Raw genomic sequence first — 55907 nt, forward strand, 5'->3', positions numbered from 1 at the left:
CTCCGCCGTCCGGCGCGGAGATTTCCTCCGCAAGCCGGGCCAGCGCGGCCTTGCGCAGCGGCCTGCGCTCCGGCAGCAGCGGGAACCGGCGTATGCGCTCCAGCCGCCGCGCGCGCGGGACAGCCTCGGTATCGGCTATGGTGTCCGCCGCGCGGCACAGCAGATACGCGCACGAAAACGCCGGGCGCATGTATGCCGGCAGCGCCCGCGCGCTCAGGTAGAGCGAGCGCGAAGTGCGTTTGAGTATTTCCCGCGTTGTCATCATCTGTATCTGTCTATGACGGTGGGGCGCAGCCAGTCCGGGCTGGAACGGGGATAATCGGCGTTGTAATGCAGCCCCCGGCTTTCGCGCCGCAGCGCGGCGCTGCGTATGACCGCCTCGGCCACGCAGGCGATATTGCGCAGCTCCGCCACGTCCCTTGTAACCAGAAAATCCCAGTAATACTGGCGAATCTCGTCGTTTATAAGCTGCATCCGGCGCGCGGCGCGCTCCAGCCGCTTGTCGGTGCGGACTATGCCGACATAATTCCACATCAGCGCGCGGATTTCCTCCCAGTTCTGGGCCACTATCACCGCCTCCTCGCTGGCGACGGCGCGGCCCGTTTTCCAGTCGGTAAGCCGGGGCGCGCCGCGCCTGAACGACGGCAGGCGGGATTTTATATCGCCGGCGGCCCGGCGGGCGAAGACGCAGGCCTCCAGCAGCGAATTGGAGGCCAGGCGGTTCGCGCCGTGCAGGCCGGTGCAGGCGGCCTCGCCCACGGCGTAAAGCCCGTCCATTACAGTGCGGCCCTCGGCGCCGGTTTCTATGCCGCCGCAGAAAAAATGCGCCGCCGGCACCACGGGAACAGGCTCTTTTGCCATGTCTATGCCGTAGGAAAGGCAGGTCCTGTAGATATACGGAAATCTCCGTTTTATGAAATCCGGCTTTTTGGCGGTGATGTCCAGAAAAACGCAGTCCGCGCCGGAACGTTTAAGCTCGCTGTCTATGGCGCGGGCCACTATGTCGCGCGGGGCAAGCTCGGCCAGCGGGGAGTATTGTTTCATGAACGGCCTGCCGTTTGCAAGGCGCAGTATCGCGCCCTCGCCGCGCACCGCCTCGGAAATCAGGAATGACTTGGCCCTGGGATGGTAGAGGCAGGTCGGATGGAACTGCACGAATTCCATGTTTTTAAGCGGCACGCCGGCGCGGTAAGCCATGGCCATGCCGTCGCCGGTGGCGCAGTCCGGGTTGGAGGTGTAGCGGTACACCTTGCCCGCCCCGCCGGAGGCGATAACGGTGAACTTGGCGGAGAAAAGCTCCACTTTCCCGGTGCCGGACAGCGCATAGGCGCCGAAGCAGCGGTTTTTATCCGGCGGGATGTCGCGCGCGTGGCCGCGCAGGATGAGGTCTATGGCGGCGCGGCTTTCAAAAATTCTTATATTGGGATGTTTGCGGCAGGCGGCTTCAAGCGTCCTGGAAATTTCAAGCCCGGTCAGATCGCGCGAGTGGATGATTCTGCGCCTGCTGTGCCCGCCTTCAAGCCCCAGCTCCAGCAAGCCGTTTTTGCGCGAGAACTTCGCGCCCAGCTCCAGCAGCCGCCGTATGCACTCCGGCCCCTGCGAGACCGCGATTTTAACCGCGTTTTCGTCGCAAAGCCCGGCGCCGGCCAGCAGGGTGTCGGCCTCGTGGCTGGCAAAGGAATCCTCCGGCGAAACGGCCGCCGCCACGCCGCCCTGCGCCGCCGCGCTGCTGGAGGCCAGCGCGTCGCGCTTGGTGATAATATTGACCGTGCCGCTACCGGCCAGTTCCAGCGCGGCCATCATGCCGGCCAGCCCGCTGCCGACTACCAGAAAATCGGATTCAGCCATGTATTCTGCTTATAATAGCGGTTGTTGATTTGCCTTTGACAAGTTTCACCCGCGCCACTTTTCCGGCAAATTCCCGGCCTATTATCTGGCCGGTCCTGTAATCGGCGCCTTTTACCAGGACATCGGGGCGGATGAGGCTTAGAATACGCTGCGGCGTGTCCTCGCCGAAAACCACCACGCGGTCCACCGCCTCCAGCGCGGCAAGGACGGCGGCCCTGTCGGCCTGTGGGTTGACGGGGCGCGAGGGGCCTTTTAGCCTGCGCACCGAATCGTCTGAATTAAGCCCCACCACCAGGCAGCCGCCTGTGGAGCGGGCCGCCTCCAGCAGCCGGACATGGCCGCTGTGGAGTATGTCAAAACAGCCGTTTGTGAACGCAACTTTCCGGCCCGCGCGGCGGCAGGCCGCGCGCCACCTGAGCAGGGATTTTAGCGAAACCGTTTTCCTTGACGTTTTCATAAATCATTCCGGCAGTGTTTTGAGCAGCTGCAGCGCCGCCCGCGCTATGAACGGCTCCTCCTTCGATTCCGCCGCCGCCAGCAGCCGGGGCCGCGCAAGCGCGGGCCGGCCTGATTTCATATACGCCAGCGCGGCGGCAAGCGAGGCAAGCGGGTCGTCGGGGCGCTTTATAAGCTCGGCCTGGGAAAGGGCGAGCGACTTGTCCGTGTCGCCGGAGGCGGCCAGCCAGAGCGCGCGGCGCAGCACGATATCGCTCCTTTCCGGCGCGGCGGCCTGGGCGCGGGCTATTTCGGCCAGGGCGGCGGTTTTGTCGCCGCTTTCGCCGTAAATGCGCGCGCTTAAAAGCAGGGTTTCGGCGTCGCCGGAATCCATGGCAAGGGCGCGGTCTGTTATCCCGCGCGCGGCCTCGTATTTACGCTGGGCGAAGGCGCTTTCCGCATAGCCGCGCCAGAGCGCGGCATCCCGCACCGCCATGGATTCAAGCGCGGCGCTGTAATGCTTCTCCGCCTTGCCGTGAAAACCCTCTTTCATGTAAATCTGGGCCAGTCCGATATTTGCCTCAAAGCTGCCGGAGTCCAGATTCAGTATTTTGAGAAAAATCGCCTGCGCATTGTCCAGCAGTCCGGTTTTCTGGTACAGCCGGCCAAGCGCCAGCAGCAGTTGCATATCCTTGGGATAAATCCGGACCGCTATCTGATAATCGGACAGGGCGCGGTCGTCCTTGCCGGCGCGCTCGTGGCACTGGCCAAGGAACCAGTAGGCCAGCTTTTTATCCGCCGCGCCGGCTGCGGGGGAGGCCAGCGCCGCCTCAAACAGCTCCGCGCTTCCGGCATAATCGCCGCGCGCGAAAAGCTCCCTGGCCGGCTCCAGAACTGAGGGCTTCTCCCCCCCCCAGAACAGAAAACCCGCCCTGGCCGGCGCGCAGGCCGCCGCGAAGACGCAGGCAAGCAGAATGCTACTTATTATATTGCGACGCGATTTCATTTATTGAAAAGAAAATCAGCGATTCCTCGGCTGAAGCTATATTTTCATTCATGGCCAGCACGCCGCGCTCTCCGGCCTGCGGGCAGCGGTTAAGCTCCACGAAGCTTATGTCGCTTACATGCGGCTCTACCACGAAGTCGGCTTTTTTCATCGCGGCCTCGGCCAGAATGGCGCCGCGTATGTCCATAACCTGCATTACATATGAAAGTATGCTGTGGAATTTCGCCGCCGAATAATCGCCCAGCGTTACGCTGGCCAGCACCCAGTCCGCCCCCATGTCGCGCGCGGACTGCACGGGCAGGAAATCCGCCACGCCGCCGTCCACCAGATAGCGCTGGCGGTACTGGACGGGGCTGAACAGCCCCGGTATGTTCATGCTGGCGCGCACCGCGATGGCGACGGGACCTTCCCGGAACACGATATTCTCGCCCGTTTTGAGGTCCATGGCAGAGCAGGAAAAAGGGATTTTAAGCTGGTCAAATGTCTTTCCGCCCATGTAGGAGTTTACGAAGCTCTCCATTTTCTCGGACGAAAACAGTTTCTGGGACAGCACCAGTTCCAGCATTCCCACCGCGTTGTAGTCGCCGGATACTTTGGCGAAGGAGGCCGCGCCGCCTATTTCCCAGATTTTTTCAAAAGGCAGCCCCGCGCAGTACATGGAGCCGACCACCGAGCCCATGGAGGTCCCCGCCAGGCAGTCCACCGGAAACCCCGCGTCGGAGAGGATTTGCAGCACCCCCACATGCGCAAACCCCTTTGCCCCGCCGCCGGAAAGCGCCACGCCCACCCTGGGCCTTGCGTCCGCGGGCAGCTCCCGGAACTGCTGCCACAGAAATTCGCGCGCCACATCGTCCTGTTTTGCCGGCGCGGCGCAGGCGCGCGGCGGAAAAACTACCGCACAGGCCGCCGCCAGCAGGCAAAACAATGTTTTCATCGGTTATTGCGCGGGCAGTTCCTGGCCCAGCGCCCATTCAAGCCGGGCGCGGCTGTCCAGCTGGCCGCGCACCGCCTCCAGCCAGGCAAGCTGGGCCGCGCACACCTCGCGCGCGGCGCGCAGCGCCGAAATTCCGGGCACGGCGGAGCGCGCCGTCTCCCCGTAGCGTCCGGCCAGGCGGCGGTAAACCGCCTCGCGCTGCGGGACCTCTTCCTGCCAGAAGGCGTTGTCCTCGTAGGCCTGCCGTATCTCAAGGCGCACCTTGTCCTGCAGGGCGGAGCGTTTAAGGTCGCCCTGACGCTGCTCGGCGCGTTTCTGCTCCACTTGAGTCCACAGATTGTAGCTGAGCGGGAACTGCACGGCCAGAGTGGTCTCCCACGAGTTGGATTTAAGCGGAAACTGCTCGCCCACCACGTCGTAGCTGGCGCCCAGCATCACGGTGGGGTAGCGGCGCGACATGGCGAGGTTGACGGCTATTGAATCCATCTCGGCCTTGTAGGTTTCGCCTTTAAGCTCGGGGCGCATCTCCATGGCCCACACCGTCAGCTTGCCAAGGTCCGCCTTCGCGGGCTGAGGGGCGAAGTCGCCGGCAATGTCAACGGCACTGTCCAGCTCGCGGTTTATCGCGCGCAGGAAATCCAGCCGCAGGTTCTGGTGGCTGCGCCAGGCGGACTGCTTCTGTGCGGACATCGCCTCTATGGCGGCATCCTCCTCCAGCGCCTCCCAGGCGCCCGGCTTTGACTGCGCGGCGGCGCCGCGCATCCCGGCTATCCAGTAATCCATGGCGGCAAGCGACGCGCTGGAATGCAGCAGGCTGTAAAACGATTTGCGCACGGCAAGCGAGGCGTCGCGCTTGGCCGAATCGTAGCGGGTCTGCGCCTGCATCAGCGAGGCTTTCGCCAGCCGCAACGTGCTGGAATTCCTGCCTCCCACATATATCGGCTGCAACAGGCTGGCGCGCGCGGTGTAGAAATTCTCGTAATCGCTGGGGAAAAGGATATGCGAGGCCGTCTCCGGCATCAGCAGCTGCGGATATTTCAGGTTGGATTTGGTGGCCGTGCCGGTCAGGCTGGTCTGCGGGAAAAACAAAAACACGGCCTCCCGCACACGCTGGCGGGCGATTATAAGGTCCTGCTCCGCCGAAAGAACGTCGGTGTTGTTGGCAAGCCCCAGCCGCAGCGCCTGGTCCAGGGTAAGCGTCTCCTCCGGCGGGGAGAAATGCGCGGGCGCCGCCTGAGCCGGCGCGCACAGCGCCAGCGCGGCGGCGCACAGCGCGGCAATCATACCGTGAACTCCGATGTTATGCGCGCGACTTCGGAGGCGGTTTTCTCCATATCCGCCTTCTCCTGCGGGTCCTGGCATTTTTCGGCCAGCGCGCGCAGCGACTGCGCGGCGTCCTGGGCGCGGCGCCTGTCGCCAGACACTTTGGCGCGCAGCGAGGCGGCCATTTTGTTAAACTCGTCCTGCAATTCGGTCAGCTGGTCGCCTTTTCTGAGGTGGATGTCGCGGGTCAGGTCGCCCTCGGCCAGCAGGGCGGCGATTTTTTCAAACTTGTACACCGGCCCGGCCATGCGGTGGGAAACCACGCTTGCCACTATCAGCACGATTCCCAGATATATCGCCATTTTCAGCGCCAGCACGGGCATCGCGCCGGTAATCTCGTCCATCAGCGGCTGCACCAGCGCCGGATGCGCCGCCATCATGCGGGAGAGGTTCCACACCACCTCCGCCGCCATTATCATAAAGCCCAGCAGCACGCTCATAAACAGCATGGCCATGTACTGCACCTGCAGCCTTTTCTTGATGATGATGGTGTGCCGCTTGCAGCTTCTTCCGGTCCTGATTGTGGTTTCGGTGTCCATAATTGCGCCTCCCGCGCGCCCGCGGCCCTGCGCGGGCGCGCCGCGCGTTTTTAGAGCATGGAGTCGGCGAATTTAAGCCATTGCTCGCTCACCGTCTTGAGCTGGCCCACCGCCGTTTCCAGCGGGACGGGCGTTATCTTGTCGCCGTTAAGCGCGGCCATGACGCCGAACCTGCCCTCGCAGGCGAACTGCGCCGCCGCCGCGCCCACGCGGGAGCCCAGAATCCTGTCAAACAGCGTCGGCGCGCCGCCGCGCTGTATGTGGCCGATTACGGCATGGCGGGTTTCTATGCCGGTTTTTTCCTCTATGATTTTGGCAAGGCTCTCTCCCACGCCGCGGCCCTTCAGAATGACATGGCCGAAATCGTCCAGGTCCTGGGTTTTGCCGCCGTCCAGCGCGGGCAGTTCCACCGCCTCGCTGGAAACCACCAGCGCGTATTTGCGCGCCGCGTAGGCCTCTTTGAGCTTTCTGGCCAGGTCCTCTCCGTCCACCTTGCGCTCCGGCAGGCAGACATAATCCGCCGCGCCGGCTATGGCGGTAAACAGCGCCACCCAGCCCGCGTGGCGGCCCATCACCTCAAGCACTATTATGCGGTGATGGCTGCGCGCCGTGTCGCGCAGCCGCTGCAGCGCGTCCACCGCCACGGTAACGGAGGTGTCAAACCCGAAGGTGTAATCCGTGCCGGAGAGGTCGTTGTCCATGGTCTTGGGCACGCCCACAACCGGGAACTGGAAATCCTTGTAAAGCCTGTGGGCCACGCCCAGGGTGTCTTCGCCGCCCATGGCCACCAGCGCATCCAGGCTGTTTTTGCGGAAAGTATCCTTGAGCGCCTCCACCCCGCCTTCCTTCTTATAGGGGTTGGTGCGCGAGGTGCCCAGCATCGTGCCGCCCTGCATGATGATTTCGCGCGTTATGTCGCGGTTCAGCGGCAGGGTGCGGTTTTCTATGATGCCCTTCCAGCCGTCGGCGAAGCCGACGCACTCGCAGCCCAGCTTTTCCGCCGCGAATACGCAGCCGCGTATGGCGGGGTTGAGGCCGGGGCAGTCGCCCCCGCCGGTGAGAATGCCTATCCGTTTAGCCATTACAGCCTCCTAGAAGCTCGTGACATAGCGCAGCTGCACCACACGTTCCAGCCGCTGGACGCTGCCGTCGGCAAGCTGTGCGTTCTTGCCGATATCGCGCAGCGCGAAATCTATCTGGAAAAACGGCGACACGTAAAACCGCGCCCCGGCATTTATGCGCGACTGGTCAAAGCGCTGTATGTTGTCCCACTCGCCCATGAGGGCGAAGGTGTCCTCCACCGTGAAGCTGGCCGCCAGTGAGAGGTAAATGCTGTTGCTCTGGAAATCCGAAAGGTTCACGCCCGGATGGAGCTGGAACCATTTGCTGAACACCGATTTGGTGCCGGCGAGGTAGAGGCCACGCTCCTTTTCCAGGAATTTGTCGGTTGAGCGGTCGTAATAATAGCCCTGCCCGTCGTAGCCCACGGCCAGCGCGGGAAAAAGCGCGCTGCCGTCGTAGAAGCGGTATTTGGCCTGTATGGCGGGCCGTTCCAGCCGCACGGATGTTCCCGTGCCGATGAAATTTTCCAGAACCGCGCTGACGCCCAGATTCAACTGCGGCAGCACCCCGAAAGACACCTCGTCCAGCAGATTCCCGCCGGAAAAAAACCGCGTCTTGTTGAGCAGGCCGTAATAATCCAACGTGCCCGCCGTGGGAATGTCTATAAGGCTGGTGTCTGCCGCCAGCGCCTGCCCGCCGCCGCTGCTGTCGGAGACGGCCTTGGGCAGCTTGCGCATATTGGCCGCCAACGCGCCCGGCGCGGCCAGAACGCAGGCCGCGGCGGCTGCAACGAAAAATCTTTTCATTCAGAGCCTCCTCAAAAAACTATTATACCCGATTATTGGGCGAAACATAAACAACGATGCCTGCACGACATCGCCCATTTTTTTCACAATGCCGTATTTTGCTGTCCCGATTGCCGGAAACAACCGCGCGAACAAAGAAGAAAATGCCAAAAATAACGGCGTCCCTCTCTGAAACACACGAACAGGCTACTGGAACAAGGCGGGAACAACTACCGGGAACTTTTTTGTTCCCCTTTCGTGTGTTTCGTGGTTTGATTCTGTTTCCGTTGTTGTTTGCCAACATACCACAGCTCTTCAAAAAACGTGAGATGCCGTACGATGCCTTGCGGATGAACAGTGTTGACAATGGCGCGGCGACTATGTAGCATTGCTGTGCCCTGTTTGTATTGTGCAGAAAGAGAAATGAGGAGACAAGATATGGGCGTTTTCCCGCAACAGCAATCACTGTGTCTGGTCTTCCGGCATCGGGCCAGGGCGGTTATCGCGGCGGCGGCTGTCGCCGTTGCAGCCGCAAGCGCCGGGGCCTCGGATTCCTACACGATAGCCAACGGGGCATATCTGGACATCAGCACTTTCAGCGTCGCCTGCAAGCGCGTTACCAACAATTCCGGCGCCAGCCTCTATGTCCCGGCATACACGTTAACCGAGTACAACTCTTTCCTTAACGGCACGCAGCATCCGGCCGGCATCACAATAGGGAACTGCTACACGCTGACTATTTCGGTTTCCGGCAGCGGCAGCGTGGACCCGGCGTCCGGCAACACTTATGCCGACGGGCAGGTGGTAACGCTGACCGCGACCCGCAATTGCGCGAACACATTTTCCGGCTGGAGCGGCGACGCCAGCGGCACCTCCTATCCGTCAACCACGGTTACGATGACCTCCAACAAGAGCGTAACAGCCACTTTTGCCGCCGGTTATTATTATGCGTCTCTCACCTCCGGCTCAAGCTGGACAGTGCCCAATGAATGGCTCTCGTCCTGCAACACGGTGGAGGTTATAGGCGGCGGAGGCGGAGGCGCCGGCGGAGGGTTCACCAACCTGGCCGGCGGCGGAGGCGGAGGCGGCTATTCAAAGACGAGCAACATATCCCTGACGCCCGGCGGCTCGGCTTCCTACAGCATCGGTTCCGGCGGCGGAGGCGGGGCCTCCGGCTGCCATGCCGGAACCGGCGGGGGAACCACATCGTTCGGCAGCGGGCCCAGCGCCAGCGCCAACGGCGGCGCCGGAGGCGCCTGTCCCAGCGCCGGCGCAGCGGGCGGCAGCACCACCGGAGCCGTGGGCGACACCAAATACGCCGGCGGCAACGGCGGCGGAAGCTCATCTTCGACGGGTGACGCAAGCGGAGGCGGCGGCGCGGCGGGGCCGAACGGCGCCGGCAAAAACGGGGGATTGGCCTACAACAACGGCACTTATCTCTGCAGCGGCGGAGGCGGCGGCGCCGCCGGCGGCTCCTCCACGGCAGGCAGCAACGGTTCGGACAGCGGCGGCGGCAACGGCGGCAAGAACCGCAGCAACAGCGGCGCCGGAACCGGAGGGGCCGCCAGCGGCAACGGCAACAGCGGCACGGCAGGCAGCAACGGCGGCGGAGGCGGCGGGGCCTCCGCGGGAGGCATGTATGCCTTCAGCGGCGGCAACGGCGGCGCGGGCAATGAATGGAGTTCCTACGGCGGCGCAGGCGGCGGGGGCGGCGGGTCCGCCTCGGCGCTGGGCTCGGGAGATTCCGCCGGAACCGGCGGCAATTACGGAGGAGGCGGAGGAGGAGGCGGCCACGCGGGCGGCGCGGGCGCGCAGGGCGTCATCTATATAGTTTATTAATCCGAATGCTCCAGTCGGTTTTCGCTGCAAAAAAATTGCGAGCAGACACTACCGCCGGCCGGTGCCGGCGGTTTTGCGTTTTGATGAGAGAGCGGATTGCGCCACAAACCGCGCCAGCAGCGCCATTGAGCATATCCCGTATTTCACGCTGCGCCTGAAATTGATTGACGAGGCTTCCGCGAAGTACTTCGCCGGAACCGGAATGTCGCCTATCCTCAGCCCCGCGCCGACGGCCTTCAGCAGCATTTGCGCGTCAAAGACAAAATCGTCCGAATTGCCCCGCCAGTCCGCGGCTTCCAGCGCCTTGCGCGAATAGGCGCGCAGCCCGCTGTGCCATTCGCCCAGATTCTGCCCGGTGGCCAGATTCTCCACAATGGTGAGGCAGCGGTTTGCGATGTATTTGTACAGCGGCATTCCGCCTTTGAGCGCCTCGTCCCTGGAGCGTATGCGGTTGCCCAGCACAATGTCGCAGATGTCCAGGCGGATAAGCTCGGTCATTATGGAAACCACGCGCGGGTCGTACTGATAATCGGGATGCACCATCACCACCACGTCGGCCCCCGCCTCCAGCGCATGGGCGTAACAGGTTTTCTGATTCGCGCCGTAGCCGCGGTTTTTATCGTGGCGGAACGCTTGTATGCCCAGCCCGGAGGCAAGCTCGTAGGTGCCGTCGGACGAACAATCGTCAACGAGGATGATTTCGTCCACCGGAGGCAGGGCTTTCACGGTGCGCTCCAGCGTTTTCGCGGCGTTGTAGGCGGGCAGCACCACTACGGTTTTCATGGATAAATTCTACAAAACTATTTAGAATCTGGTTATGTGCCGTATCGCCGATTACTTTTCGCTTGAGGAAAACGGGACTTCCGTGCGGACGGAGCTTTCCGCCGGGCTTGCCACTTTCCTGACAATGTCCTATATACTGTTCGTGCAGCCGCAGGCGCTGGCCGCAGCGGGGATGGACGGCGGCGCGGTTTTCACCGCCACCTGCCTGTCCTCCGCGCTAGCCTGCATCGTGATGGGTTTTGCCGCCAATTATCCCATCGCCCAGGCCCCGCTTATGGGCGAGAATTTCTTTTTCGCCTATGCCGTGGTGCTGGGGATGGGGATAAGCTGGCAGAAGGCGCTGGGGCTGGTTTTCGTCTCCGGGCTGGCGTTCATGCTGCTTAATGTCACCCGCGCGCGGGAGTATCTGCTTAACGCGATACCGGATTCGCTCAAGTTCGGCATTTCCGTGGGAATAGGGCTTTTCATCTCGTTTATAGGGCTTAAGGAGGCGGGAATAATAGCCGCCTCGCCCGGCACACTGGTGCAGCTGGGGCCGGTAACGGAAGCTCCGGTTGCAATCGCGCTGGCCGGCTTCGGGGTTACGGCGCTGCTGTTTGTGCGCGGCGCGCGCGGCGCGATACTCTGGGGAATAACCGCCTGCGCCGCGCTGGCCTGGGCCCTTGGCGTCATAAAGATAGGCGGCGTATTCAGCGCGCCGCCTTCAATGTCGCCCACTTTCATGAAGCTGGATGTTAGCGGGCTGCTGAACTGGCATTCGCTGTCCATCGTGCTGGTCTTCCTGTTTATGACGGTGTTTGACACGGTTGGGACGCTGGTCGGCGTGGGAATGCAGGCAGGGCTTATGAAGAACGGCAGGCTGGCCCGCGCCAACCGCGCCATGATATCCGACGCGGTGGCCACCTCTGTCGGGGCCTGCCTGGGCACCTCCACGGTGTCCAGCTATATAGAAAGCGCGACGGGCGTCGCCCAGGGCGGGCGCACCGGGCTTACGGCGGTGGCCGTGGGGATTTTATTCCTGCTGGCGCTGTTTTTCTCGCCGCTGGCGGCGGCGGTGGGGACGGGGGTCAAATTAAGCGGCGGGCAGCTTGTGCATCCCGTAACCGCGCCCGCGCTGATAATGGTGGGCGCGCTTATGATGCGCGCCGCGCGCAAAATCAACTGGGACGACATGGCCGATTCACTGCCCGCCTTCCTGATAATAATACTCATCCCCTTCACCTTTAACATAGCAGACGGCATCGCCGCCGGTTTTATCGCATTCCCGCTGGTCAAGACCGCGCAGGGCCGCCGGGCGGAGGCGACGCCGCTTATGTGGTCGCTCTGCGTCCTTTTCATCCTGCGCTACATTTTCCTCAGGTGAAGCCGAGTCTTTGCCGGCCACTGCCCAATCACAATTTCCGGGGTAAGTTTCAGAATAAATTTTGTAGACTGGCGGTATGCTCTGGCACAGGTTCCGGCTTTTCTGGGACAGATACTGGCTTTGGATAGCCATAATCACGCTGCTTGCCGTTTCGGTGGCGGTGCCGGTGGCCTATCTGCGCGGGCTTGAGGAAAACACATACAAATACATAATCGCGCTGAACATGGCCTCGCTTCCGGCGGGGGTGCTGCAGACTCTGATTTTCGTGGGATTCCTGTACCTGCTGCAATTCGGCGGCGGGTTCGCGCGTTTCAAAAAAATGCGCGTGCGCACCGGGGCGATACAGGTCAAGTTCACCGATGTCATCGGCCTGGGCCAGGCCAAGCGCGAGGCCTGGGAGGTGGTGCAGCTTATACGCGACAGGCGCCGCGTTACCACCATCGGCGGCAAGATACTGCGCGGCGTGCTGATGGTGGGGCCGCCGGGCTGCGGCAAGACGCTGCTGGCCAAGGCCATCGCGGCGGAGGCGGGGGTGCCGTTTCTGGCCGTCTCCGGCGCGGAGTTCACCGAGATTTTCATAGGCGTGGGCGCCTCCCGCGTGCGCAAGCTGTTCCGCCAGGCCAGAAGCTACGCGCGGGCTTACGGCTCCTGCATAATTTTCATAGACGAGATTGAGGTCATAGGCCGGCAGAGAATTCTGCACGACGCTTTCGGCGGCGGGGCGGAAACCAACAGCACCCAGAACCAATTGCTGATAGAGCTTGACGGCCTTGAAGACAGCGACGCCAACGTGGTGGTAATCGGCGCCACCAATGCCGGCGAGAAGACTCTGGACGAGGCGCTGCTGCGCCCCGGCAGGTTTGACCGCAAAATCCACGTAGGCCGTCCCAATCTGGAGGAGCGCGAGCATATTTTCCGCTATTATCTGGGCAAAATAAAATGCGACCCGCAGCTGGACGTGGCCCGGCTGGCGCGCAAGACCGTCCGCAAAACCCCGGCTGAGGTGGAAAATATCGTAAAAGAGGCGGCGCTTATAACCGCCCGCTCCCGCCGGGACGCCGTAACCATGCGCGAGCTGACCGAAGCCATAGAGCGCATAGAGCTGGGCGTGGAGCATAAGCTCAACCTCACCCCGCGCGAGAAGGAGATGACCGCCTGGCACGAGGCCGGCCATGTGCTTGCGCTTTACCTGACCCATCCGACCAGCGACGTGTTCAAGGTTTCCATACGCCAGCGCGGCGGAGCGCTGGGGGTGGTGCATTCCGTCCCCAGAGAGGAGCTTTACGCCGCCGACAGGGAGACTTTGCTGGCGCATATCCGCTTCGCCCTGGGCGGCTACGCGGCGGAGCGCAAGCGCTACGGCCTTTCCACCGACGGCGTCAGCGCGGATTTCGCCGATGTCATGCGCGTCGCTCACGATATGGTCTGGCGGCTGGGCATGGGCAGTTCCGGCCTGGCGGGCGACTACACCGCAATTCCCGAAAACCAGCTTTCCGAAACCTTCAAGCAGCAGCTTAACGAGGACACCCGCAAACTCATCGCCGAGCAGCTGGCCTCCGTGGAAAAGCTCTTAAACGACCAATGGCCCATAGCCCAGGCCCTTGTGGCCGAGCTGCTGGCGAAAGAAGAGATGGATTACGACGAGGTGTCCGAGATTTTCTCCCGTTTCGGCAAGCCGCCGCGCCTGTCGCCCGCGGCGCCGCCGCCCGCCGCGCCGGAGGCCGCGCGATGAGGCGGTTTCGCGCCGCAGCCGGGCGGAATTTACGGACCGGCTTGCCGCTGCCCGCGCTGGCGGCCGCCTTCTGCTGCGCGCTGGCGCTGTCCGGCTGCGGCAAGGGCGGCGCGGCATACGAGGCGGCAAAAATATTTGCCGCCAACAGCGCAAAAAAAATCACTTTTGAGGATGCCCGCGGGGCCTTCGCCAAAGGCCGGGTCAATGCCATAACTTCCCTTGACAGGCACTGCCGCATAGCCGGCGCGGCGCAGAAGCGGCTTGTGGCCGCCGCGCCGCAGACGCGCGTCATGGGCGTTGGGCTACGCATAGCCGCAAGGGGCAAATTTTTCGAGATAACCCAGGTGATGCGGGGCTCCTCCGCCGAAAAAGCCGGCCTGGCCGAGGGCGACAGGCTGCTGGCCGTCAACGGCATGCCGGTTGCCGGCCTGCCCGCCGCCAGAGTGCGCGAGATGACGTCCGCATCTTCCGGCGGGGATGTGGACCTGGCGGTGTCCCGCGTTCTTGGCGGGCTGGAGCGGCGGCTGCAATTTTCCGTGCGGCGGGAGATAGTGGAGGTTCCCATAGCCACATCCGCCATATACCAGCAGTGGGCGGGATATTTGCGGATGACGTCGTTCGCGCTGGGATCGGCGGCGCAGGCCCGGCGCGAAATGGCGGATTTGCATGCGGCGGGGATACAGGCCGTCCTGCTGGATTTGCGCTTCAACAAAGGCGGCCTGCCGGCGGAGGCCGCGGATTTTCTGAGGCTTTTCACGGGCGGCAAAAAAACGCTTTTCCGCGAGATTTCCGACAAGGCCGCCTACAGGCAGTCATACGAGGCGGGCCCCGACGCGCAGTTCGGGGATGTGCTTGTGATGGTGCTGGTCAACGGCAAAACCGCCGGCTGCGCGGAGATAGCGGCCCAGTCGCTGCGCGAAAACACCGGCGCGCTTGTGGCCGGCTCCAGAACCGCCGGCGAGGGCGGGACGCAGCGCATGTTTAACCTGCCAGACGACAAGGGGTTGTGGATGACGGTGTCCTACCTTGTGCCGCCCTCCGGCAGGGCCATAGAGGAGGCGGGCATTATTCCGGACATGACGATAACCGCAAGCGCCGGGGACGAGGCCCGCATAGAGCAGGGCTGGAGCGAAACGAAGTATCCCGTCCTCAACGACCCGTATTTCAGGGAGGCGGTGAAAACCCTCGCCGCCAAGGCTCAACAACAGGGCCTGAAAATGGTAAAATAGTTCTCACATGACCGCAGTTGAAAAACAATTCCTCTCAACCGCGCTTGCAGGCGCGCTGCATGACATGGAGCGCAAACGCGCAGGGAAACCCCATTTGCGCGAGCAGGCGCGCTGCGTTTTCTGCGGCCAGCCGATAACGGCGGACAGGTTTTATGTCATCCGCGACGGCGGCGGCTACGCCGCAGGCTGCCTGCACTGCGGCGCGCTGCGCGAATCTTTTCCCAGCGTGAACCCGTTCATGTTCTCCAATCTCGCGCGCAGCAGAACCAACTGAACCAGAGTCTAAATGTCCGGCGAAGATTATTACAACCTGCTTGGCGTGCCGCGCAACGCGGACCCGGAAGAGATAAAAGCCGCCTACCGCAGGCTGGCGCTTAAATACCATCCCGACCGCAACCCCGGCAACCGCGATGCGGAAGAGCATTTCAAGCAGATAAACTCCGCCTACGAGGTCCTCTCGGACGGGGATAAGCGCGCCTCCTACGACCGTTTCGGCCATTCCGGCCCCGGCATGGGGGCGGATGCCGGCTTTGACGGTTTTTCCGGCGTGGACGTGAACGAGGTTTTCAGCAGCGTCTTTGAGAATATGTTCGCCGGCGCGGCGGGCGGCGGCTCGCGCAGAAGCCGCGCGCGCAGGGGCGCGGACCTGCGCCATGCCGTGGAAATAAGCCTGGAAGAGGCCGCCTCCGGCGTAAATCTGCCGCTTGAATACGAACGGGCCGAGTTTTGCCGCGCCTGTTCCGGCACCGGCGCAAAGCCGGGCCATCCGCTTAAAAAATGCCGGGCCTGCGGCGGCGCGGGGCGCATTCAGTTCGCGCAGGGCTTTTTCTCGCTTTCGCAGACCTGCCCGGAATGCGGCGGCGCGGGCGAGGTGATAACCAAACCCTGTCCCGATTGCGGCGGCGCGGGCCGCGTCCGGGCTAAGGCTTCGCTCACAATCAAAATCCCGCCGGGCATCGCCTCCGGCAACGTGCTGCGCGCCGCGCGCGGCGGCGACGCGGGCGACCGGGGCTCCGAAAACGGGGACCTCTACGTGGAAACGCATGTCAAAGAGCATCCCCGCTATCAGCGCGAGGGGAACGACCTGATTTACAAGCGCACCATCGCGTTCCCGCAGGCCGCGCTGGGCTGCGCCATGGAGGCGCCGCTTCTGGGCGGCGGGAAGGCGGAGGTTAAAATCCCCGCCGGGACGCAGCACGGCGCGACTATCCGGCTGCGCGGCATGGGCATGCCCCATCTGGGCGGCGGCGACCGCCGCGGCGACCTGCTGGTGCGCGTGGCGGTTGAGATTCCCCGGCAGCTGGGCGCGCGCGAGCGCGAACTGCTGGAGGAGCTTGCCAAAGTCATGCAGGCCGAAGAGGAAACCGGAAACGGGGGCGGATTTTTCAAAAAGGTTTTCGGAGGCTGATGTGAGCGGCCAGTATTATGTCCCGCCGGAGAACATAACCGCCGGCGGGTTTTTCGTTTCCGGCGGGCGGGCGCGGCATATCGCCGGCTCCATGCGGCTGAGAAAAGGCGACGAAATCACTATTTTTGACGGGACCGGAAATCAATGGCGGGCCAGGCTTTCCGCCGCCAACGCGGAAGAGGCGCGCGGCGATATTATGGAGAAGCTGCCCCCGCGCTCCCCATCGTGCCGGATAACCGTCTGCTTTGCGCCGGTGTCGCGCCAGTCAACGGAGCTGATGCTGGATTTGTGCGCGCAACTGGGCTGCTCGGCATTCGCGCCGGCGATAACCGCGCGCACGCAGTTTGACATAACCTCCCGCTGGGCGGAAAAATCCGTCCGCTGGCGCGAGGTGCTTATACAAAGCTGCTGCCAGTGCGGCGTGCCGCAAATACCGGAACTGCTGGCCCCGCGCCCGTTTTCCGCCGCCGTGAAAGATTTTGCAGGCGGCGTTGCGGCCATAGCCAGCCCGGGGGCCGGCCTTTCGCTGGCGGAGTTCTGCCGCAGCCGCGCCCCGCTTTCCGAAATAGCCGTTTTTATCGGCCCCGAAGGCGATTTCACGCCGCAGGAGTTGGAGCTGGCGCGCAGCGCAGGCATAACGCCGGCGGGGCTGGGTCCCTATATAATGCGCGCCGAAACCGCCTGCGCCGCCGCCTGCGCGCAAATCCTTCAATAGCCTGATGAAAATATATCTCAAGACATTCGGCTGCCGGGTGAATCAGGCCGAGACCCAGTCTTTGCGCGAGCGCATTTCCGCCGCCGGCCATGAGATATGCCGGCGGTTTGAGGAGGCGGACGCCGCCGTCATCAACGGCTGCGCCGTAACCGCCGGGGCAGACAAGGATTGCGCCCGGCTGCTGCGGCTTATAGCGCGGCGCAATCCGGGCTGCCGCATAATCGCCACGGGCTGTTACGCCTCGGTGTCGCCGCAGTCCGTGCTGGAAAACGCGCCGCGCGCGGAAATAATACCCAACCACCGCAAACAGGATATTCCGTCGGAATTTTTCGGCGCGGAGAAGGCGCCGGGTTTCGGCTGGCGCGCCTCCTCGCATCACGGGCGCAGCCGCGCCTTCGTAAAAATCCAGGACGGCTGCTCCGGCGGCTGCAAATACTGCATAGTGCCGCTGGCGCGGCCCCATGTCTCGTCCAAACCCGTTGAGGAGGCACTCTCCGAAATCGCGGCGCTGGCGGAGAACGGATACGGCGAAATAGTGCTTTCCGGCATCAATATCGGCTGCTACCGCTGCCCGCATACCGGCGCGCGGCTGGAGAATTTGCTGGGCGGGATATGGCGCGCGGGCGGGGATTTCAGGGTGCGGCTGTCTTCAATAGAGCCGCGCGACGTTTCGGACGGGCTCGTGGCCGCCGCGCTGGCGGGAGGGGACAGGTTCTGCGGGCATTTCCATATCCCGCTTCAGTCGGGCGCGGATACGGCGCTGCGCGCCATGGGCAGGAATTACGATTGCGCGTTTTACCTCTCCGTCCTGGAAAAAATCAAAAAGGCCTGGCCCGCCGCCGGGATATACAGCGACGTTATAGCCGGCTATCCGCAGGAAAGCGCGGCGGATTTTTCGGCAGGGCATGAATTCATCTCTGAAGCCGGTTTCGCGGGGCTGCATGTGTTCCGCTATTCGCCGCGCCCCGGCACCGCCGCCGCCGCGCTGAAACCGCTTGACCCGCGCACGACATTTGCCCGCGCCGAAAAGCTGCGCGCGCTGGACAAACAATTGCGCCGCGCCTTTGCCGCCGCGCTGGTCGGGTCAACGCAGCTTGTAACCGTGGAAACCTGCAAAAACGGCGCGGCCTGCGGCATCACGGGGAGTTTTGTGAATGTCGCGCTGGACGGAAATCCCGGCTCGCCGCTTGCGCGGGTAAAAATCCTCTCCGCCTCCGAAGGCCGCTGCCGCGGCGTTGTCATATAGGCCCTCCGGCCCTTCCCCGGCATTTCCCGTTTCGCGTAAACTTGATGTGGAACAAAATCGCTCCGAGAGGTGTGGGTATGAAAAAAACCGCAGTATCGCTGCTGGCCGCGCTGGCATTCGCGCTTCCCGCGTGCGCCGGAATTATGTCCGACCTGCTTTGCCTGTCCGGCCTGAAATCGCCGGAACAGCCGCCGGATGCCGCCATGCGCGCGGACGCCGGGCTTGAACTGGCCCCCATGCTGGATGACTATCTGATTACCGACGCCGTGTTCCAGACCACAAAGGAAAAGGCACATGTCTCTTTTGCCAAGGTGCCCAACTGCGCCGGAGGCGGCAATTGCGAGGATACCCAGTATTTCGCCATGTTCAGGACGGATTCCGGGGCGGTTTACGGCGCGAATCTTTATAATATCGCCAATTACGGCATTTTCAAATCCGGGCAGAAGGATATTTACTTTGACGGCCCCGGAAACCCTGTCTATACGGTCAAGCTGATGGTGGAGGACACCGACAACACCGACCGGCAGATCATTACCGTAACCCGGAACGGGCGCCAGGTTTTCGGCATGACCATAACCCAAATCCTCGCCGCGCGCGACAGGCGGGCCCGCCGTGTTTCGCTGGACAGGCAGTATATGGTGTTTCTGTCGCACGGGATTACGCAGGACGCAAACCACGAGCTTGTGATATCCCCTTCCAAATCCATGCTCACCTTCCTGCCGGCGCAGAAAACCGACGAGTATATCATGATAAACGCCAACGCGCTTTCGGAGAAGGCGACGGCCATCCCCCAGCTTGGCGGCTGGAAACTGGCGGTGAAAGACGGCAGGCTTTTGATGACGAAGTAACCCGCGTTTGAAATCCGCCGCCCCGCGCCGCCGGCGCGGGGCGGCTTGTTTAACCTGAAAGTTTCAGGTTAAGGTTGCGGCAGGAGGTTTTCTTTCGCGCAAAAGCGGGATTTTATTGCGGCAGTTCATGCAGCGTGAACTGATACCGTCTTTCCCTGCCGCCGGATTTCAGACCGATTTCCTGGGAAGTTTCCTTGACCACCGCAAATCTGGAGCCGGGCCTGAACAGAACTTCATCCTCGTTTCGCATTATGGATATGCCCTCAAGCGATTTGGCGGTAAGGGCATGTATTTTAAGCACAATATCGCTTTCGGATATTATTTGCCGCCGCGTCGCCTGATTGGTGACGCGGCTTGCGCTTAAAAATCCCCGCGTAATAAAGGGCCTGCGCTGCGCCATGGCCGCCCTGTATTCGCCGGCGCGCCGCTCAACGGTTGCACAGTCGGAATTGCCGCCGGACGCCAGTTTGTAGAAATCCGCGCGTATCACCCCGCCTTTGTAATCGGGGAGTTTGTTTATTCCGGAAAGCAGAAGTTTTATCGTGCTTATCTCGCCGGGACTGTCCGGCAGTCTTCCGTGCCAGAGCGGGGAGTTGATGTATTTGTATATGCTGCCGGTATAGGCCATGACAGCCGCAAGCTCTTCCGGCAGCATTATCCGCAGCGCGGGGTTCATTGCCTGTCGTGCGACAGCCTGCTCCCGCGCCGGAGAATCGCGCCAGGGTCCAAAATCCGCTTCGCCGGCCTGGTAGCCGCTCAGCGGCGCGCCGTTTGAAAGGGCGAGGCAACCCTGCGCGTTGATGACCAGTTCCTGCGCGCGCGCCGCGGCGGCCAGCAGAACCGCATACAGAAATACCAGCCATGTTTTGCGAAAAAACCCGTTTGTGCAGATCATATTATCTTGCGAGTTTCTGATGTCCGGCTTCGTTCGGCTGCCTCATAAAAATTGTAGCACCATTCTTCCGATACGGCATGGGCCCTCTGGTCTGATGCAGCGGACCCTATTTCGCGGTTTTTCGCCGAATCCCGCGGCCAACTGAAATTTTCAGGTTAATGTGCGGTCGAATTGCGGCTATTTGCGCTCTTCCGTCCGGGCCGGAAGCGGCGCCGGCGTTTTTTCCTTGGGCGCCGCGTTTACCCTGAGGGAACCGGCGGAGAATTTTTTCGCCGCGCCGGACTTGGCGCGCGACGGAGCCGGTTTGGCAGCCCCTGCTTTGACAGCCTGTGATTTGGCCCGGCGGGGTTTTTCCTTTGCGGCAACCGGCGCAGCCGCGCGGGGCTTATCGGATGAAACCGTCCTGGCCGCGGCATGGCGCGGCTTGGCGGTCGCGGCCTCACGCTGCGGCGGCGCGGCGAAAAGCGCGGTTACAGCTTCGGCTATGGCGCGGGCCAGCTTGTCGCGGAAGCCGGCGTCCATCACCATGGCCTCCTGCTCCGGCAGCACCATGTAGACATTCTCTATCAGGATGGACGGCATCTGCGTCAGCCGCGCCACATGGTAATCGCCGTAACGCAGCCCCTCGTCCGGCAGGGGGATATTTTTCCGATAGGAAGAGTAAACCGCGCGGGCCAGGTCCATGCCCTGCTGATGGTAGAAGTAGACCGAAAAACCCCTGTCGCCGCCAAGCGGGCTGACGCCGTCGGGCAGGGCGTTATTGTGTATGGAGATGTAGATGTCGCTTTTGGCGCGGGCGGCTATGCGCGGACGCTCGGCCAGAGGGATTTGCTCGCTACCGTAACGCGTCAGATCCACATTGGCGCCCAGCAGGCCCAGAGCCTGCGCCGTCTGTTTGGCGATTGCCAGATTGGCCTCAAATTCGTAATAGCCGGAAGGGCCTATCGCGCCGTCCAGCGGCGGCGTGTATTTGGGAGAATGCCCCGGGTCCAGCATTATTTTAAGCCCTTCAAGCGGGCGGCGCGCGGTGGCGGCGGAAAGGACGGGCTTGCCGCGCAGCTCCAGCGAAAACCCGCTTCCGTTCCAGCTCATGTCATAGCCCCAGAGCTTTTCGGCCAGATTGACGGTGATGCGCGCCGTCTGCGGGTCAAGCTGTTTCCAGCGCACGTCGCGCACTATGGCGTCCGACGAATCGTAGACGACCCATTGCATGTTGGCGGCGGTGTAGTAAAACGTAACCTCCAGCGCGCCATCGCGCTCGTCCACGGCGTATGGGACGTTGCGGGAGAGGTCTATGTTGAGCCTGGAGGAGCGGTTCCCCGCCTTTATGAATATGCTGCCCATGGCGGCATGCGGCGGCGGGGTGCCTTCCGGCAGAAAGCGGAGCTTGGATTCCTCCACAAGGCCGGACTCGGCATCGTTGAGCCGTATGCGGTAGAGGCCGCCTATCTTCGCGTCGGCGGAGCCGCGCGTGCCGGGCTGGAGGAACATGAAATACCCGCGCGCGTCGGTGCGCAGCGGAATGGTGTCGGTGGAGCATTCCACCTCCCAGCGGCGTCCGCGCAGCGCGGTCAGCCTTCCTTTGGCGGCGTATCTGGCGGTTTTGCCGTTCTTTTCAAAGCGGAATCTTATCTCCGCGTTTTCCGCCGCGTCTTCGGCAAGCAGTTGATACGCGCCGTAATACATCCCGCCCGGAGATTCGGCCATGGGGATATTTTTCGCGACGCCCCGTATGGAGAAAGAGGCTTTCGCCCCCTCGCCGGCCCGCGCGGAGACCGTTACCCAGTCCCCCGGCTGGAGCGCGATGTCGGAGGAGGGCAGCAGCGACGTCTCGTCCGCCCCGGGACCGTCGGCGGAGAGTTTCGCGGGCGTTTCCACAACCACATTGCGCACGAAGGAATGGACCGTCGTCCCGTCGTTAAGCTCCAGCCTGTACTGGAAATTGCCGGGGCCAAGCGGCAGGAAAGCTATGAAAGTCCCGCCGGGGTGGACCGTCACATTCTCGCCGTTTATGGCCAGCGAGGCGGTGGACGGGGAGACATTGCCAAAAATAAAATTGTTTTTCACCGGCGGAATTTTCGCGCCCTCGTAGGGATAGATGACGTTTACCGTCTGCGCGCAGGCCGCGCGGCAGAAAGCGGCCAGCAGCGCGGCAGCAATGGCCTTTGTCATAAATTCTCCTCCGGCGGCTTGAACGGAAGCTTTATCTCCATCTGTTTTATGCGGGTCAGAAGCTGGTTTTTGGTGAACGGCTTGGGCAGATACTCGTCCGCGCCGATTTCCATGCCTTTAAGCGCGCTCATCGCGTCGGCGCGTATGGTGAGCAGCATTACCGGGATGGAGGCCAGTTTCCTGTTGCCGCGTATTTTATGCAGCAGTTGGTAGCCGTCCAGCCCCGGCATATTGATGTCGGAGAGCACCATGTCCACCGGCTCGTTCAAAAGCACCTGGAGCGCGTATTCCGCGTCCTGCGCGATTATGACGCTGTAGCCGCCGCCCTCCAGCACAATCTTGAGCAGTTCCAGTATGCTTCTGTCGTCATCCACCACCAGAACCGTAAGCATTATTGAACCTCGGCCTCCAGCAGTTGTTTTTTGCGCTTCAATCCGCCCGCGCCGGAAAAGCCGCCCAGCCCCCCGCCGGAAGAGACGACGCGATGGCACGGCACATGCGGCCAGAAGGGGTTTTTGGACAGAGCCTGCCCCACCGCCCGCGCCGCCTTCGGCGAGCCGACGTCCCGCGCAATCTCGCCGTAGCTGCGGGTGCAGCCTCTGGGGATGGCGGCGCAGGCCAGCCACACCTTCCGGTAAAAAGGAGGATACTCCTCCAGCGCGGACAGGACGCGCTTTGGCAGCGCGGGCCGCGCCGGCTGCGCTGCGGGGGGAAGTTTTTTTGTCAGGCGCAGCAGCGTCATTTGTTTACGGAGATTATCTCGGCCTCGTAATCCAGGGTTTTGCCGGCAAGCGGATGGTTGCAGTCCAGCACGATATGCTTTCTGCCGGTGTCTTTAATCACGCAGGCCAGCTTTTTGCCGTCGCTGGTGGCGGCTTCCATCTTGTCGCCTGTAACCGGCTTGCGATCTTTTGGCACAAGCGACATGGCGACTTCATGCACCAGTTCCTTCTGGTACGGATACGCCTTTTCAGGCGGAAGATGCAGCTTGAAAACGGCCCCGGCGGTTTTTCCGGCAAGCTCGGTCTCCAGCGCGGGCGGCAGCCCGCACGAACCGTAAGAACAGGAGACTACTTTGGCCTCCACGAATTTCCCGGCGCTGTAGAGCGAGTATTTAAGCTCCACCCGCGCGCCCGTTTCCACCACCGGTTTGCGGCAGCCGTACAGCGCCATGGCTTGCGCCAGCGCGGCGGAAAATATGATTAGTTTTTTCATAAATCCTCTGCGAGTTTTCTGCTCCTCAGCCATCTATGATACTTTATTCCGAAGCGGTGCGCCTCGTCGCGCACGGCCATCAGCAGCCGCAGCGCGGGGCTGGCGCGGTCCAGCACAACCGGCCCGCGCCGGCCCGGGACGAATATCTCCTCCCGCTCCTTGGCAAGGGAGATTATAGGAATTCTGACGCCCTGCCCGCTCGCCGCGCGGCAGGCGGCGGCAAGCTGGCCCATGCCGCCGTCTATAAGCAGCAGGTCGGGGAAAGGCCCGCCCTCCGCTTTCAGCCGGGCGAGGCGGCGGCCCGTAATCTCGGCTATCATGGCGAAATCGTCGCCGCCGCGCGCCGGCGCCGGGGTTTTGATTTTGAAGCGGCGGTAATGCGCGCGGTTGGGCTTTCCGGCAATAAAACAGACCATGCTGCCCACGGGCTGCCTGCCGAAAAGATGCGAGGTGTCAAACCCCTCTATATGCACCGGCGGGCGGGCAAGGCCGATATGCCGTGCCAGCTCCGCGGCGGCGGCGGAGGTTTCCATCTCGCGCTCAAGCTGCCCGGGCCCCACGCGGCTTACCCGCGCGCGCTGGCCCATATGCTCCACCGCGCGCGCCAGGTCGCGGTAAAGCCCGGCCTCCTCGTAGCGCATGGCGGCGGCGGAATTTTTCATCCGGGCGGAAAACCGCTTCAGCAGCGTCCCCAGCCTTCCCTCCAGAATCATGGCGGCGCGGCGGACTATTTTGAGGTAATCCGCCCGGCTGATTTTGCCGGCGCAGGGCGCGGGGCATTGCCCGGTGTGGAAATACAGGCAGCCGTTTATCCTGCGCGTGTCCAATGGTTTGGACAGCGAAAATTCCCATTTGCACGGCCTGAGCGGCAGCAGCCGGCTGCGCCAGAAATAGCGCAGCAGCCTTTTTATGCCCGCCGCGTCCGGGTAGGGGCCGTAGTATTTCCCGCCGCCGCTTTTGCGGCGCACGGCCAGAATGCGCGGGAAATCCTCGTCCGTGATTTTGATATACGGGTAGGATTTGTCGTCCTTCCACATGCTGTTGAAAAACGGCTGGTGGAGCCTGATGAGTTTGCGCTCCAGCACAAGCGCGTCACGCTCGCTGTCGCAGACGATGCAGTCTATCTTTCGGATAAGCGGCACTAGGGCCGGGGTTTTCCAGTCCCCCGCCGCGCGCGAGGCCTGGAAATACTGCGCCACCCGCGCGGCCAGACTGTTGGCCTTGCCGATGTATATTATCTTCCCGGCGGCGTCGCGCATGATATAGACGCCCGGCGCCGCCGGCAGGTTTTTATAGGGTATGGTCTGCATCGGCCTGCAATTTGGCCTCAAACCCTTCCGAGGCGATGAACACATAGTTTCTGCCGCTTTTTGTTTTCAGCATAAGCCCGCGCTTTGCCAGATCCATAAGGTCGGCATAGGCGGTGCCGTATGCGACGTTCTGAATTTGCGCGTGCCTCCGTATCGCATATATTCTGCCGGGCTTTTTCAGCGCGTCGCCGAGTATTTCCCGCTGCCTGTGGTTGAGCCCTGGAAACTTCCGCAGCATGCCGGCGGAACGGGCGGCCTCCTCGTTTTTTCTGGCTATATGGCGCATTATCTCGCTGGCCGCGTCATGTATGACGCGCAGATTGTACATGATGAAATAAGTGGCGTCGCCGCCGTCCAGCTCGGAATGCAGGAAAGCGCGCATGTACTGCCCGGAGCTTTTGAGGACTATGCGCGAAATGGAAATATATTCAAAAGGCGAGTAGCCGCTGCGCAGCATGTGCCAGTAGAATATCGCCCGCGCCGTCCTGCCGTTGCCGTCCACGAAAGGATGGTCGTAGCCTACCCAGAAATGCAGCAGAATGGCTTTAACGACCGGATGCATGAACTCGGAATCATCATTGGCGAAGGCTATCAGCCTGTTCATCCTCTCTTCAAGCTCCGCGCCGGAAGGCGGGGTGTGCAGAATGGTGCCTTCCCCGTCAAAAACTTTGACATCGTCGTCTTCCGGGCTGCGCCTGAATCTGCCCGAATCCGCGGGGGTGTCAAGAGTGCCTTCGGTAACTATTGAATGCAGCCGCCTGATGGCCTCAACAGTCAGCGACGCATCCTTGAGGTTTCTCCGTATTTCCTCAATCGCCCTGTAATTGTTGACCACCATTTGCTCATGCCTGTTGGCCGGAGCGCGGTTGGAACGCAGCATTTCCTTGGCCTCTTTTCTTGTAACGGCGGCCCCTTCTATCTGGCTGGACGCGATGGCCTCTTCCATAAGGGAACTGATTATGTATCGGATTCTCTCCTCGCGCGAAGGCATCCCCTCCAGCCGGGCGCTGACAGCGGAATTCCTGTCAATGAGATGCAGCCATTCCTGCGCCTGTTCGGGAAGCCAGTACGAAAAATGCCGCCCCCCCCTGTCGCGAAGCGGGAATTCCCTTGCCTGTCCGAATGAATATATTTTCCTCGCAGCCCATGCTTTTTCGGCGGATATGCCCGCCGGCATCGGCAATTGTCTGAATTGCTCCCAATAGTAGTATTTCCTGTTCCATTCTTTCAGCGCAACTTTCATTTCAGGATTGGACAGAATATTCAAACCGGTCCTTAACAGTATGTCGTTAATTGTTGGCGGCGGCACTGGAAGTTTCATATGTTATCAGTTTATATCAAATTGATACCATTGTCAACATCATCATCCTTTTACAACAAAATGTGCTTTGAAAACACGCAGTTTGTATTCTTGTCAATTATTTAATAACAATACATATCAAATTAAAACTAATTGATAAACTAAACACCCTTATTGCAAATGCTTCGCTGATTTATCCAATCCCCGAACAATGCGCCGGTTCCGTTTAGTTTGCGTATCACCGGCTCATAACAGTCAAGCGAAGGGGAGGGACGCTCGTTCTCAAACGCGGTTCCGGGCAGCGGCATGAAGGTGTGCGCGTGTATGCGCGCGCCCATGCGGGCCAGCTCCTCCATGCAGCGCGCGCTGGCGGCGGCGTCAGCCTCCGTCTCGCCGGGCAGGCCGAAGATGAAATCCACATTCGCCTTCAGTCCGGCCCTGACGGTTATCTCCGCCGCGCGCATGAAATCCTCCGGGGTATGTCCGCGCCCGCAGGCCGCCAGCAGGGACGGGCTTGCGGTCTGCGCGCCGATGACTATGTTATCGTTGTCGCAAAACCGCCTTACAAGGGCTATGGTTTCCGCCGTAACATGCTCCGGCCTGACCTCCGACGGGAAGGATCCGAAAAACACTTTGCCCCCGCCCGGATGCAGCGCGCCGGAAAGCCCCGCCAGCAGATTTTCCAGCGCGGGAAGGTTCAGCGCCCTCCCGTCCGGCGAGCCGTAGGCGAAAGCATCCGGCGTAATGGCGCGGAAATGCGTCAGCCCGCGCGCCGCCAGCGCAGCTGACGCGGCCAACACCGCCTCCGCCCCCCGGTGGCGCATTTTCGCGCCGAAATATCCGGAGGTGCGGCAGAATTTGCAGGCATTGGGGCAGCCGCGCGTTATCTCCACCGCGCCGAAAATATCGCGTGGAAACGATACCGGCGGGTATTTGTCCAGATCAACCGCCGGCGGCGGCGCATTGGAAACAAGCCGCCCGCCTTCCAGATGCGAAATTCCGGGCAGCGCGCGCCAGTCGCCGCCGCAGGCGAGGGTTTTAAGCAGCGCGGGGAACGTGGCCTCGCCCTCGCCGGAGATAACGGCGTCAAAGCCGCGCTCCAGCATCTCGCGCGGGCGGGCCGAGGCATGCACCCCCCCTGCGGCAAGCAGGACTTTTCCCCCCGCCGTCGCTTTGGCGGCGGCTGCCAGCCCGCAGGCCTCTTTCGCCTGGAATGTAAAGAACGTGAAAGCCGCGACCAGCGGCTTTGCGCCGGAAGCGGTTTGGAGCGCGGCCTGGAACTCCGCCGCGTTTGCGGCGCGCAGCAGCCTCCAGCCGGAGAGTTCCGGCTCGGTATCCAGCGCGCCCGCCAGCGCGCAGAGCGTGTTCTTGTTCTGCGGCGGACAGAAGAATATAAGCGTCGGCGACGTCATAAAATGTAGAATCACATGATATGAAAATAGGGTTCCCGGCTGCGATGATTGCGGCCCTGCTGGCGACGGCGGCGGTTTTGTTCATGCCGGCGGTCAGCGCGGATTTCACCAACTGGGACGACGATGTTTATATCACAAACAACCCGCTTGTCCGGGATTTTTCCGCAGAAAACGTAAAACTGGCGTTTTCCTCCGCGCACAAGGGGCTCTACAAGCCGCTGACGCTGCTGAGCTTTGCCGCCGAGCATAAGCTGTTCGGCCTCAATCCCGCGGCCTATCACGCGGACAATCTGATTCTTCATCTGTGCAACTGCCTGCTGGCGGGAAGACTGGCATTCCTGCTTGCCGGGACGGAGGCGGCATTTGCCGCCGCGCTGCTGTTCGGCGTGCATCCGATGCATGTGGAATCCGTCCTCTGGCTGGCCGAGCGTAAAGACCTGCTTTACACCATGTTTTTCCTGCTGTCCGTGCTGGCGTATATGGAATACCGCCGCGCAGGCTCGCGTCTTTGCCATGCCGCGTCGGCGGCGGCGCTGGCGCTTTCCATGATGTCCAAGCCGCAGGGCTTCATGCTGCCCGCCGCGCTTGTGCTTGTTGACTGGCTGCAGGGGCGCAGATTTACGCTGAAGGACAAAATACCGCATATCATCCTGGCGGGCGGATTTCTGGCGGCGGCATTATTTTCGGTAAACAAGGCGGACGCGCTGTTCCGGCGGCCCGGTTTCACCGTGTTTGACAATTTCTGCGTCGGCTGCTACGGACTGCTGTGCTATGTGCGGCGGTTTTTCCTGCCTTTTGACCTGGCGGCGGTGTATCCCTATCCGCAGAAGGCCGGCGGCTGGCTGCCGCCGGTGTTTGTGGCCGCGCCGCTTGCCGCGGCGGCGGTCGCTGCGGGGGCGTTATGGCTGTGGCGCGCGAACAGGCGCGTCATTTTCGGAATTCTGTTTTTTCTGGCTGCGCTGCTGCCGGGGCTGCAATTTTTGCCGGTAAGCCCCAGCGTCGCCTTTGACCACTATTCGTATCTGGCCTATTTCGGGCTGTTTTTTGCGGCGGCGGAGCTGCTGGCGCATTCCCCTAAAGGCCGCGCCGTGCTGCTGGCGGCGGCGCTGGCGCTGGCGTTTGCGGCGCGGGAACGCGCTTTCGCCTGGCAGAACAGCCTGACTCTCTGGAACGACGAATTATCCAAATACCCGGGAGAGCCTATAGCCCTCAACAACCGCGCGCTGGCGTATCTGCGGCTGGGCGAGACAAAGGCCGCCCTTTCCGACGCCGGCGCCGCCATAGCCGCCGAGCCGGGCGAGGGGCGCAACCTGCTCACGCGCGGGCTCATTCACGAAACCGCGGGCAGCCCGGGCAAAGCCATGGCGGACTACAACCGCGCGCTGGAAATAAACCCGAATCTGCCCGAGGGATACATAAGCCGCGGCAATTTGCTGCGGGACGGCGGGGATTTGCGCGCCGCCTTTGCCGATTACGCGCGCGCCGCCCGGCTTAGCCCGGAGCCGGACGGGGCATACAACAACATGGGCAACTGCGCCTTCAAGCTGGGGCAGCGCGACAAGGCGCTGGAATTTTACGGCGCCGCGCTGAAACTTAATCCCAATTACGCCGACGCCTGGTTCAACAAAGGCCAGATCTGCCTTGCCCGGGGGGAGCTGCAATGCGCGGAGCACGGTTTTTCGCGCGCGCTGAGGCTGGAACCGCTCAACTCCGGCGCGCTGGCGCTGCGCGCGCAGGCCCGGCTGAGAAGCGGGGATTTCCGCGCCGCGCTCGGCGATTACGAGGCGGCTTCCGCGTCCGGCGGCGGGAACGCTGATATTTTTTCCGGCATGGGCGCGGCGCGGCTGCGGCTTGGCGACGCGGAGGGCGCAGTCGCCGCATTCTCGCGCGCGGCGGAGCTGGAGCCGCGCTCCGCCGCCGCGCATTACAATCGGGGGCAGGCATTTCTGGCGAAAGGGGACTGCGCCGCCGCCCTGGCGGATTATTCGCGCGCCGTAAAACTGGACCCGCATTACGATAAAGCCGTCTCCGCGCGGGAGCAGGCCCGGAAAAACCCCGCCTGCGCCGGGCAACCCGCCGCAAAAGCGGAACGCGCAATCCGTTCCTCCGTTATCCGGGAGCAGGTCCGATGAAAAATTTCAATGTCAAAACCGCGCTGGCGGCTGTGCTGCTGATAACCGGAATCTCGCTGTCGCCGGTGATGAAAGCCGGGTTTGTAAACTGGGACGACGACTCCTATGTCGTCGCCAATCCCAGGATAGTGCAGCTTGACGCGCAGAACGTCAAGGCGATGTTTACCACCTTCCACCGGGGGCTTTACAAGCCGGTAACGATGCTGAGCCTCGCGCTGGACTACAAAATAGCGGGACTCAACCCGAAGATGTACCACGCCACCAATCTGGCGCTGCATCTGGCAAACTGCGCGCTGGTGTTATTTATAGGGCTGGAACTGGGAATGGGGGTGTGGGCCGCTTTTTTCTTCGCGCTGTTTTTCGGCATTCACCCCATGAACGTGGAATCCGCCGCCTGGGTGTCAGAGCGCAAGGAAGTGCTGCACGGGATGTTCTTCCTGTCGGCGTTTTACTCCTACCTGCGCTGGCGGGCGGGCGGCGGCAGGGCGCTATTGGCATTGTCTCCGCTGCTGTTTGCCGCGGGGATGATGGTAAAGCCGCAGGGACTGTTCCTGCCCGTCGCGCTGCTGATTGCTGACTGGGCGAAACGGCGGAAACTCTCTCTTGCCGACAAAATCCCGCTGTTTGCCGTGTCGCTGGGGTTTGGCGCCCTGGCGTTTTACACCCTGCATTCCGCCAATATGCAGGTGCAGAGCGCCAGCTTCGGCCTCTGGCAGAGCATCTGCATAGCCGCGCATTCGCTGCTGGCCTATACTTTCCGTTTCGCAATGCCGGCGGGACTGTCGGCCATGTATCCGCGCCCCAATCCGGGAACGGCGCTGCCGTGGGATTACCTGCTGTCCCCGTTTGCCGCGCTGTTAGTATGGGCGGGGCTGTTTTACGTCGCCAGAAAAGACAGGCGCGCCGTCGCCGGGCTGCTGTTTTTCCTGGCGGGAACCGGGCCGCAGCTTCAGTTTTTCGCCACGTTGCCCAATATCACTTTTGACCATTACGCCTATATCCCCTATCTGGGGCTTTTGTGCGCCGCAATTGCAGCGGCGGAAAATATCATAGCCGCCAGCCCGCGGCTGAAAAGCCGCGTTTTCGCGCTTGCCGGCGCGGCGGCGCTTGTGTTGGCCGGCATGTCCTTCGCGCGCGCGCGGGTATGGCAGGATTCGCTAAGTTTGTGGAGCGACGTGCTTTCCAAGCATCCGAACAGCATTTACGCCTGGGCCAATTTCTCCAACGCGCGCGCCGCGCTGGGCGACAATGCGGGCGCGGAAGCGGCCATAAACACGGGCATGAAGGTAACGCCCAAAACGCAGCTTGAGGAAGCCTCGCTGATAATTCAGCGCTGCGGGCTGAAAATCGCGCGCGGCGACTTTGAAGGCGGCGAGGCGGACTGCCGGCGCGGAATCTCCATCTCGCCCTACAATATCGCGGCATGGCAGAATCTGGGCGTGCTGCATGCCGAACGCAAAAATTACACCGCCGCGCTGATAGCCATTAAAACCGCCGCCGCCATGAGTCCCCGCGCAGCCGATGTAATAGGGCGGCTGGCCGGCATATACGAGCTTATGGGCGACACCGAAACGGCCCGCGCCGCGTATCTGCACGCGCTGGAACTGAACCCGGAATACGCCGGCGCGCGCAAAGCGCTGGTGGCGATGCTCTCCAAGTCCGGCGGGGACGATTTGCGCCGCTGGCTGGCAGAACACAGCGGCATTGATCCGAACTCCCCGCCCGCATATCTGGAAAGCGGAAAAACGCTTCTTGAAAACGAAAATTTCCGGCAGGCGGCGGAAGATTTGTCGCAGGCAATAAATCTCGGCTACGGCGGCGCGCAGGCCTACGCGATGCGCGGCGCGGCCTACGGCGCGCTTAAAATGACCGATAATTCGCTGAAGGATTACGAATCCGCCATCGCCGCCCAGCCGGATTTCATAGACGCCTATTACAACCGGGGCTTTATGTTCATAGCCATGCGCCGCTACGGCGACGCGCTGCGCGACATGAACAAAGTGCTAAGCCTCAAGCCGGATTCCGGCGGGGCTTACCTCAACCGCGGCGGCATATACCTTTCCACCGGCAAACCCGCCGAGGCCGCCGCCGATTTCAGCCGCGCCATAGAGCTGGGCTACGGCCTGTCCGCCGCGCTTAGCAACCGCGCCATAGCCTATATGGCCATGGGCAAAGGCCCCGAAGCCATGGCCGACCTCAACCGCGCGCTTTCCAGGAATCCCTATGATTTCAAGGCGCTTGTAAACCGCAGCGCGGTAAGCCTGCGCCTGGGCGACGCCGCCCGATCGCTTGCCGACGCGCAAGCCGCGGTTAAAATCAAACCCGGCGACCGCGCCGCGCAGGACGCGCTAAAGCGCGCCCGCGCCGCCGGCAAAAAAGCGGGCAATGCCGCCGCGCGCGCAAGCGCAGCGCCCCGCGCCGCCGGCGGATAGCTATCCCGCGAAACTTGATGTATACTATAATTGCAGCAGCCAATCTATTAAAGGAGGCTTACAAGATGCCGGAGATTGCATATAAAAGCGGGCGTCGCGCCTCCTTTTCCCTGTAAACAATTCCGTTCCGAAGGAAGGCGCGGGGCATAATTCCCGGCTGGCGGCTTTTGCGCGCCGGCAGCCGCGCATGGCAATGCCATGCCGCTTTTTACCTGAATGATTCAGCTGGTTGCGTGAAACGAGGCGAAAAAACGCGAAATAATGCCGAACAAAATTATCCGCGCGCGCCTCACTGCGCAAAAGGATAATTTTGTGAAGGCAGTATGAAGCGATTTTTCGCCGAATTCCGCAATCCAACTGAAACATTCAGGTTTACGAGGAATACAATGCAAAACGACATTACCGCGCTCGTAACGGCGGAACACAGGCAGGCTTACAGTGTTTATCTGGACGGCAAAACCATCCCTGCGCAGGTGGCGGGAAAATTCAGGGCAAGCGCGGTTTCAAGGCTGGATTTTCCCGTGGTCGGGGACAGTGTGGCCGTAACATTGCATGACAACGGCGAGCAGGCGGTAATCAATGAAGTGCTGCCGCGCAAATCCATTCTGCTGAGAAAGGAGGTTTCCGGCGGGCATGACGCCCAGCCGCTGGCGGCGAATATAGACAGGGTGTTCATAGTGATGGGGCTGGACGGCAATTTCAACACCGCCCGGCTAGAGCGGCTGCTGGTCGCCGCCCGGGACAGCAATGCGGCCCCGGCGGTGATTCTCACCAAAAAAGACCTCTGCCCCGAAGCGGAGCTGGCGGAAAAGACGGCCGCCGCCGCGCGCTGCGCGCCCGGCGCGGAGATAATATGCGTCTGCGCCGTCTCCGGCGAGGGGATGGAATCCGTGATCCGGCTGCTGGGCAGCGGCGCCGCCTGTTTTGCCGGCTCCTCCGGCGCGGGCAAAAGCACGATTATAAACCGGCTCTGCGGCTATGAGGCGGCGGCAACGCGGCCCGTCCGGGAAGACGACAGCCGGGGCAGGCACACCACCGTAGCGCGCCAACTCTATATCCTCCCGAACGGCGCAAGGATAATAGACACCCCCGGCATCCGGGAATTCGGGCTTGAATGCGCGGAGGGCGGGCTTGGCGCGTCTTTTCCCGATATAGAGGAGCTGGCGGCGCAATGCAGGTTCGGAAACTGCTCGCACGATACCGAGCCGGGCTGCGCCGTAAAGGAGGCAATCTCTGGCGGCAGGCTGCCGCCCGCCCGGCTGAAAAATTACCTCAAGATGCAAAGGGAGATGTTCCACGGCCAGGCAAAGCATGACGCGAAAAAGCGAATGCTGGCGAACCGGCAATCCAGGGCATTCGCCCGGCGCTGCCGCGGCGTGTTGGAGGCCAAACGCAGGCTGCGCGGCGGCTGAAGCCGCAACTGGCGGCAGGAACCGCAACGGCGGAGCATCCGCTCCTCCGCCGCCTCGGTTCCTGCCGCCAATTTCAGGGTTAGTTGTTGCAGGCGCAGGCGCGCGGGCAGTTGTAAGCGCTTGCGTCGGCCGTGGTGTCGCCGGAGCATCTGGCCACCCCCATGCCGAGACTGTTTGAACAGCCAATCTGCAAAGAGCAGCCCCCCATCCATGACCCCAGCCCTATCGCGCTGGCCACCGACTGGCAGTGCGCGTCGGTCCCGGTGGAGCCGGCATATGTCTTGGTGGCGGCATTGTAGCCGCCATGCGAGGAGCAGGTCGTTGTGCAGGAATCTCCCGCCGTCCCCTTATACCAATGAAAACAGGCTGCCGAGCTTTGACTCAACGTTCCGCTGTTGCAGGTTACGGTAACGGCGGAGCCCACCCACACGGACCTGGAGTCTGAGACAGACGTGCTTCCCCCGTGGGCCAGCGCGCCCACGCTGCCGCTGCAATTTGACCATGTAACGGACTGCGCCAGGCAGCCGCACTCGCTGAGCGTTATATTGGCGCCGTGCTTTGCTATAAACCCGTTTGTTCCGGTCCATTCGCCCGCGCTGTAGACCGGAACGTAAAGCGCCTGCCCCGTATTGTTGGTTACGACTTTACAGGTCCCGAAGGCATCTATGCGCAGATTGCCGCCGTTGGCGATGCTGATATTTTCCTCCGCGTAAGCGGCGGCAAATGCGATTGCCAGCGTTATGACGGAAACTATTATTTTCCCCGCGCCGAATGAATTCATATCCCCTGCCTCCAAACTCCGCAAAACGCGCGAATTGCCAGCGCGCAGAATTTTGAACCGGTAGATGGCGGATAAAATCAAGCAGGAAAACAAAACGGCGGCCACCGTTCCGAACGCACCATGCTATTGCGCATGGCGCCGATGAAGCCCAAACTTCTCAAATTGCGCTTTGGTTGCCGGTTAAACCTCCCGCGCAACACCTCTCACTTGAAATTGTATACTCTGGCGGCAGCCGCGTCAACCTCCGTTTTCCGGCCTCCATTTTCCGCGGTTGGGCAGCGGAGGCCCGTGGCGGAGAGCGGGGCGCTTCTGCCATGGTTTTTATAAGGGAAAAGTCCGGATAATCTGTGAAAATCTGTGGTCAATCTGTGGATTATACCGCCGTTAAATCATAAGGAAACCAACCGCTTTGCGGTGGGGCGGTTTTTCCCGTCGGAAAAAAATAACGCTTGACACTTTGAACAGTTTCTGATACAATCGTATCAGACTTGGGGAGCCGCCATACGGGCCCTTTACGGGCCGGAGGCGCGCGGTTTCGCGCGGCCTGAACATGGCGACAGGCGGTTTTTTAGGGCATAACAAGGCGCTGCCGTCCGCGCGGCGCGCGCCGCTTTCGCGGCGCAAGGCGGCGCAGCATGATGACTGCGCCTCCCCTGCGGAACAGCGCGCCGCGCAGCCGGGCGGGCCGGAAAAGCCCGCCGCTTCCAGAGGCAGGACGCAGCCTCCGGCGCAGGCCGGCGCGGCCAGGACGGCGGCGCGGGCCGCGGCCTCAAAAAGCGGGCCACAGGCCCCTTCCGCGCAGGATGCCGGGGAATTTTTTCTTGAAATGGTCTGCCGCTGCGCGGATATCTCGTCCGCGCTGAGAAAATCCGGCTTCTCGCTGCCGGAGCTTTACGGCAGGCTGCTTTCCGACCATGATTTCCGGTCCAGATTTGACGAGCGCGCCAGCCTCAAGCTGGAGCTTGCCGCTTTTGACACCGCGCTGCGCGGCAACGCCGCGCTGACGGGTTTTTTGCTCTCAAACCGCCTGCCGGACAGATACCGCAAGGGCGCGCTGGCCCCCAAAACGGCGCAGCCGCCCCAGATAGTGTTTGTGGCGCACGACTCCGGAGCCGCGCATGAGGATTGAGGTGCGGACCACCCGGATATTCTCGGCCAACCTCGCCGCGCGGGCGGCGGCGGTGGTAAATGTGGGCGGGGCGCGCTCTTCCAAATCGCACAGCCTGGCACAACTGCTCATCATGCGCGCCGCAAACGAGCAGGGCGCGCGCATCGCCGTTACCCGCAAGACCATGCCCGCGCTGGAGCGCACCGCCTACCGGCTGGTGATAGACCTGCTCAAGGCCTACGGCCTCTACGACAGCGCCTTCCACGGCAGAAGCAAAAAACTCTATCAGCTCGGCGACAGCGTGTTTGAATTCTTTTCGCTGGACGACCCGGAAAAAATAAAAAGCTCCGAATACAACTATATCTGGATGGAGGAGGCCAACGAATTCTCGTGGGAGGATTATCTGGCGCTTTCCACCCGGCTTTCGGCAAAGCCCGCGCCCGGAGAGAAAAACCGCATTTACATCAGCATCAACCCCTCCGACACCGGCGGCTGGATTCCAAAGCGGCTTATGCGCCAGCCGGATGTGGAGGTGATACATTCCACCTGGCGCGACAACCCCTTCCTGCCGCCGGAGTATGCGGCGACAATCAACGGGCTTAAAGAGCAGGACGAAAACGCCTGGCGGGTTTACTGCCTGGGGCAGTGGGGAATGCGGCGCGGGCTTGTTTACCCGGACTGGCAGCCCGCGGACTCTCCGCCCGAAAACCCGGACGACACCGTTTTCGGGCTGGATTTCGGCTTCAACAACCCCACCGCCCTGGTGCGCGCCGACCTCAAGGACGGCGCGCTTTTTCTGGACGAGCTGCTCTACGAATCCGGCCTCACCAACAGCGCGCTCTGCGAGAGGCTGCGCGCCGTTATCCCGCCGGAGCTTTCCGGCAGGCCGGTATACGCAGACAGCGCCGAGCCGGCGCGCATAGAGGAGCTTGTCCTGCGCGGCTGGGACGCCCGCGCCACCGACAAGGCGGTGCTGGAGGGCATTGAAACCCTCAGGGGGTTCCGGCTGCGGGTAACGCGCCGCTCGGCCAATTTAATAAAGGAGATTGAAAATTACTGCTGGCGGACCACGCCCTCCGGCGCGGCGCTGGACGAGCCGGTGCGCTTCAACGACCATGCGCTGGACGCGGCGCGCTACGCCGCGCGCACGCATTTGCGCGCCAAACCGGGGCCGGACATCAGCTTCATATAGGAGAGAATATGAACATATTCAGGCAAATGCTGGACCGCGCCGCGCAGACGCTGGGATACGGAAAATCGTTTATCGCTCCGGCGGCGCAGGAGCTGCCGCTGTCCGGAGCGAAACTGCCGGACCCCACCCTTAATTTCTACCGCCCCTACGCGCGGGCCTATGCCGACAGGGCATGGGTTTATGTCTGCGTCTCAGCGGTGGCGGACGCGGTGGCCTCCACCCCCATGCTGCTTAAAAACGGCAAAGGGGGCAATGTGGAAAAACACGCGGCATTGCAGCTGCTGTGGCGGCCCAATCCGTTCATGTCGGGGCGGGCGCTGCGGCAATGGCTGGCCGCCTCGCTGGAGCTGACGGGCAACGCATACCTGCTTAAGGATTCGGTTTCAAACGGCAGGCCGGGCGAGCTGTGGCCGCTGCTTAGCCATCTTGTTGAAATACTTCCCGGCAAAAGCGCGGAGTCGCCGGTGGAGGGCTACCGCTACCGCGCCGGCTCAAACTCCGCCGTGTACGCGCCGCAGGACATAATCCACTTCAAATATTTCAATCCGCTGGACTGGTTCTACGGCCTTGCGCCGCTGGCCGCGGCGCGATTTGCCTGCGAATCCCTGGAGGCGGCGGAAAATTTCAACCGCGCGTTTTTTGAAAATTCCGCCACGGTCTCCGGCATACTCTCCAGCGAGGCCCGGCTGGACGACGCTTCCCGGCGGCGCATAGTAAGCTCCTGGAACGAGACCCATGCCGGGCCGCGCCGGGCGCATAAGGTGGCGCTGCTGGAGGGCGGGCTTAAATGGCAGGCCATCTCGGTCTCGCAGAAGGACATGGATTTTATCGCCGGCATGAAATTCAGCCGCGAGGCGCTGCTGGCGATTTTCCGCGTTCCGCCCGCGCTGGTGGGCATTTTTGACAACGCGCCGCAGTACGGCACCAGAGAGCAGCAGCGGATATTCTATCAGGGCTGCGTGATGCCCAAATGCCAGCTCGCCTGCGAAACGCTGACCGAGTTCCTGCTCCCGGATTTTGACCGGACGGGAACCCTGTACCTGGACTCCGATTTTTCGCAGGTGTCCGCGCTGCGCGAGGACGAGCAGGGCCGCGCGCTGGCGGCGGAGACGTATCTGCGCGCGGGCTTCCCGCGCGACGAGGTTATAGACGGGCTGGCGCTGCCTTTTTCCAAAAGCGCCCGCCCGAAAGGAGACGCCCAATGAGCGCAGAGAGCAAAGGCGTCCGCGTAAGCGGCACGCGCGGCAGGCCGGCGGTCAAGATAGTCCCCATTTACCGCCCGAAAATATACGAGCAGGGCCAAAACACCGTCATAGAGGGCTACGCCAACACCAAAAACCGCCCGGACCGCTACGGCGATGTTCCCGCCGTCTACCCGAAGCTGCGGGATTACGTCTACGACTGCGCGGAATTCCTGAAAAACCCCGTGCTGATGATAGACCATGTCAACGCGGTGGACCATGTGGCCGGCTCGGTGGTGGACGTGCACGAAGACGAAACCGGCCTGTTTTTCCGCGCGGTTTTTTCCGCGTCGGATTATCCGGTGGTGGCGCACGCGCGGCAGGTTTACGCCGAGGGGCACGCGCGCGGCATCTCCATGGCGGGGCAGTTCCTTTATGAAAACCCCCAGTCGCCGGAGCAGCTGACGCTGGCCCGCATCTACGAGATTTCGCTGGTGGCCGTGCCGGCGGACCCCAACGCCCTGGCCGAGGCGATGAAAAAAGCGATGGAGGCGGTCTGCGACGGCTCCTGCGACGAGAACACGCGGGCCTCGCGCCTTCTTTCGCTTAAAAGCGCCATAGACCGCTGGACCTGCGACATGCGCCGCAGAAAAGCGAAAACACAGCCGCCGGCGCGGGGCTGACAAACCCAAACACAAGGAGACACCATGAACGAATACGATGAAGCGGTAAAGTCAATATCCGAACTCAGAAAAACCCTTGAAACCCGGCTGGACGACTGCATCACGCGTGAAAACGCCGAGAAAATCGCCGAGGACGCCGTGCGCCGCCTGCACCCGCCGGAAAAAAAGGCCCTCCTGCCCCAGACGCCCGAGGACCTCGCCGCCCGCGCCGAGAAATTCAGGACCGGCGCGGCCAACGCGCCGGAAAAGCCGTGGACTTCCGCCTACGGCGCGAAATTCGGCAACATGCGCAACTTCCTGATTGCCGCGCGGGAGCATTACGGCATGTCCGCGGACGGCAAAGCCGCCCCGCTGGCCGAGGGCGGCGGCACCGGCGGCGGCTACCTCGTGCCGGCGGAGTTCACGGCGGAGGTGGTGCGCATAATGGGCGACGTCTCCGTCATCATGCAGCTGGCCAACGTGATTCCGATGTCCGGCTGGAAGCGGCATCTGCCCAAGCAGCTCACCAACGTGGCCGTGGGCTGGGTGGCCGAGGGAGCCGCCAGGCCCGTTACAAACCCCACCTTCGGCCAGATAGAGCAGGTGGCAAAGGTGCTGGCCGCCGTAATCAAATGCTCCGACGAGCTGCTGCGCGACAGCGCGGTAAACCTCACCGCCTTCCTGGCCGAAATAGTGGCCGAGAACATGGCGCTGGAGATAGAGCGCGTCGCGCTGGCGGGCAGCGTATCCGGCGGGGACCCCTTTGACGGGGTGCTTAACGGCTCCGGCGTAAACCAGGTGAGCATGGCGGGCGCTTCCGTCTGCTTTGACGACATCGCCTCGCTGCTGTTCTCGCTTAACGCGCAGTACGCGCGGGACGGCGTCATCGCGCTCAGCAGAACCGGCCTTAAAAAGCTGCTGGCGCTCAAGGACACCACAGGCAGCTACATCTGGCAGCCGCCGGCGGGAAACCTGCCCGCGACGCTCTGGAACACGCCGTATGTCGTAAGCTCCCAGATTCCGACCAATCTGGGAACCGGCTCCGACCTGACGGCGGCGCTGTTCGGGAGATTCAAAAACTACCTGATAGTCTCGCCCCGGCAGCAGCTGGAGGTGCGCGTCTCGCAGGACGCGGCGGACTGGGTGGATTCGCAGCTCCAGTCTGCGTTCATGAGCGACCAGACATGGCTGCGCTTCTCGCAGGCGCTGTCCGTGGACGTCGCCTATGGCGCGGCGTTCTCGTGCCTGAAGTTCAAATGACAGGGCGGCGGGGGCGGATTGCGTTTGCAGTCCGCCCCCGCCCCGGCGGAGGATACATGGCTTTATCGGCAAATGCGCTTACAACCCTTGCGGCGGCCAAGACCAGCCTGCAAATACCGCAGGACGACACGTCAAAGGATTCGCTTATAGAGCTGCTCATAGAATCCATGAGCGCGGCGGCGGAATCCTACTGCTCGCGCGCGCTGGCCCGGCGCGTCATCCTGGGCGAGCCGCACGAGGTCTGCGGCAGGAAATTCACGCTGGACCAGTATCCGGCGGCGGGACTGGCGAAAATAGTCCTCAACGGAAGCGAAATCGCGCTGGACGGCGTGGAGCTTGATTCGCAGGCCGGCATAGTGAAGCTGCCGCTGGCCGCGCGCGGGGCCGCGCTGGTGGATTATACCGCCGGGCTGTGCGCCCGCCCCGAGGAGACGCCGCGCGACATCCAGCTTGCGATATGGAAATGGCTGGAAGACGTCCTCTCCCGCGAAAGCGGGGAGGGCATCTCGCGCGAGCAGCTGGGCGATTACGTGGTGGATTATTCAGACCGCAACGGCTGGCCGCCGCCCATAGTCTGCTCGCTGCTGGAAATCTACCGCGCGGAGAGGCTATGACGCCCGCCTCGCTTTTCAACTCGCGCTGCGACATAGAGACTGCCCTGTTCTCTAAGGACCAGGACAGCGGGCAGAGCCGCCCCTCCTGGCAGGCGGCGGCCTCAAATGTGCCGTGCAGGCTGCGGTGGCGCGCGCAAAGCGAGCGGCTCTCCGGCAAGACGCGCTGGCTGGAATCCGATTATGTCCTTTACCTCAAATGGCGGGCGGTGGAGCCGCTGTCCTCGCGCATAAAAACGGGGGGCCGCGTTTTTACCGTAACCGGCGCGGAAAATATCGGCGGGGCGGGCCGCTACGCGGCCCTTTACCTGCGGGAGGTTTGCGATGAGAATTGAAGCCGCGTTTGCCAACGCCGGTGAAGTCTGCGCCGCGCTTTCCGCCGCAAGCGGGGCGGCGAAAGCGGGCGTCGCCGCCATGCTTGAGGAGGAGGGGCTGGCGGCGGCGGAGCGGCTGCGCCAAACCCTCTCCGTCTCCGCGCGGGACAACGGGCCTTCCCGGCCCGGCGGGGCGCCGCGCTCTGTAAACGGGGCATTGGCCGCATCCGTCTCGCATGCCGTTGAAACGGAGGAGGGGCAGGTTTCGCTTTCCATCGGCGCGGGCGCGCCGTACGCGCCGTATCTGGAGCATGGCACGGGCCGCATGGCGGCAAGGCCGTTTCTGCTGCCCGCGTTTGAACAGTTGAACGAAGCGGTGGAGCGGCGGCTGCAGACGCTTTTTGCGGAGGCCGGGCTATGATAATGCGCCAACTCTACCGGCTGCTGGCTTCGGACGCGGAACTGGGCGCGCTGCTGGGCGCGGCGGGCGCGGACGGGAAAATATACCCCAATTCCGCCGCCGCCGACGCCAGGCCGCCGTATCTGGTGTACCGCTGCGCGGCGGGGCAGGCGTTTATCGGGCCGTTGCGCGAGGAGACGGCGGTCTTTGAAGCCGTGTCTGAAAATTACTCGCTGTGCGGCCTTGCGCTGGCGCGGGTGGACGAACTGCTGCGCGCCGCGCGGGAAGACTCGTTTCCGCCCGGCGGCAGGCGGATATTCTGCGCGCTGCCAAGCGGCGGCTCGGATTGCCTGGACCCGCGCGGCCTTCACGTGCGCGGCGCGGCCTACAGGCTCAAATACATATAGGAGGTAACATGGGAAACGTCACCAACATAGTCGTGGGAATGCAAAGCGAGGGAACGCTCAAAATCGCCGCGCAGGGCGCGCAGGAATCCTCCGCCGCGGACGCGGGATATATAAAAGGCGGCATAGCAATAGCGCATGACGAAAACAGATACGCCGTGAAGGTGGACCAGGCGCTCGGCGCGGTGGACATGGTGCCCACCGACGAGAAGATGACAGTCAAGCTCTCTCTGGCGGAGGCCACCCTTTCCAACATGGCGCTGGCCTTCGGCTATCCGGACGGCGGGGGCGGCTTCTCCTTCGGTTCCAAGGAGGGGGCGCAGTACCGCACGCTCTACATAAACGTCAAAGGCCCCGGCGGCAGCCTGAGAAAATACACTTTCTGGAAATGCTCGCCCACCGGCAAAACCTCGCAGGCCTACAAGCTGGACAGCGAAACCGTCGTGGACGTGGAGTTTGACGTGCTCTGCGACACCGCGCATCCCGCCGCGCAGCGCTTCGGCTGCGTGAGCGATTCGGGCGCGGACAGCACGCCGCCCGCAGCCGCGCTTACCGTTCCCGCGCCGGGGGGCGGCGTCGCCGCCGGGACTAAAAACCCGCTGACTATCACATTCACCGAGGCGGGGCTGATGGACGAGGGCTCGCTGCGCTACGGCATCGCGCCGGACGCGACGGTGATGGCGCTTTACGGCTCCGCCCCAGCGGCGCTGGTGGCGGGCGCGCTGTCTTACTGCGCGCAGAGCAAGACGCTCTCCTTCACGCCCGCCGCGAACTGGAGCGCGGGAAGCTACATGCTGGTTCTGACCACCGGCGTGAAAGACGCGGCGGGCAACCGGTTGGCCGCGCCTTATTTCGCCAACTTCACGGCGGCCTGATATGAACCCTATAGACGCCATAACCCCCAGATGCAGGAAGCTTTCCCTCTCCTGCGGCGATTTCGCCATGAGCGAGATGTCCGTGCGCCGCGCCGTGGAGCTGATGCGGCTGCTGGCCGGCATGTCCGGCGAGGTCAAGGCCGCCCTGGCCTCCGGCGCGGACAATATAACGGCCATAGCCGCGTTTTCGGCGGCGGCGCTGCCGCATATGGACGAAATCGCCCGCCTGCTGATAGACGGCAGGGAGGAGACCCGGCTGCTGTGCGCGCAGATGACGGCGCGCGACGCCTCCGAGCTGGCCGCCGCGGCGGCGGAAATAAACGACTTTCCGCTTATAGCCGCGAATTTTCGCCGGGCGGCGCGGATTTTGACGACGCGCTCAGCGCCGCCTTCGCGCTAGCGGCGCGTCAATTCGGCTGCCGGTTCGAGGATACGGCGGAGAAAACGCCGCGCTGGCTGGCCTGGGCCTGCAAGACGGCGGCGGGGCCCAAAAAACCGCGGCGAGAGGCCGCGCCGGGAGAACTGGCCGCGATGGGCATAGGAGCGAGAACATGAACGATTACACCGTCAACGCGCTTATACGCACCGTCTACGACGACAGGGGAATCAATTCCTTCCGGCAGGACCTGGCCGCCGCGTCGCAGGGCGCGGGCGAACTGGCCCGTGCCGCGGGCGCGGCTTATGCCGCGCCCGCGCGGACGCCGGCGCGGGCCGCGCAGGCCTCCGCCTCGCTGACCGGCCCGGACGCGGACGACTTCGCCGATATTATAAGGGAGGAGCAGGAATATCTGCTTTCCGCCTCGGAGGCGGCGAAACTGTGGGGCGACACTCTGGAATCCACCGCGCGCGGCGCGACTAAAAAGGCCGCCGGATACGTGCATGACTTTTTCAATTCCGCCGGCGGGGATTTCCTGAACCTGGAAAAGCTGGGCGAGGGGGTGTTCAAAAGCATAGAGGACGCCTTCTTTTCCACTCTGGAAAAAATGGCGGCCAAGGCCGCCGTCTACGGCGCGCTGGATTTGCTGACCGGCGGCGGCTTTGGCAGCATGTTCGGCGGCTTCGGCAAATTCCTGAGCTTTGACGCGGGCGGGCCGGTGCCGGGGCCGGCGGGCGCGCCGGTGCCCGCGCTGGTGCACGGCGGGGAATATGTCCTCAACCGGGAGCAGGCCGCGGCCATGTCCGGCGGCGCGGGCGGGCAAATCAACGTTACCGTCAACGCGCCGGTTACCATAAGCGGCGGCGCGGCGTCGTCGGCGCAGGACGCGCGCGCCATAGCCGAAACCATAGCAGACGCCGCCCGGCGCGGCGTCGCCTGGGCGGTGGAAAGCGCGAAAGTCGGCTACAAAGTGGGGCTGGCAAGGTCCGGGGAGGGCGCGCTATGACAAATCCGGTGAAGCTTTTCAGCGCCAACTGGCTGGATGAAAATTGCGCCGTAACCGCCTCAAGCGGCGGGGGGAGGCTGGCATATCTTTATGACGGCAAACTGTCGCCGCAATGGTCGTCCTCCGGTTCCGGGCAGGGAACGGCGGAAACAATATCCGTTTCCTTCCGCAGCCGGTGGGGCAATCCGGTAACGCGGCAGATAGACCGGGTGCTGCTGCTAAACACCAATGCCGCCGCAATCTCGGCGCAATGGCAGGACTGCGCCGGGCAGTGGCATAACATCGCCGAATGCGCGCTTTCCGGCATCACCGCCGCAAACGTGCTGGCCGAGCTTGCCGCGCCGGTGGCGGCGCGCGGGTTTGCGCTCACCATAAGCGAAACCAATCCGCCGGACGGCGAAAAGCGGCTGGGCGAGCTGAAACTCTGCAAAAACCTGGCCGATTTTTCGCGCGCGCTGACCGGCGTCTCGTTCTCGTGCAAAGACAAGGGCGGCAGCTATTACCTCTGCGGCGGCAAACTCGTAACCTGGCGGCAGTACCGCAAAACCGCCGCCTCGCTCAAAGCCGACAACCTGGCGCGGGCCGACAGGGACGCGCTGCTGGCCGCGCTGGAGGAGAATTTGCTGGTCAACCTCTGCGCGGAAGACGGCGCCGACAAAACCCTGGAGCTGGCGCAGAGCGCGCCGCCGCAGCAGAGCTATGACCGGCGGACGGGGTTATACTCCGTCTCGCTGGAGCTTACGGAGCGCTGATGAGACAGATAACCCCTGCCGCCTTGTCCGCGCTGATGAGCGCCCAGCCGCCTTATGTAAAGCGCGCTACGCTGCAACGGAGGTTATGGAACGGCTCCGCCTACGAGCTGGGCGCGGGCCAGGACATCACCGCCGATATGGCGGAATGCGGGCGCATAAATTTCAAGCTGGACGCGGAAGGCTACAACGTCTGGTCGCTTTCCAACTGCGCCTTAACCGTCCGCAACGAGCGCAACCAGTGGAAAGAGGGCAACCCCGAAGGCTATTTCCCCGACGGAACCTCCGCCGCGATGAGCCGCATAGTCATAGAAGCCGGGGTTTTGCTGGAGGACGGCTCCGCCGAGCTGTCGCCCGTATTCTGCGGCTATATCTCGGACGGGATAACGCTGCTGCCGGACGAACGGAAGGCGCAGTTCACGGTCATAAGCCCGATGTCGCGGCTGGACCTGTCGCCGGCGCAGGACGCGGCGCAGTTCACTGAAAACGAGGCGGCGGGCTCCGATTCCGGTACGGAATTCACCACGCAGAATCCGGGAGTTGGCAGTATGGACAGGGTTCTGCGCGGCCAGACCGCCGACGGGCCGGAAAACGCGCAGGAGCTTATGCCGGGCGCGGATTTCTCGGTCAGCCAGCTAAGCCAATACGAACTGGGCGCGAAAATAACGCTGGCGCAGCCGCTTTCCTCGGGCCAGTCGCTGTGGGTAAGCTACCGCCGCTGGCTCCGCGACAAAACCGTGGAGCAGACCGTAAACGCGCTGCTGGACCTGGCGGGGGTTTCCGCGCGGCAGGTGGAGGCGCCTCAATTCTCATACGGGATACGGAACATATTCCCGCAATCGGGACAGGAGCAGTTTTCGGAAGGCGGGTTCTGGCAGACGATGTGGTATGCCGGCGGCGGGGGGGTGTCGCTGCTCTATAACAGTTTCGCAATGCAGTGGTATACGCCGGGGACATACACAAGCCCCGTCATAGACGGCGGCGCGGATTTGCTGCGCTGGGGCCGGTTCGGCGCGTCCCGGCAGGTTCCGGCGGGCACAACTTCGTCTTTTTCCATACGCGATTCCGCCGACGGCCAGAACTGGTCCGGCTGGAGCGATATTTCCCCCGGCGCGGCGATAGCGGCGGGCGGACGCTATATACAACTGCGCTGGAACGCGGCCTGCCAGCTTAACCCGCCGTCGCAAACGCCCGTGCTGCTGTCGTGGAGCGCGGAGTATTTCACCTCGCGCGTAACCATCTCCCTGGCGGACATGAGCGGGCTTTCCTGCCGGGCCGCGCTTGAGGAGCTGGCCAAAATCTCCTGCTGCGAATGCGGTTTTGACGCGGCGGAGACTTTCATATTCAGGCCGCGCGGCGAAGGCGGGCCGCCGCTTGCCGCGCTGGATGAAAACGCGGTAGTTTCCGCGGACAATATGTCGTCGGGGGCGGAGAGGGTCTACAACCGCATTGTGGTGGCATTTGGCGGCTACTCCCGCACGGCGGACTGCGAAAGCCAAAACGACGCCGCGCCCTCGTCGCAGCAGCGCTGCGGGACGCGCACCTACGAGATTTCCGGCGGGAACTTCCTTCCCGCCGATAACGTGGACCTTGCCTACGCCGTGGCGCCGGCGGTGTGGAATTACTGCTCCCGCGCGCGCAGGCGCATAACCGTCAAATGCCGTTTCCTGCATCACCTGGAACTGGGCGACGCGGTAAGCCTTTCCCTGCCCGACAACGCGGTTCTGCGCGCCTGGCGCTGGGGCGACGCGGGAGCCGCCTACGGCATGGCGCAGCTTCGCTGGCACGGCGACGGTTTCGCCGCCGCCCGGCTTTGCGCGTGGAAAAGCCTGTTCCGGGTGGAAGGGATAATCCACGACCTTGAAAACTTCTCCACGGAACTGGACCTTACGGAGGTGCTGTGATGCCGCTGCCAAACAACATACAAAACGGCGATATTCCCGACGCCGATGTCCTGATGGCCGACCTGAATTATCTTGCCGACGGCAAAGGCATCAGAGTGGCCGATTACGGGATGCTCAAAAGCTTCGCCGCCGGCGCGCCGGGGCAGCCGTTTCTGTGCATAGCCTCGGACTTAAAGCAGCTTATGGCGTATATGGGCGACGCCAACGTGGGCGACGGCGGGTTCATCGCCATAGGCGGCGCGCCCGCGACAACAACGGAGGTTGGATAATATGATAAGACGCGCTGTTTTTCTGGCGGTTCTGTTCCCGGCCAATGCGGCGGCGCAGTCCGCCTACTACGGGGTGAGCATGTCAACCGGAACGGGGAAAGCCACGCTTTCGCTGTCGGGGCAGGCCCTGATTGCCGCCTCCAGCTCCACTGCGGCCTCGCCCACCATAATACTTCAGGGCAACGGGGGCAGAATCACGGCCAACGGCATAACCCTGAAATCCTCGGCGACGGTGCAGGGACCGCTGGCGGTGGCAAGCTCGGTAACGGCGTCTGCCTTTTTCGGCGACGGGTCGCATTTAAGCGGAGTGGGCGTGCAGAACCTGCTTAGTTCCACAAACACCTGGACGGCAACGCAAACATTCGCGCAGGGCATAATCGGAAACATCACCGGCAACGCGGCGACGGTTACAAATGGGATTTACACCACCACACCCGCCGGGGGCGCGCTGACCGGAACCTATCCCAATCCGGCATTGGCCGCCACGCAATCCGCCGCGCACACATGGTCCGCGGCGCAGACGTTTTCAGGCAGCGTCAACATGCAAAGCCTGGTCAGTCTTTCCACGACTGCAATAAACTCCGGTCAATCCGTTCTGATTGGAGGGGACACCAACAGAAACAATCCCATAGTTCGCATCCAGCCGTACGGCTCGGCAGACGGCGGCGGGAATGCGGATTCCGGGCTTTTGGTGGACTTTCCGCACTCCAGCGGCAACAACAGGCTTTTGAGCGTTAAAAAAACAGGCGCCTACCTGTTCACGGCAACGGACGGCGGCAGGGTTGGAATCAGCACAGGGACTCCGCAATTCAATCTGGATGTGCAGGGAACCGGCAATATTTCCGGCGCGCTCACGGTCGGCTCAATCAACGCTTCCGGCGGCGCGGCGGCGGGGGACTTAAGCGGCACCTATCCCAATCCGGCGCTGGCGGCGGCGCAAACCGCCGCGCATACGTGGAGCGCGGCGCAGACTTTCACCGGCAATGTAGGCATTGGCGGCGCGCCCGCGGCGGGACTTGCCCTGAATGTGTCGGGGCTTCCGGCCCTGGGCGGTTTGAATCTGTACACGGACACGCTTTTGTCGCCGTTAGCCAATACCGGGAAGGCGGCAATCGGCTGGAATTATTCCGGCGGCGGCGGTGAAGTGGATATAATAGCCAACCGCGGCGCCGGTTCTATCGGCGGAATGAGGTTTTACGATTACACCAACGCAGGGACAATGGCACCCCTGATGGCGCTGCTTGGGAACGGGAAAGTCGGCATCGGGACACTTTCCCCGTCCACCGCGCTGCAGGTGGCCGGCGCCGTAACGGCGACCGAATTTTCCGGCGGCGGCTCCGGGCTGACGGGCGTGGTGCTCTCCGGCGGTTCGGCGGCGGGCGAACTGGCCGGCACATACCCCAACCCGGCGATAGCGGCGGCGCATTACTCCGCCGCGCACACCTGGGGTGGGACGCAGACGTTTAGCAATCCCATCGCGGGCAGCATCACCGGCAACGCGGCGACGGTTACCAACGGCATTTACACCACCACGACAGCGGCGGGGGATTTGAGCGGGACATATCCCAACCCCGCGCTGGCGGCAAGCGGGGTAACAAGCGGAAGTTACGGCGGCGCGGCGCAGTCCGCGCAAATCACCGTGGACGCCAAGGGCCGCGTCACCTCGGCCACCAATGTGGCAATCGCGGCCCCGCCTTCAGGTGCGGCGGCGGGCGAGCTGGCCGGCACGTATCCGAACCCGGCGATAGCGGCGGCGCATTATTCCGCCGCGCACACCTGGGGCGCGACGCAGACATTCAGCAATTCCATTGCGGGCAGCATCACCGGCAACGCGGCCACCGTTACCAACGGGATTTACACTACCACGGCGGCGGGCGGCGCACTGACCGGGACCTATCCTAACCCGACGCTGGCGGCGACATATGTCCAGTCCGGCGGGACGGCGGCGGGGGATTTGGCGGGAACCTATCCCAATCCCACGCTGGCGGCAAGCGGCGTGATAAGCGGAAGTTACGGCGGCGCGGCGCAGTCCGCGCAAATCACCGTGGACGCCAAGGGCCGCGTTACGGCGGCGACGAATGTGGCGATAAACGGCGTTTCCCCCGCAGGAACGGCGGCGGGCGAACTGGCCGGCACATACCCCAACCCGGCGATAGCGGCGGCGCATTACTCCGCAGCGCACACCTGGGGCGCGACGCAGACATTCAGCAATTCCATTGCGGGCAGCATCACCGGCAACGCGGCCACCGTTACCAACGGGATTTACACTACCACGGCGGCGGGCGGCGCACTGACCGGGACCTATCCTAACCCGACGCTGGCGGCCACATACGTGCAGTCCGGCGGTGCGGCGGCGGGGGATTTGAGCGGGACCTATCCCAATCCCGCGCTGGCGGCCAGCGGGGTAACAAGCGGAAGTTATGGCAACGCAACGCAGGTTGCGCAGCTTACCGTTGACGCCAAGGGGCGCATCACTTCGGCCACCAATATCGCAATCGCCATCGCGCCCGCCGGAGGCGCGGGCGGAGATCTCTCAGGCACATATCCGAACCCGGTATTGGCGGCAACGCAGACGGGCGCGCACACCTGGACGGCAAAACAGACGTTCACCGGCCCATCGCCGTCGTTTGCATATGGCATAGGAGCCAGCACCGGAGCATTCAGCGGCGACGTGCAGATGGGCTCCTTCGGAATTCCGGGACGCCTGTCGGTCCACGGCGACGCGGCGTATTATTCATACGGGGGGATATACACTTCCTCCAACGTAATCGTGGGCTCCTCCCTCGACCCGGGGTTTGGCGGGCTGTCGGTGTTCGGACAAACTCTTCTGGCGACGGGGCCGACGCCGTTCGGGCCGTATTCGGTGGGGGTGCGGAAATACTTCCCATCGGCATCCTACGCGCTGGACGTGTACGGCACCATCAACTCGGACTTCGGGGTGGTGGCGTCCACGGCCAGCTTCAGCTCGGCCAGCATGGGGACCGGGACATTCTCCACAAGCGCGACCATCAAAGGGACAGTGGACTACGGCGCGGCCACCCATGCCGATATAAGAAGCATGGCCTGCGCGTCATACTCGGCCTCGCCTGCGGCGACGTGCAGGGTGCAGTCTTCCGACAGCGCGTTTGACATATTCGTCGCCACCGGAACGGCGGCGGGCGCGTGGATAGGGGTTTATTCAAGGGGGGCGCCGTAACCATGCGCAAACGCGCCCCCTGGGTTATGATATGAGCAGACTCGTGCAAAAACTGTTTGACGCCAGGCCCAACGGCAGCCCGGACACCGTAACGGTGGATGTGCGGCGTCTGAAATCGGTTATCTGGCTGCTGATGCTGCTGTTGCCGCTGTCTTCGCTGGCGACATTTGTGGCCACGGGCCAGCGTCAGATAAACGAGCTCCGCGCCGAACTGGCGGCGCAGCGCCGGCGGCAGGACAGCAAAAGCATGGAGTTGGACGCGGCGCTGGCGCTTATACGGCAGCAGGTTGAGCGCGCCAGCCGCGACATCAGCCTGCTGCTGGACATAGAGATGAGGGGGATACGATAATGCCGTCAAGAGACATAAACGACCTGACAAAAGACCTGCAGCGCGCCTACCTGCATATGAGGGAGAAATACATGCGCCGCTTTCCCGGGCGCGAGGTTATACTGGTATGCACCCGCCGCTCCCCCGCGGAGCAGGCGGAACTCTACCAGTCCGGACGCTCCCGCCCCGGGCCGGTGCTGACCAATTGCGACGGGGTGCGCAAACTCTCGCCGCATAATTCGGACCCGTCCCGGGCGTTCGACCTGGCGGTGATAGACGGCGGCAAATACCGCGCCGACGCCCGGGCCTACGAGCCGCTGGGCGGGATGGCGCTGGAAACGGGCATAGTATGGGGCGGAAGCTGGAAAAAATTAAGGGACTTCTGCCACTTCGAGCAAAAGGAGGCGAAATGAAATTCCTGCTGAACCTGCTGCTGCCGAAAAAAGCGGGGGAGATTTTCTCCGCCGCGCAGCGGTTTCTAAGGGGCAAAAAGACATACCTCGCGGCGGGGGCGATGCTGCTCCAGTCGCTGGCCGCGCTGGCCGGGCAGCTTTGCGGGCTGGACGGCATAGCCGGGCTGCTGGAGTGGCTGCGCGGCGCGGCGCAGAACCAGACGGTGCTGGAACTGGCCCAGTCGCTGGCTATTATGGGACTGCGCGCGGGGATAGGCGCCGCTTCCGCGCCGCCGGATTCGGCGGCTAAAGCGGCCTGAGCGCGGCGCGCTCCCGCGCCGCCGGCGCGGGAGCGCGCTATCCCGGCAATTGCAGCCGGACAGCAAAATTCGGCGTTGGACTGTCCGCGCCAGCCGCCGCCCCGGTTCACGCTGCCAGCTGCGGAGAATGGGTTTGCCCGAAAATTCTACGCGGGAGCATCCCGCCAGTTCCCGGCGTTTTCCGCGCGCTGCGACGAGTCCAGCATCGGGTGGCGGATGTCCTTGCCAAGCACCATGTAAATCACGTCCTCGGCGATATTGGTGGCATGGTCGGCGATGCGCTCCAGGTTGCGCGCTATCAGAATCAGCCCCAGCGCGCGCTGCACCGTGGAGGAATCGGCTTGCATAAGCTGCATCAGCTCGTGGAAAGCCTCGCTTTTAAGCTTGTCCTCCTCGGCGTCGCGCTGGAGGACGGCGCGGGCAAGCTCGGTATCGCGGTTTACAAGGGCGTCCAGGCTGTCTTTTAGCATGGAGCCCGCCAGCACGGCCATGCGCGGAATGTCCAGCAGCTTGCGGTCCAGCGGGGGGTATTCAAGCAGTATCCCCCCCGTCTGGGCCATGTTGACGGCCTGGTCGGCGATACGCTCCAGGTCGGAATTGATTTTTATGCACGCCACCAGAAAACGCAGGTCCGATGCCGCCGGCTGGTGAAGCGCGATGATTTTTATGCAGCGGTCGTCCAGCTCCAGATGAAGCGCGTTGGCGCGGGCCTCGTCGTCCAGCACGTTGCGGAACATGGCCGCCTCGCGCGTTACAAGGCCTTTTACGGCGGACTGTATCATGCCCTCGGCCACGCCACCCATATAGAGCAGCCGCTTTTTAAGCTCCGCCTCGGCTTCCTCAAAATGCCTGTGCATTTTCGCTCTCCTATCCGAATCTGCCGGTTATATAATCCTGCGTCCGCGAATCCGCCGGGTTTGTAAACACCCTGTCCGTAACGTCAAACTCCACCAGCTCGCCCAGCAGCATGAACGCCGTCCGGTCCGACACCCGCGCCGCCTGCTGCATGTTGTGCGTTACTATGACAATGGCGAGATTCTTTTTGAGTTCGGTCAGCAATTCCTCTATCTTGGCGGTGGCTATGGGATCCAGGGCGGAGCAAGGCTCGTCCAGCAGAAGCACCCTGGGCTTTACCGCCAGCGCGCGCGCTATGCAAAGCCGCTGCTGCTGCCCGCCGGACAGATCGGTGGCCGGCTTGCGCAGGACGTCTTTGACCTCGTCCCACAGGGCGGCCTGGCGCAGGCTGGCTTCCACGATTTCATCCAGCTCCGCGCCTTTGGCGGAGCCGTTCAGCAGCGGCCCCGCCGCCACATTGCGGTAAACCGACATTGACGGGAACGGGTTGGGCCGCTGGAACACCATGCCCACGTCGCGGCGCAGCAGCACGGGGTCCATGCCGAAAATATCCGAGCCCTCAAGCCTCGCGCTGCCGGAGACCGTGGCGCACGGATACTCCTCGTGCATGCGGTTGAGGCAGCGTATCAGCGTTGACTTGCCGCAGCCCGACGGCCCGATTATGGCTGTAACCATGCGCCTGTTGAAGGCTATGTTGACATCCCGTATAACCGGCCCCGCGCCGTAACCGGCGCAAAGGCCGCAGACTTCTATAATAGGTTTTTCAGTCATATTTTTCGCATGATAAGCCGCGCGGCGATATTGCCGGCCAGCACCAGCGCAATCAGTATCAGCGCGGAGGCCCAGGCCTGGCGGTGCCAATCCTCGTACGGCGAGATGGCGTAGGTGAAAATCGCCAGCGGCAGCGCCGCCATCGGCTGCAAAAATCCGTTGTCCCAGAACCTGTTGCCGAAAGCGGTGAATATCAGCGGCGCAGTCTCCCCCGCTATGCGCGAGACCGACAGTATCACCCCCGTCATTATCCCGCGCATGGCCGAAGGCAGCACCACGCGCAGCGTAACTTTCCAGCGCGGCAGCCCAAGCGCAAGCCCCCCTTCCCGCACCGGGGAGGGGACAAGGCGCAAAAACTCCTCGGTGTTGCGCAGCACCACCGGTATCATTATCACCGCCAGCGCGCAGCTGCCGGAGAGCGCGCTGAACCGCCTCATCGGCAGCACCAGCAGGGTATAGACGAAAATCCCTATTATTATGGAAGGCATTCCGTTGAGTATGTCGGAGCAGTATCTTATGAAAGCGCCCGTCTTGCCGCGCCCGTATTCGGCCAGGTAGATTCCGCCCAGCACGCCGACCGGCGCGCCCATGCAGGCCGCCAGCGCCACTATCTTTGCCGAACCGGCTATGGCATTGGCAATGCCGCCGCCGGTTTCGCCCACCGGTTTGGGCAGTTTGGTGATGAAATCCCAGTTCACGGCCCAGATGCCCTTGAACACGATGTAGCCCAGAATAAGGAACAAGGCCAGCACGGAAATCAGGGCGCACACCCCGCATAAAACCGCCATAGCCGCGTTCAGCGCCTTGCGTTTTTTCATATTCTGGCCCCGGACGTTTCAAACTTCATCACCAGAATGCGAGCCAGCGCGTTCACCGCCAGGGTGATGCCGAAAAGCGCCAGCCCCACCGCCACAAGGGAATGCAGGTGCAGGTCCGAGGTCGCCTCCGCCATCTCGTTGGCTATCACGGCGGCCATCGTATAAGACGGCGCCAGCAGCGAGGCGGAGATTTTGGGCGTGTTGCCTATGACCATTGTTACGGCCATGGTCTCGCCCAAAGCGCGGCCCAATGCCAGAAAAACCGCGCCCGTGATGCCCGAACCGGCATACGGCAGGCTTACTTTGCACAACATTTCCCACCGCGTGGAACCCAGGGCCAGCATCCCCTCTTTCAGCGGACGGGGAACCGCAAGCAGCAGCTCCCGCGTTATCACCGTTATATACGGCAGCATCATAAGCGCCAGTATCAACCCCGCCGCCAGCATCCCCACCCCCGCCGGCGGGCCTTTGAACAGCGGGATAAAACCCAGATAGCGGTCCAGAAACGGCTCCGCCGCGCGCACCGCCGGCACGAGCACGAATATGCCCATCAGCCCGATTATGACGCTGGGTATGGCCGCCAGTATCTCTATGAAAAAGCACAATATCGCCGAAAGCCGGCGTGGCGCGTGTTCCGCCAGAAACACCGCCGCGCCCAGCCCCAGCGGCAGCGCGACAGCCAGCCCCAGCAGCGAGGAAACCAGAGTCCCGTATATGAAAGGCAGCGCGCCGAAACGCTCCGCCACCGGGTCCCACGCGCCGCCCCATACAAAAGACAGCCCGAATTTGCGCCACGCCATTGAGGAGTTGACCGACAGCTCAACCGCCAGCGCAACCGCCAGCGCGGCGACAAACAGCCCGCAGGCCGCAAGGACAAGACGGAACCGTTTGTCGCCGGATGTTTTCATTTTACTGTGGAGGCCAGCTTGCGCGCTTTTTCCGCGACCTGTTTCGGCAGCGGCGCATATCCCAGCGCCGGGGCGGATTTTTGGCCTTCGTCCAGCATCCAGAGCAGGAAGTCCTTTAATATGGCGCCGGCGCCGCCGGTATTTTTCTGATGCACCAGCAGCCAGGTGAAGGTGGCTATGGGATAGGCCTTTTCGCCTTTGGCGTTTACAATGGAGACCCTGAAGTCAGAGGGCATTTTAACACCCGCCGCCGCAGCCGTAACCGCCTCCACCGAGGCTTTGACGAATTTTCCCGCCGCGTTTTTGACTGCGGCATGGGCCAGCTTGTTCTGCTCCGCGTATATCAGTTCCACATAGCCTATGGAGCCCGGCGTCTGCTTGACCAGGCCGGAAACGCCCTCGTTGCCCTTGCCGCCGATTCCGGCGGGCCAGTTCACGGAAGCGCCCTTGCCGGCTTTCTTTTCCCAGTCCCTGCTGACTTTGGAGAGATAGTCTGTAAAGCAGAACGAGGTCCCCGAACCGTCGGAGCGGTGCACCACGGTTATCGCCTCGCCGGGCAGGGCGGCGGAGGGATTGTCTTTGGCGATGGCAGGGTCGTTCCAGCGGGTTATTTCGCCAAGGAATACTTTCGCCAGCGTTTCGGGAGAAAGATTAAGGCTGTCCACCCCCGCCACGTTGAACACCGGCACCACCGCGCCCATCACGGTGGGGATATGCAGCAGTTTGCCCTTGATTTTGGGATCGGCGAGCTGCTGGTCGCTCATCGGGCCGTCGGTGGCGCCGAAGTCCACGGTGCGCTCGGTTATCTGCCGTATGCCGCCGCCGGAGCCTATGGACTGGTAGTTTATCTGCACCCCGGGTTTGAGCTTGTGGTAATCGTCAAACCACTTGGAGTATATGGGATAGGGGAAAGTGGCCCCCGCCCCGTTTAGCGTTATCACATCCGCCGCCCGCGCGCCCGCCGCGCATACCGCCGCCGCAACCGCCGCAACAAGTATTTTCCTCATTTTTCCTCCTTGATTGAAAATCCGCTTCACAAACAGTCTAGCAGCGCGCGCGCCGCGGGTTAATAGAAGCCGCCTAAAATGTGTCTGACAACCGGATGACGGAATTGCAAACGCGCGGCGGCGCGTATTGCGCCCGCCGCCGCGAAAGCGGTATCATCCCGCTATGCCTAATATCAGAAACGCCGCCAAAACCCATTCCCCAACTGCAATTTCCGGGTTTACCCGGAAATTGCAGTTGGTTGCGAGAACCGAGGCGGCGGATGGCGCGGACAGTCCGACGCAGAATTTGACGAGCATACCCGCAGGGTATGTAAGGAAAATTATGCACAGGAATGCCCCGCCAGCCACCGCCGAATTCCGCAATCCGGCTGCACTTTCCGGGTTTATCCGCCACGGCGGCTGCCGGCTCTATTATGAAGTCTGCGGACAGGGCAGGCCGCTGGCATTGCTGCACGGCCTTGCGGCGGATTTAGCCTCCTGGCTGCCGGTGAAGCGGCTGCTGGCGGAGCATTTCACTCTTATCCTGACCGATAACCGGCTTTCCGGCAGAAGCTCGGCGGGGCCGTCCGCCGTTACGGCAAAGACCGTTGCCCGCGACCTCAAGACGGTGCTGGACGGTCTTGGCATAAAAAAAGCGGCGGTGCTGGGCCATTCCATGGGCGGCTATGCCGCGCAGGAATTCGCGGCGTTGTTTCCGAAGGCGGTTTCCGCGCTGATTCTTGAGTCCACCGCAGCCACCGCCTCCGCGCGCGACAGGGCTTTGTTTGCCGCCTGGTCGGAAACGCTTTCGCGCGAAGGTTACACGGAACAGTTCTGGCGGTGCATGTTCCCCTGGATGCTGTCGC

Annotated in this window: 56 protein-coding genes (1 of these 56 running past the window's edge); 32 read left to right on the plus strand and 24 right to left on the minus strand. The window is 62.6% G+C overall.

The window, feature by feature from the left end; all coding sequences use genetic code 11:
- From WC421_03305 to WC421_03345, 9 genes are all read right to left on the minus strand, one after another.
- Positions 1-265, minus strand: a 265-nt coding sequence (locus WC421_03305; protein MFA5161250.1) for a squalene/phytoene synthase family protein, incomplete at its 3' end; no start/stop codon positions are given.
- The gene (nadB, locus tag WC421_03310; protein ID MFA5161251.1) at positions 262-1848 is read right to left on the minus strand and encodes an L-aspartate oxidase; all 1587 of its coding nucleotides are present in this window, start codon (positions 1846-1848) and stop codon (positions 262-264) included. The genes WC421_03305 and nadB, both read right to left, overlap by 4 nt.
- Positions 1841-2305 (minus strand): D-glycero-beta-D-manno-heptose 1-phosphate adenylyltransferase, encoded by a 465-nt coding sequence (rfaE2, locus tag WC421_03315; GenBank protein ID MFA5161252.1) that lies wholly within the window; start codon positions 2303-2305, stop codon positions 1841-1843. The genes nadB and rfaE2 overlap by 8 nt, the downstream gene beginning before the upstream one ends.
- Before the next feature lie 3 nt (positions 2306-2308).
- Positions 2309-3289 (minus strand): tetratricopeptide repeat protein, encoded by a 981-nt coding sequence (locus WC421_03320; GenBank protein MFA5161253.1) that lies wholly within the window; start codon positions 3287-3289, stop codon positions 2309-2311.
- On the minus strand, positions 3261-4223 hold the full coding sequence (locus WC421_03325; GenBank protein MFA5161254.1) for a patatin-like phospholipase family protein: 963 nt from the start codon (positions 4221-4223) through the stop codon (positions 3261-3263). Before WC421_03325 ends, WC421_03320 begins: the two co-directional genes overlap by 29 nt.
- A gap of 3 nt (positions 4224-4226) precedes the next feature.
- Positions 4227-5507, minus strand: a complete 1281-nt coding sequence (locus tag WC421_03330; GenBank protein ID MFA5161255.1) for a TolC family protein — start codon at positions 5505-5507, stop codon at positions 4227-4229.
- Positions 5504-6085, minus strand: a complete 582-nt coding sequence (locus tag WC421_03335) for a methyl-accepting chemotaxis protein (GenBank protein MFA5161256.1) — start codon at positions 6083-6085, stop codon at positions 5504-5506. Before WC421_03335 ends, WC421_03330 begins: the two co-directional genes overlap by 4 nt.
- Positions 6086-6135: 50 nt before the next feature.
- On the minus strand, positions 6136-7167 hold the full coding sequence (locus WC421_03340) for an ATP-dependent 6-phosphofructokinase (GenBank protein ID MFA5161257.1): 1032 nt from the start codon (positions 7165-7167) through the stop codon (positions 6136-6138).
- Between the two features lie 9 nt (positions 7168-7176).
- Positions 7177-7953, minus strand: coding sequence for a hypothetical protein (locus WC421_03345; GenBank protein MFA5161258.1), 777 nt, complete (start codon positions 7951-7953; stop codon positions 7177-7179).
- 402 nt (positions 7954-8355) lie between these two features.
- Between WC421_03345 and WC421_03350 the strand changes: the two genes are divergently transcribed.
- Positions 8356-9771, plus strand: a complete 1416-nt coding sequence (locus WC421_03350) for a hypothetical protein (GenBank protein MFA5161259.1) — start codon at positions 8356-8358, stop codon at positions 9769-9771.
- A gap of 48 nt (positions 9772-9819) precedes the next feature.
- On the opposite strand, the gene WC421_03355 is transcribed toward WC421_03350, so the two are convergent.
- Positions 9820-10554, minus strand: a complete 735-nt coding sequence (locus WC421_03355) for a glycosyltransferase family 2 protein (GenBank protein ID MFA5161260.1) — start codon at positions 10552-10554, stop codon at positions 9820-9822.
- A gap of 34 nt (positions 10555-10588) precedes the next feature.
- On the opposite strand from WC421_03355, the gene WC421_03360 reads away from it, so the two are divergent.
- The 8 genes from WC421_03360 to WC421_03395 all read left to right on the plus strand — a co-directional run bounded on the left by WC421_03360 (position 10589) and on the right by WC421_03395 (position 19095).
- On the plus strand, positions 10589-11917 hold the full coding sequence (locus WC421_03360; GenBank protein MFA5161261.1) for an NCS2 family permease: 1329 nt from the start codon (positions 10589-10591) through the stop codon (positions 11915-11917).
- A 76-nt stretch (positions 11918-11993) separates the two neighbouring features.
- A complete protein-coding gene (locus WC421_03365) occupies positions 11994-13649 on the plus strand; it encodes an AAA family ATPase (GenBank protein ID MFA5161262.1) in 1656 nt (551 codons plus the stop codon).
- Positions 13646-14878, plus strand: coding sequence for a S41 family peptidase (locus WC421_03370; protein MFA5161263.1), 1233 nt, complete (start codon positions 13646-13648; stop codon positions 14876-14878). Before WC421_03365 ends, WC421_03370 begins: the two co-directional genes overlap by 4 nt.
- A 7-nt stretch (positions 14879-14885) precedes the next feature.
- Positions 14886-15152, plus strand: coding sequence for a hypothetical protein (locus WC421_03375; GenBank protein MFA5161264.1), 267 nt, complete (start codon positions 14886-14888; stop codon positions 15150-15152).
- Positions 15153-15164: 12 nt separating this feature from the next.
- Positions 15165-16286 (plus strand): molecular chaperone DnaJ, encoded by a 1122-nt coding sequence (gene dnaJ / locus WC421_03380; protein MFA5161265.1) that lies wholly within the window; start codon positions 15165-15167, stop codon positions 16284-16286.
- 1 nt (position 16287) lies between these two features.
- Positions 16288-17001 (plus strand): RsmE family RNA methyltransferase, encoded by a 714-nt coding sequence (locus WC421_03385; protein MFA5161266.1) that lies wholly within the window; start codon positions 16288-16290, stop codon positions 16999-17001.
- Positions 17002-17005: 4 nt separating this feature from the next.
- Entirely contained in the window at positions 17006-18247 is a 1242-nt protein-coding gene (locus WC421_03390) for a MiaB/RimO family radical SAM methylthiotransferase (protein ID MFA5161267.1), read from the plus strand.
- Positions 18248-18324: 77 nt separating this feature from the next.
- A complete protein-coding gene (locus WC421_03395) occupies positions 18325-19095 on the plus strand; it encodes a hypothetical protein (GenBank protein MFA5161268.1) in 771 nt (256 codons plus the stop codon).
- Between the two features lie 112 nt (positions 19096-19207).
- On the opposite strand, the gene WC421_03400 is transcribed toward WC421_03395, so the two are convergent.
- From WC421_03400 to WC421_03435, 8 genes are all read right to left on the minus strand, one after another.
- Positions 19208-19990, minus strand: coding sequence for an ADP-ribosyltransferase (locus WC421_03400; GenBank protein MFA5161269.1), 783 nt, complete (start codon positions 19988-19990; stop codon positions 19208-19210).
- Positions 19991-20167: 177 nt separating this feature from the next.
- Positions 20168-22162 (minus strand): N-acetylmuramoyl-L-alanine amidase, encoded by a 1995-nt coding sequence (locus WC421_03405; protein MFA5161270.1) that lies wholly within the window; start codon positions 22160-22162, stop codon positions 20168-20170.
- Positions 22159-22554 (minus strand): response regulator, encoded by a 396-nt coding sequence (locus WC421_03410; GenBank protein MFA5161271.1) that lies wholly within the window; start codon positions 22552-22554, stop codon positions 22159-22161. Before WC421_03410 ends, WC421_03405 begins: the two co-directional genes overlap by 4 nt.
- Positions 22554-22904 carry an MGMT family protein gene (locus tag WC421_03415; protein MFA5161272.1) on the minus strand — a complete coding sequence of 117 codons (351 nt, stop codon included), beginning with the start codon at positions 22902-22904 and terminating at the stop codon, positions 22554-22556. Before WC421_03415 ends, WC421_03410 begins: the two co-directional genes overlap by 1 nt.
- Positions 22901-23377 carry a hypothetical protein gene (locus WC421_03420; protein ID MFA5161273.1) on the minus strand — a complete coding sequence of 159 codons (477 nt, stop codon included), beginning with the start codon at positions 23375-23377 and terminating at the stop codon, positions 22901-22903. The genes WC421_03415 and WC421_03420 overlap by 4 nt, the downstream gene beginning before the upstream one ends.
- Positions 23374-24687 (minus strand): excinuclease ABC subunit UvrC, encoded by a 1314-nt coding sequence (locus WC421_03425; GenBank protein MFA5161274.1) that lies wholly within the window; start codon positions 24685-24687, stop codon positions 23374-23376. The genes WC421_03420 and WC421_03425 overlap by 4 nt, the downstream gene beginning before the upstream one ends.
- Positions 24668-25930: a Fic family protein gene (locus WC421_03430; GenBank protein MFA5161275.1), complete on the minus strand. Its 1263-nt coding sequence runs from the start codon at positions 25928-25930 to the stop codon at positions 24668-24670. The genes WC421_03425 and WC421_03430 overlap by 20 nt, the downstream gene beginning before the upstream one ends.
- Before the next feature lie 218 nt (positions 25931-26148).
- Entirely contained in the window at positions 26149-27399 is a 1251-nt protein-coding gene (locus WC421_03435) for a TIGR04013 family B12-binding domain/radical SAM domain-containing protein (protein MFA5161276.1), read from the minus strand.
- Between the two features lie 20 nt (positions 27400-27419).
- Here WC421_03435 and WC421_03440 point away from each other — a divergent pair, with 20 nt between their 5' ends.
- The 3 genes from WC421_03440 (at position 27420) to rsgA (ending at position 33375) form a co-directional block, all read left to right on the plus strand.
- The gene (locus tag WC421_03440; protein ID MFA5161277.1) at positions 27420-29531 is read left to right on the plus strand and encodes a tetratricopeptide repeat protein; all 2112 of its coding nucleotides are present in this window, start codon (positions 27420-27422) and stop codon (positions 29529-29531) included.
- Entirely contained in the window at positions 29528-31963 is a 2436-nt protein-coding gene (locus WC421_03445; GenBank protein ID MFA5161278.1) for a tetratricopeptide repeat protein, read from the plus strand. The genes WC421_03440 and WC421_03445 overlap by 4 nt, the downstream gene beginning before the upstream one ends.
- A gap of 386 nt (positions 31964-32349) precedes the next feature.
- On the plus strand, positions 32350-33375 hold the full coding sequence (gene rsgA, locus WC421_03450; GenBank protein MFA5161279.1) for a ribosome small subunit-dependent GTPase A: 1026 nt from the start codon (positions 32350-32352) through the stop codon (positions 33373-33375).
- A 79-nt stretch (positions 33376-33454) separates the two neighbouring features.
- On the opposite strand, the gene WC421_03455 is transcribed toward rsgA, so the two are convergent.
- Complete coding sequence (locus tag WC421_03455) at positions 33455-34156, minus strand: hypothetical protein (GenBank protein ID MFA5161280.1); 702 nt, start codon at positions 34154-34156, stop codon at positions 33455-33457.
- Between the two features lie 550 nt (positions 34157-34706).
- On the opposite strand from WC421_03455, the gene WC421_03460 reads away from it, so the two are divergent.
- The 19 genes from WC421_03460 to WC421_03550 all read left to right on the plus strand — a co-directional run bounded on the left by WC421_03460 (position 34707) and on the right by WC421_03550 (position 50703).
- Positions 34707-35285, plus strand: a complete 579-nt coding sequence (locus WC421_03460) for a hypothetical protein (protein ID MFA5161281.1) — start codon at positions 34707-34709, stop codon at positions 35283-35285.
- Positions 35275-36456, plus strand: a complete 1182-nt coding sequence (locus tag WC421_03465; protein MFA5161282.1) for a PBSX family phage terminase large subunit — start codon at positions 35275-35277, stop codon at positions 36454-36456. Before WC421_03460 ends, WC421_03465 begins: the two co-directional genes overlap by 11 nt.
- 8 nt (positions 36457-36464) lie before the next feature.
- Positions 36465-37661: a phage portal protein gene (locus tag WC421_03470; GenBank protein MFA5161283.1), complete on the plus strand. Its 1197-nt coding sequence runs from the start codon at positions 36465-36467 to the stop codon at positions 37659-37661.
- On the plus strand, positions 37658-38320 hold the full coding sequence (locus WC421_03475; GenBank protein ID MFA5161284.1) for an HK97 family phage prohead protease: 663 nt from the start codon (positions 37658-37660) through the stop codon (positions 38318-38320). The genes WC421_03470 and WC421_03475 overlap by 4 nt, the downstream gene beginning before the upstream one ends.
- Positions 38321-38344: 24 nt before the next feature.
- Entirely contained in the window at positions 38345-39559 is a 1215-nt protein-coding gene (locus tag WC421_03480) for a phage major capsid protein (protein MFA5161285.1), read from the plus strand.
- Between the two features lie 56 nt (positions 39560-39615).
- A complete protein-coding gene (locus tag WC421_03485; protein ID MFA5161286.1) occupies positions 39616-40173 on the plus strand; it encodes a phage head-tail connector protein in 558 nt (185 codons plus the stop codon).
- Positions 40170-40505 carry a hypothetical protein gene (locus tag WC421_03490; GenBank protein ID MFA5161287.1) on the plus strand — a complete coding sequence of 112 codons (336 nt, stop codon included), beginning with the start codon at positions 40170-40172 and terminating at the stop codon, positions 40503-40505. Before WC421_03485 ends, WC421_03490 begins: the two co-directional genes overlap by 4 nt.
- Positions 40495-40905, plus strand: coding sequence for an HK97-gp10 family putative phage morphogenesis protein (locus WC421_03495; GenBank protein ID MFA5161288.1), 411 nt, complete (start codon positions 40495-40497; stop codon positions 40903-40905). Before WC421_03490 ends, WC421_03495 begins: the two co-directional genes overlap by 11 nt.
- Positions 40902-41291, plus strand: a complete 390-nt coding sequence (locus WC421_03500; GenBank protein ID MFA5161289.1) for a hypothetical protein — start codon at positions 40902-40904, stop codon at positions 41289-41291. The genes WC421_03495 and WC421_03500 overlap by 4 nt, the downstream gene beginning before the upstream one ends.
- Before the next feature lie 8 nt (positions 41292-41299).
- Positions 41300-42163: an Ig-like domain-containing protein gene (locus tag WC421_03505; GenBank protein MFA5161290.1), complete on the plus strand. Its 864-nt coding sequence runs from the start codon at positions 41300-41302 to the stop codon at positions 42161-42163.
- A gap of 1 nt (position 42164) precedes the next feature.
- Positions 42165-42563 (plus strand): hypothetical protein, encoded by a 399-nt coding sequence (locus WC421_03510; GenBank protein ID MFA5161291.1) that lies wholly within the window; start codon positions 42165-42167, stop codon positions 42561-42563.
- 151 nt (positions 42564-42714) lie between these two features.
- Positions 42715-43545, plus strand: coding sequence for a hypothetical protein (locus tag WC421_03515; protein ID MFA5161292.1), 831 nt, complete (start codon positions 42715-42717; stop codon positions 43543-43545).
- Positions 43542-44297, plus strand: a complete 756-nt coding sequence (locus tag WC421_03520) for a hypothetical protein (GenBank protein ID MFA5161293.1) — start codon at positions 43542-43544, stop codon at positions 44295-44297. The genes WC421_03515 and WC421_03520 overlap by 4 nt, the downstream gene beginning before the upstream one ends.
- A complete protein-coding gene (locus tag WC421_03525; protein ID MFA5161294.1) occupies positions 44297-46198 on the plus strand; it encodes a hypothetical protein in 1902 nt (633 codons plus the stop codon). Before WC421_03520 ends, WC421_03525 begins: the two co-directional genes overlap by 1 nt.
- Complete coding sequence (locus tag WC421_03530) at positions 46198-46467, plus strand: hypothetical protein (GenBank protein ID MFA5161295.1); 270 nt, start codon at positions 46198-46200, stop codon at positions 46465-46467. Before WC421_03525 ends, WC421_03530 begins: the two co-directional genes overlap by 1 nt.
- A 1-nt stretch (position 46468) precedes the next feature.
- Positions 46469-49663, plus strand: a complete 3195-nt coding sequence (locus WC421_03535; GenBank protein MFA5161296.1) for a hypothetical protein — start codon at positions 46469-46471, stop codon at positions 49661-49663.
- Positions 49664-49694: 31 nt separating this feature from the next.
- Positions 49695-50012 (plus strand): hypothetical protein, encoded by a 318-nt coding sequence (locus WC421_03540; GenBank protein ID MFA5161297.1) that lies wholly within the window; start codon positions 49695-49697, stop codon positions 50010-50012.
- Positions 50012-50404 (plus strand): M15 family metallopeptidase, encoded by a 393-nt coding sequence (locus WC421_03545; GenBank protein MFA5161298.1) that lies wholly within the window; start codon positions 50012-50014, stop codon positions 50402-50404. Before WC421_03540 ends, WC421_03545 begins: the two co-directional genes overlap by 1 nt.
- Positions 50401-50703: a hypothetical protein gene (locus WC421_03550; GenBank protein MFA5161299.1), complete on the plus strand. Its 303-nt coding sequence runs from the start codon at positions 50401-50403 to the stop codon at positions 50701-50703. Before WC421_03545 ends, WC421_03550 begins: the two co-directional genes overlap by 4 nt.
- A 146-nt stretch (positions 50704-50849) precedes the next feature.
- Here the strand turns inward: WC421_03550 and phoU are convergent, their stop codons facing one another.
- From phoU to pstS, 5 genes are read right to left on the minus strand one after another with little or no spacing between them, the layout of a single operon-like run.
- Positions 50850-51560: a phosphate signaling complex protein PhoU gene (phoU, locus tag WC421_03555; protein MFA5161300.1), complete on the minus strand. Its 711-nt coding sequence runs from the start codon at positions 51558-51560 to the stop codon at positions 50850-50852.
- A gap of 10 nt (positions 51561-51570) precedes the next feature.
- Positions 51571-52329 (minus strand): phosphate ABC transporter ATP-binding protein PstB, encoded by a 759-nt coding sequence (gene pstB, locus WC421_03560; GenBank protein ID MFA5161301.1) that lies wholly within the window; start codon positions 52327-52329, stop codon positions 51571-51573.
- Positions 52326-53147: a phosphate ABC transporter permease PstA gene (gene pstA / locus WC421_03565; protein MFA5161302.1), complete on the minus strand. Its 822-nt coding sequence runs from the start codon at positions 53145-53147 to the stop codon at positions 52326-52328. The genes pstB and pstA overlap by 4 nt, the downstream gene beginning before the upstream one ends.
- Entirely contained in the window at positions 53144-54055 is a 912-nt protein-coding gene (gene pstC, locus WC421_03570) for a phosphate ABC transporter permease subunit PstC (protein ID MFA5161303.1), read from the minus strand. Before pstC ends, pstA begins: the two co-directional genes overlap by 4 nt.
- The gene (gene pstS / locus WC421_03575) at positions 54052-55062 is read right to left on the minus strand and encodes a phosphate ABC transporter substrate-binding protein PstS (GenBank protein MFA5161304.1); all 1011 of its coding nucleotides are present in this window, start codon (positions 55060-55062) and stop codon (positions 54052-54054) included. Before pstS ends, pstC begins: the two co-directional genes overlap by 4 nt.
- Before the next feature lie 322 nt (positions 55063-55384).
- Between pstS and WC421_03580 the strand changes: the two genes are divergently transcribed.
- On the plus strand, positions 55385-55907 hold the 5' portion of the coding sequence (locus tag WC421_03580; protein ID MFA5161305.1) for an alpha/beta hydrolase. 335 nt of this gene lie beyond the right edge of the window; only the first 523 of its 858 coding nucleotides appear in the window; the start codon lies at positions 55385-55387; the stop codon falls past the right edge of the window.

It is taken from the genome of Elusimicrobiales bacterium (assembly GCA_041651175.1).
GTDB lineage: Bacteria > Elusimicrobiota > Elusimicrobia > Elusimicrobiales > Elusimicrobiaceae > JAQTYB01.

What these genes read in the sequence shown, in the direction of transcription:
- nadB (MFA5161251.1), bottom strand. Translation starts at nt 1,848, where the DNA reads ATGGCTGAATCCGATTTTCTGGTAGTCGGCAGCGGGCTGGCCGGCATG.
- rfaE2 (MFA5161252.1), bottom strand. Translation starts at nt 2,305, where the DNA reads ATGAAAACGTCAAGGAAAACGGTTTCGCTAAAATCCCTGCTCAGGTGG.
- WC421_03320 (MFA5161253.1), bottom strand. Translation starts at nt 3,289, where the DNA reads ATGAAATCGCGTCGCAATATAATAAGTAGCATTCTGCTTGCCTGCGTC.
- WC421_03325 (MFA5161254.1), bottom strand. Translation starts at nt 4,223, where the DNA reads ATGAAAACATTGTTTTGCCTGCTGGCGGCGGCCTGTGCGGTAGTTTTT.
- WC421_03330 (MFA5161255.1), bottom strand. Translation starts at nt 5,507, where the DNA reads ATGATTGCCGCGCTGTGCGCCGCCGCGCTGGCGCTGTGCGCGCCGGCT.
- WC421_03335 (MFA5161256.1), bottom strand. Translation starts at nt 6,085, where the DNA reads ATGGACACCGAAACCACAATCAGGACCGGAAGAAGCTGCAAGCGGCAC.
- WC421_03340 (MFA5161257.1), bottom strand. Translation starts at nt 7,167, where the DNA reads ATGGCTAAACGGATAGGCATTCTCACCGGCGGGGGCGACTGCCCCGGC.
- WC421_03345 (MFA5161258.1), bottom strand. Translation starts at nt 7,953, where the DNA reads ATGAAAAGATTTTTCGTTGCAGCCGCCGCGGCCTGCGTTCTGGCCGCG.
- WC421_03350 (MFA5161259.1), top strand. Translation starts at nt 8,356, where the DNA reads ATGAGGAGACAAGATATGGGCGTTTTCCCGCAACAGCAATCACTGTGT.
- WC421_03355 (MFA5161260.1), bottom strand. Translation starts at nt 10,554, where the DNA reads ATGAAAACCGTAGTGGTGCTGCCCGCCTACAACGCCGCGAAAACGCTG.
- WC421_03360 (MFA5161261.1), top strand. Translation starts at nt 10,589, where the DNA reads ATGTGCCGTATCGCCGATTACTTTTCGCTTGAGGAAAACGGGACTTCC.
- WC421_03365 (MFA5161262.1), top strand. Translation starts at nt 11,994, where the DNA reads ATGCTCTGGCACAGGTTCCGGCTTTTCTGGGACAGATACTGGCTTTGG.
- WC421_03370 (MFA5161263.1), top strand. Translation starts at nt 13,646, where the DNA reads ATGAGGCGGTTTCGCGCCGCAGCCGGGCGGAATTTACGGACCGGCTTG.
- WC421_03375 (MFA5161264.1), top strand. Translation starts at nt 14,886, where the DNA reads ATGACCGCAGTTGAAAAACAATTCCTCTCAACCGCGCTTGCAGGCGCG.
- dnaJ (MFA5161265.1), top strand. Translation starts at nt 15,165, where the DNA reads ATGTCCGGCGAAGATTATTACAACCTGCTTGGCGTGCCGCGCAACGCG.
- WC421_03390 (MFA5161267.1), top strand. Translation starts at nt 17,006, where the DNA reads ATGAAAATATATCTCAAGACATTCGGCTGCCGGGTGAATCAGGCCGAG.
- WC421_03395 (MFA5161268.1), top strand. Translation starts at nt 18,325, where the DNA reads ATGAAAAAAACCGCAGTATCGCTGCTGGCCGCGCTGGCATTCGCGCTT.
- WC421_03400 (MFA5161269.1), bottom strand. Translation starts at nt 19,990, where the DNA reads ATGATCTGCACAAACGGGTTTTTTCGCAAAACATGGCTGGTATTTCTG.
- WC421_03405 (MFA5161270.1), bottom strand. Translation starts at nt 22,162, where the DNA reads ATGACAAAGGCCATTGCTGCCGCGCTGCTGGCCGCTTTCTGCCGCGCG.
- WC421_03410 (MFA5161271.1), bottom strand. Translation starts at nt 22,554, where the DNA reads ATGCTTACGGTTCTGGTGGTGGATGACGACAGAAGCATACTGGAACTG.
- WC421_03415 (MFA5161272.1), bottom strand. Translation starts at nt 22,904, where the DNA reads ATGACGCTGCTGCGCCTGACAAAAAAACTTCCCCCCGCAGCGCAGCCG.
- WC421_03420 (MFA5161273.1), bottom strand. Translation starts at nt 23,377, where the DNA reads ATGAAAAAACTAATCATATTTTCCGCCGCGCTGGCGCAAGCCATGGCG.
- WC421_03425 (MFA5161274.1), bottom strand. Translation starts at nt 24,687, where the DNA reads ATGCAGACCATACCCTATAAAAACCTGCCGGCGGCGCCGGGCGTCTAT.
- WC421_03430 (MFA5161275.1), bottom strand. Translation starts at nt 25,930, where the DNA reads ATGAAAGTTGCGCTGAAAGAATGGAACAGGAAATACTACTATTGGGAG.
- WC421_03435 (MFA5161276.1), bottom strand. Translation starts at nt 27,399, where the DNA reads ATGACGTCGCCGACGCTTATATTCTTCTGTCCGCCGCAGAACAAGAAC.
- WC421_03440 (MFA5161277.1), top strand. Translation starts at nt 27,420, where the DNA reads ATGAAAATAGGGTTCCCGGCTGCGATGATTGCGGCCCTGCTGGCGACG.
- WC421_03445 (MFA5161278.1), top strand. Translation starts at nt 29,528, where the DNA reads ATGAAAAATTTCAATGTCAAAACCGCGCTGGCGGCTGTGCTGCTGATA.
- rsgA (MFA5161279.1), top strand. Translation starts at nt 32,350, where the DNA reads ATGCAAAACGACATTACCGCGCTCGTAACGGCGGAACACAGGCAGGCT.
- WC421_03455 (MFA5161280.1), bottom strand. Translation starts at nt 34,156, where the DNA reads ATGAATTCATTCGGCGCGGGGAAAATAATAGTTTCCGTCATAACGCTG.
- WC421_03460 (MFA5161281.1), top strand. Translation starts at nt 34,707, where the DNA reads ATGGCGACAGGCGGTTTTTTAGGGCATAACAAGGCGCTGCCGTCCGCG.
- WC421_03465 (MFA5161282.1), top strand. Translation starts at nt 35,275, where the DNA reads ATGAGGATTGAGGTGCGGACCACCCGGATATTCTCGGCCAACCTCGCC.
- WC421_03470 (MFA5161283.1), top strand. Translation starts at nt 36,465, where the DNA reads ATGAACATATTCAGGCAAATGCTGGACCGCGCCGCGCAGACGCTGGGA.
- WC421_03475 (MFA5161284.1), top strand. Translation starts at nt 37,658, where the DNA reads ATGAGCGCAGAGAGCAAAGGCGTCCGCGTAAGCGGCACGCGCGGCAGG.
- WC421_03480 (MFA5161285.1), top strand. Translation starts at nt 38,345, where the DNA reads ATGAACGAATACGATGAAGCGGTAAAGTCAATATCCGAACTCAGAAAA.
- WC421_03485 (MFA5161286.1), top strand. Translation starts at nt 39,616, where the DNA reads ATGGCTTTATCGGCAAATGCGCTTACAACCCTTGCGGCGGCCAAGACC.
- WC421_03490 (MFA5161287.1), top strand. Translation starts at nt 40,170, where the DNA reads ATGACGCCCGCCTCGCTTTTCAACTCGCGCTGCGACATAGAGACTGCC.
- WC421_03495 (MFA5161288.1), top strand. Translation starts at nt 40,495, where the DNA reads ATGAGAATTGAAGCCGCGTTTGCCAACGCCGGTGAAGTCTGCGCCGCG.
- WC421_03500 (MFA5161289.1), top strand. Translation starts at nt 40,902, where the DNA reads ATGATAATGCGCCAACTCTACCGGCTGCTGGCTTCGGACGCGGAACTG.
- WC421_03505 (MFA5161290.1), top strand. Translation starts at nt 41,300, where the DNA reads ATGGGAAACGTCACCAACATAGTCGTGGGAATGCAAAGCGAGGGAACG.
- WC421_03510 (MFA5161291.1), top strand. Translation starts at nt 42,165, where the DNA reads ATGAACCCTATAGACGCCATAACCCCCAGATGCAGGAAGCTTTCCCTC.
- WC421_03515 (MFA5161292.1), top strand. Translation starts at nt 42,715, where the DNA reads ATGAACGATTACACCGTCAACGCGCTTATACGCACCGTCTACGACGAC.
- WC421_03520 (MFA5161293.1), top strand. Translation starts at nt 43,542, where the DNA reads ATGACAAATCCGGTGAAGCTTTTCAGCGCCAACTGGCTGGATGAAAAT.
- WC421_03525 (MFA5161294.1), top strand. Translation starts at nt 44,297, where the DNA reads ATGAGACAGATAACCCCTGCCGCCTTGTCCGCGCTGATGAGCGCCCAG.
- WC421_03530 (MFA5161295.1), top strand. Translation starts at nt 46,198, where the DNA reads ATGCCGCTGCCAAACAACATACAAAACGGCGATATTCCCGACGCCGAT.
- WC421_03535 (MFA5161296.1), top strand. Translation starts at nt 46,469, where the DNA reads ATGATAAGACGCGCTGTTTTTCTGGCGGTTCTGTTCCCGGCCAATGCG.
- WC421_03540 (MFA5161297.1), top strand. Translation starts at nt 49,695, where the DNA reads ATGAGCAGACTCGTGCAAAAACTGTTTGACGCCAGGCCCAACGGCAGC.
- WC421_03545 (MFA5161298.1), top strand. Translation starts at nt 50,012, where the DNA reads ATGCCGTCAAGAGACATAAACGACCTGACAAAAGACCTGCAGCGCGCC.
- WC421_03550 (MFA5161299.1), top strand. Translation starts at nt 50,401, where the DNA reads ATGAAATTCCTGCTGAACCTGCTGCTGCCGAAAAAAGCGGGGGAGATT.
- phoU (MFA5161300.1), bottom strand. Translation starts at nt 51,560, where the DNA reads ATGCACAGGCATTTTGAGGAAGCCGAGGCGGAGCTTAAAAAGCGGCTG.
- pstB (MFA5161301.1), bottom strand. Translation starts at nt 52,329, where the DNA reads ATGACTGAAAAACCTATTATAGAAGTCTGCGGCCTTTGCGCCGGTTAC.
- pstA (MFA5161302.1), bottom strand. Translation starts at nt 53,147, where the DNA reads ATGAAAAAACGCAAGGCGCTGAACGCGGCTATGGCGGTTTTATGCGGG.
- pstC (MFA5161303.1), bottom strand. Translation starts at nt 54,055, where the DNA reads ATGAAAACATCCGGCGACAAACGGTTCCGTCTTGTCCTTGCGGCCTGC.
- pstS (MFA5161304.1), bottom strand. Translation starts at nt 55,062, where the DNA reads ATGAGGAAAATACTTGTTGCGGCGGTTGCGGCGGCGGTATGCGCGGCG.